The organism is Arcticibacterium sp., assembly GCF_055134445.1.
Genome location: NZ_JBSRVI010000135.1, coordinates 1 through 57,671 on the forward strand (window position 1 = coordinate 1; position 57,671 = coordinate 57,671).

Here is a 57,671-nt window from a genome sequence, read left to right on the forward strand (position 1 = left end):
CCTTTATCTGTCTTCCATCCCTCTTTATATGTCGTAAATAAATCATTGGCCTTCTCTACGCGTCTGTAGTATGACTTAATAATCTGCTTTGCCAAAGATTCGTTACCCGCAGTCATGCTTAAAAAATAAAGGTCTAAAGTTTCTTTAAACTTCTCTGTTTCCTTCAGATTTTTGATTTCGTCGTTCGTACTCATATAAATCAACGGCTCCATCAACTCTTCCACATTGGTTAACCTTGGATACCTATCATCTACTACCAAAAAACCAAAACCATCCTTTACACCCTCACTGCTATCTAAAAGTACATAAGTGCCTTCTTTAGAAAAGCTTATGGCTTCTCCAGAAGCAAAAGTAATGAGTTCCTCCTCTTTAAAACTTTGAAAGTCATTCCTTTTAGAGGTACTCATAGGAGAAAGAGCTGCAGGAGTTTCAGAAGCATACCTCTTTAAGTATAGTGTTCTTGGCTCTCCATTCAAACTTTTGAAAGTTACTGGAGTATTGGTTAACACAAAGGACTCAAAAGTAGGACGATTATTGCCATTCACAAATAATCCAAAACGATGATTGGGTCTGGTACCGTTAAAGTCAATTGGTGTTTGGTTTGTAAATTTTCTAGAGGCTGATAAATCCACAAACTCTAAAGCTAAGATTGCCTCTGAATATTCTCTAAGCCTAGGTATTTCTAGTTTCAGAAAAAGTCGATTGCCCTTTATCTCCGGATTATTAGCATCCATCTCTACTCTTCCAGACGCCAACTTTTCTTTAATACCCGTGGTAGGGTTATAAGCCCAGTTGGTTTTAAACTTTTTGTTAATAGCCGCGACAGAATTTAGGTCACTTGCTTTTAGATTTTCAAAATCCACCTTCAAGTAAAATACTATCATGGATGAATCTTTCAGAATGTAGTCTGTCTTGATAGACGAAATCGACGGTTCTGTCTCTTTTTGGTTATTTCTCTGAGTACTTAGTGCATCCTGATTGACGGCAGTCTTCTTTTGAACTTTACATCCAGAAGCAATGCCCACCAGTAAAAACACCAATAATGTATGAATGTGGTTCTTTTGTATCATAACTTTATCCTCAAATATAAACATATAGAAAGAACGAATAGTTGGGCTTGGAATTATTTTATGAAAGAAATTGAAAACAGAAAGGATATAGAAGAACTCGTCAATAAATTTTACGAATACGTTCACGCCGACGAAAAAATGGCTCCAATTTTTGTAATGCCGGAAGAACAATGGCTCCGACATTTGCAACGTACGTACAACTTTTGGGATAATTGGCTCTTTGAAACCGGGAGCTACAAAGGTGGGCTGATGTGGGCTCACATAGAGAAAAACCAAAGCCATCCTATTACTACAGACTTATTTGAAAGGTGGCTTTCTCACTGGTTTAGATCGGTAGATGAACTATTCGTCGGAGAGAAAGCAGACTTTGTCAAAAACAAAGCCTTAGAGCTAGGTCAAATGATGAACGCAAGATTGAATAGGAAATGATATATCAAAAAATAAAAGTAGAGCGTACAGCTAGATTTATATTACTCGGAGAGATAACAAAGAAAACTAAAAACATCTGGGTTTGTTTTCATGGATATGGGCAACTAGCCTCACATTTTGGTAAGAAATTTCAGTTTATGACAAATGAAGAAACAGCCATTATAATTCCAGAAGGTTTATCAAGATTTTACTTGAACGACAGTTATCAGCGGATTGGTGCCAGCTGGATTACCCGTGAAATGAAAGACGAAGAAGCGGAAGACTACATTAAGTACTTGAACACCCTTTTTCACCAATTAACAAAAGAAATTGACATAGACTCTGTCAAGATTAACATTTTGGGCTTTTCACAAGGTTGCACTACAGCCTGCAGGTGGTTAAATCAAACCAACTTTTCACCTCAACATTTTGTGATTTGGGCAGGATACTTTGGTAATGGCATTGAAGATGTTATTTCAATTGAAAAATTATCTAACACAGCCACTTATTTCGTTTATGGAAATAGGGATATTTTTTTCTTAAATGAACCAGAACTCAAAGAAAAAATGCTTTTAGACTTTCAAGAAAAACTTCCAGTTAAAATTATAGAATTTGACGGTGAACACCGCGTTTCTCCCAAAATCTTAAAAGAACTTATAGCACAGATTAGCTAGATTGCCATTGCTTTATAACCTTGGTCATTTCTTCAAACTCAATCAAAAAACCGTCATGACCATAGCCAGAATCAATTTTAGCGAAAGTGGCCTTTGGTATTAATTTACCCAAGAGCTCTTGCTCTTCAATAGGAAACAACATGTCTGATGTTATCCCTATAACCAGCGTTTTGGCCTTTATTAACTCCAAAGCATCTTTAAGAGATCCTCTGCCTCTACTCACATCATGTGAGTCGAACATTCTACTAAGCACCCAGTAAGAATACGCATTGAAACGTTTCTTTATTTTATCTCCTTGGTAACTCTGATAAGTACTGGCTCTAAAGAAGTTAATCTGCCCCTCATCTCTAGATTGCGTTCTGTTATAAGTCTCGTAATTTCTGTAAGATAAAAGTGCTATTCCTCTAGCTACTTTCATCCCTTCTTTACCTGCTTCTGCATGTGGTTCTTGCCACGTAGGGTCACCTGCAATAGCCATTCTTTGGCTTTCATTAAATGCTATTCCCCATGGAGAATGAACAGCATTGGTAGAGAAAAGTATAAGTTCGTTAAATAAATCTGGCTGAGAAACTGCCCATTCTACGGCTTGCTGCCCGCCTAAGGAGCCTCCCATTAAAATATCAATTTTACTTATTTCTAGATGTTTTCTTAGCAATTCAAAACATTGAATAACATCCCTAATGGTTAACATCGGAAATGAAAAGTAGAAAGGCTCACCAGTCTCTGGATTAACACTTAACGGATTAGAACTTCCATAATGTGACCCAGGAACATTCACGCAAATAACGTAATGCTCTTTAGGGTTAAAAAGTCTATTTTCCCCTATTAAACCACCCCACCAGTCAGAAGGATTTGCGTTTCCTGTGAATGCATGGCAAACCCAAACCACATTACTTTTATCCTCATTCAGCTCACCATAGGTGGTATAGCCTAACTCTAGTTCTGGCAGAAACTCGCCATCTTCTAAATGAATGGGTGCATGATGCTTAAAAGTATGATATTTTAACATAAGCTACTGCTTAATCGCTAGATCTTAAAAGATTGAAAAGATGCACGGCCTTAAAATTAGAAGACCGTGCATTTATAAAACTAGGCCTCCATAGCTTGAATGATATCAGCCTTGATGTCTTCTAGGTGCTCTATACCCAATGACACTCTTAACTGATTTGGTAAAACACCCGCATTTATTTGCTCCGCATCATTTAATTGAGAATGCGTAGTGCTCGCTGGGTGAATAATAAGTGTTTTAGAGTCTCCCACATTAGCAAGATGAGATATCAGTTTCAAAGAATTTACAAACTTTTCTGCTCTTGCTCTACCACCTTTAAGATTAAAAGACAATACGCCACCAAAACCTCTTGTTAGGTACTTCTTCGCCAAATCGTGTGTAGGATGACTTTCTAAACCAGGATAGCTTACATCTTCAATTTCTGGATGAGTTAACAACCATTGAGCTAATCCCATGGCATTTTCACACGTTCTTTCAACTCTCAAAGAAAGTGTTTCAAGACCTTGAAGCAATAGGAATGAGTTGAAAGGAGACTGAGCCGGACCAAAGTCTCTTAAGCCTTCTACTCTACATCTGATTATGAATTGGATATTACCAAAAGGGCCTCCAATACCAAAAACATCATTCATCACCAATCCATTATAACTTGGAGATGGCTGTGTAAATTGAGGGTATTTACCATTGCCCCAGTTGAAATTACCACCGTCTATAATCACACCACCCATGCTGGTTCCGTGTCCACCAATCCACTTCGTAGCTGACTCTACCACCACATTGGCACCCAATTTTAATGGCTGCACCAAAGAACCACCTGCACCAAATGTATTATCAACAAATAATGGCAAATCATGCTTCTTAGCTAAAGCTACTAAAGCTTCAAAATCAGGTACATTAAGGCCTGGATTTCCTATAGACTCTACATAAAGTAGTTTTGTTTTTTCGTCAATTAAAGACTCAAAACTGTCAATGTCGTTTCCATTCGCAAATCTGGCTTCTACACCAAGGTTTTTGAAGGTGTTTTTGAATTGGTTAAAAGAACCACCGTATAAGAATGAGCTGCTTACAAAGTTATCACCTACGGTAGTAATATTATTAATAGCTAGAAACTGTGCTGAGTGACCAGAGGCTGTGGCCAATGCTGCGACACCGCCTTCTAATGCCGCCATTCTTTTTTCAAAGACGTCATTGGTAGGATTCATAATACGGGTATAAATATTCCCGAATTCTTTCAAAGCAAAGAGGTTAGCTCCATGCTCAGAATCCTTAAATTGATAGGCAGTAGTTTGGTAAATAGGTACTGCTCTAGAAAGAGTAGTTGGGTCAACTTCTTGACCGGCGTGCAATTGTAGCGTTTCGAATTTCAAATCTGACATGACCGATAATAATTTTTAAAATGTTTTAAATCATATGCTGAAACACAGCCATATGCTCCCGAAAATCGGAATAAAACCAATAGGATTTGATAAAATCACAGACTGGTTTATAAGTCCCAAGGGCATTTATTGCTCCATTAGGTAGGTATTGGCACCTTATCGCATTAAGCGGGACAGGTTGCCCGAGGTTCAAAGAGCCCATTCTCTCCGCTCGTCTTTATAAATCAATCCTTAAAACGGGAAATCCGTTTTGGAGAATGATGCGGCAAATATAGTTTCTAAAAAAATCAAATACCAAAATTTAAAAATAAATCTATCAATCCGACATCCTGGAAAGAATTATTCATATTCGTCAGAATAGATGTGAAGTTATGACAAAAGAATTTGAAGATATACCAGAAACTACCATTGCTTTAAACGAACTGGCAGTTGCTGATATTTCCACTTTGAGCTTCTAAAGAAGGCCATCCTATATGAACTTTTAGAAGACTTTAACACGAATTTCATCCACTCAGAAACCCAAGAAATAAAAGACCGTTTTTTGCTTGAAAAGGAATATTTAACGCTATAGGTGTCATCCGTCATTCTTCCAGATGAAAAATAAAATTTGTTTTTAACCCAGCTCTCGTTTTTTTGAGGAATTAGTCTTGTTATCCATTTAGGATATAGAAATAAGGCTTTATAATGCGTTACTGCTTTCTCACAAACTTCAATTTGCCACCAATTTCTAAAAAATGCCATGAGGGACTCGCTAAAAAGTCTGGATAAAAGTAAAAACTTTTAGCTTCCGCCAAAGCCTTTGTAAAGGAATTGAAATCCTTATCCGCCACAACATCTCTTTGCAGATAACCCAAAGCCAGTCTATAATTAAAACCCTTCACAAAACCACTGGAAGTGCTCATCACATCATAGAAAGCTTGAAAGCTTTGTTTATTAAACCTACCCGTTAATTCTCCTTTCTGAATATCTACATCTATATAATTATTCGTATTCAAAGCCTTTTCATAGCCAGATTCTGAATCTTCTATCTCAGTAAAATAGAAATATCTCTCTTGCCCTAAGGCGGTAAATTGAAAAAGTAATAGGCTTACAAAAAGCAGGTATCTCATTGTTCTAAGGTTAGTTGTATTTCATTATTTTTCAATAGAAAATGATAGACCAATTCAAAATCTCTCATGGCATTAATAAAAGCGACTTTTTCAAATTTATGCAAAGATGAAACAAAGATGTCTGCGAGATGCAAATCACCTTGATTTATCAAAGACTGCCTTTTTACACCATTCAATAAATAGGTTCTTGGTGTATACCATTGTCTACCATCAAAAAAAGCCAAGTTAGAATATGTTGCATCTGTTAAGAACCCCTCTTTAAGAAAGATAACATCGTCTGCATTCGTTTCTTCTAGAGATGAAATCAGAAAAGTACGATCAGCATATTTATAACCGTAGTCGTAAGCTCCGCATTCTTTCAATGCTACCCGCTTATGTAAAGCTGCGGTATAGGGTGTAAAAGTCACCTTTGAAATAACCTCTGCGTAATCTACCCTACATCTATACAAAACATCATCTTCTGGAGCATCACCTAGAAAAGCCTTTAAATTTAATTGTGATTCAATGCCCAATTTCTCAAAACGAGTACTATTAAGGCGTTCGGCATGATAATCTAGCAGGAAAAATTCTCCGTTCTGATATTTGATAGTTTCAAAGAATTGGGACATATATTTTGCTTAGTAATTCTTCATATTCCTTTTCTGCTATACTCCTAGAGGTTATTCCGCCTCCGCTTTTAAAGACCAATCCATTGGGTGCTTCCTCTATAAACCTTATCATGACTGCGGAGTCCAATCGCTCTCCGTCAAAAACGCCAAAAACGCCGGTATAAAAACCACGTTTCCCATTTTCAAAAGTCTCCTTTTCCGCCTCTTTTATAATTTCTAAAGTTTTGGGCTTAGGAGCACCAGAAATTGAACCCGCTGGCAGTAATTTGAAAATTATCTCCCCTATTCTAATTTTCCAATCGTCTCCTAATTCACCACAAACTTCCGAGCTCACTTGAAGCAACTCTTTGCCGTCTTCTTTCTTTATTCTTTCTAGAAATCTAAAACGCTCCACCCAAACCTTTTTTGCCACTCGGCTAAGGTCATTTCTTATTAAATCAACGATGGTGGTATGCTCATACTTTTCTTTAAGGTCTGCTAAGATAATACTTTCAGCATTTTCAATTTCCGCATTGATGGTTCCTTTCATTGGAAAAGAAGAAATCTTTCCACTTTTGGCTATTTGAACAAAGGTCTCGGGAGAGAAGCACACAAACTTATCCTTTATGAATAGCTTGTATTTTGACCTGCACCTGTGAAAAAGAGCTTCTAAAGGCCAGTTCACCGTTATTTTAGTTTCTACCGTGAGGTTGACCAAAAAACTATTTCCTTTTTTCAAATTACCGAGAACAAAGTCAAAAGCCTTCTTGAAGTCATTGAAAACCATTGGTTTCTTTTCTAATATGAGTTCAGGCAGGTCTTTAAACGCTTTGGTGTGAAAATTTTGATAGTTAATGAAATTGTCATTCATGGCATAAGCCAACTCTTTATGTTCTAGATCAAATAATGGAATAACCATAGGATTTTCCATTTCAAAATCTATCATAAAAAGAAACGGAGTTTGGCTTTCGCCAAACTCGTTCATTTGTTTTAATACAATTTCATTTTTCAATATTGACATTATGCCTCTACATATGCTTCTATTGGGAGGCAACTGCAGACTAAATTTCTATCTCCATAGGCGGAATCAATTCTACTAACAGATGGCCAGAACTTGTTTCCTTTCACATATTCTGCAGGGAAAGCGGCTTTGGATCTAGAATAAGGTCTTTCCCAGTTATCCGTCATTACCACTTCCATGGTATGTGGTGCGTTTACCAACACATTATTTTCGGAAGGTACTTCACCACTTTCTATCTCCGCTATCTCTTTTCTAATAGAGATTAGGGCATCACAAAACCTATCTAGCTCTTCTTTCGACTCCGACTCAGTAGGCTCTATCATCAATGTTCCTGCTACTGGAAAAGAAACGGTAGGTGCATGAAAGCCATAATCAATCAATCTCTTTGCTATATCTTCTACCTCTACACCTGCAGAATTTTTAAACGAACGACAATCCACAATCATTTCATGGGCACATCTTCCGTTACTTCCTGTATAAAGAATATTATAATGACCTTCCAGTCTTGATTTAATATAATTGGCATTTAAAATGGCATATTGCGTGGCATTTTTCAAGCCTTCTGCACCCATCATTTCTATGTATGCATAAGAAATTGGCAATATACTGGCACTACCCCATGGAGCGGCCGAAACAGCATGTATTGAACCGAAAGAGTAAGATTCAGAATTTGCTCCAGATGATGTACGATTATTGATATCTACATGACCCGGTAAGAACGGCTCTAAATCTTTCACTACGCCAATTGGCCCCATCCCAGGGCCACCTCCACCATGAGGAATACAAAAAGTCTTATGCAAATTTAGATGACAAACATCAGCTCCTATATGACCCGGAGACGTAAGTCCGACCTGGGCATTCATATTGGCACCATCCATATACACACGACCGCCATGCTCATGAATCAAACTACATATTTCCTTTATACCCTCTTCAAAAACCCCATGGGTAGACGGATACGTCACCATTAAACAAGACAAATTAGCTGAATGCTCTTTCGTCTTAGCTTTTAAATCCTCTAAATCTATATTCCCGTTTTCGTCACAGGCTGTCACCACAACTTTCATCCCAGCCATAACGGCAGACGCGGGGTTGGTTCCATGAGCAGAAGATGGAATTAAAGCAATATTTCTAAAGCTCTCTCCTCTACTTTCATGAAATGCACGAATCACCATCAATCCTGCATATTCTCCCTGTGCACCTGAATTTGGCTGTAAAGACATGGCGTCAAAACCCGTTATTTCACACAACCACTCTTGTAAATTCTTAAATAACTCTTGATAGCCTTCCGTTTGATTTGCTGGGGCAAAAGGATGTATACCTCCAATTTCAGGCCACGTAACCGGAATCATTTCTGCTGTGGCGTTTAATTTCATCGTACAGCTACCCAAAGAAATCATGGAATGCACAAGAGACAAATCTTTATTTTCTAAAGATTTCAAATATCTCAGCATTTCATGCTCCGTATGATGCGTGCTAAATACAGGGTTTGTCAGATAAGGTGAAGTTCTTTTTAACCTTGTTGGAATACCAGATTCTATTTCACCTTTCAGGCTCATCAACACTCTATCTCCTCTAATCTCAGCGAAAATCTCTAATAAATCGCCAACGTCATGAAGGGTTTTAGCTTCGTCAAAACTAACACAAACCGTATCCTCATTAACGTACCTAAGATTAATTCCCTTGGCTTCCGCCAGTGCTCTTAACTTTTCTGTCCCATTGACTTCTACTGAAACAGTGTCAAAAAATTCTTCATAATTGACCTTGAAGTCTAATCCTTGAACAGAATTCGCAAAAAATCTTGCTAATCCATGCACTCTTTCAGCTATTCTTTTAATTCCTTCTGGCCCATGGTATAGCGAATACGCCGCCGATAACACCGCTAAAAGAACTTGTGAAGTACAAATATTGGAGGTTGCTTTTTCTCTCCTAATATGCTGCTCCCTGGTCTGAAGAGCCATTCTGTAGGCATCATTTCCTTGGGCGTCTTTAGACATCCCAATAATTCTCCCTGGAATCTGTCTTTTATAATTTTCTGTCACCGCATAAAAAGCCGCATGAGGTCCACCTAAACCCATAGGAATACCAAATCTTTGTGCGGTTCCTAAAACGCAATCAGCTCCCATCTCGCCTGGCGACTTCATTAAAGCTAGAGACAGCAAATCTGCGGCTATTGCTACTTGAATTCCCGCTTCATGAGCATCTTCAATAAACTCAGTATAATCCTTTATCTCTCCCTCTTTACTTGGGTTTTGAATTAAAATTCCAAAAACATCCTCCGAAAACGTAATTTCTTTCTCAGGAACCACTTTAACCGTAATTCCTTGGGGAATACCTCTACCTACTACAATGTCTATGGTTTGAGGAAAACAATTCTCTGAAATCAAAAAGACATCTGCAGACTTCTTCTTTTGAGCTTTTCTACTGGCATAAAACATGGCCATTGCTTCCGCAGCTGCCGTTCCTTCATCTAAAAGCGAAGCATTTGCCAAAGGCATTTGTGTTAAATCACAAATAACAGTCTGGAAATTGAACAGCATTTCTAATCTACCTTGTGCTATTTCAGCCTGATATGGTGTATAGGCGGTATACCATGCAGGGTTCTCTAAAATATTCCGTTGAACCACATTTGGTAATATTGACTCATAGTATCCCAAGCCAATAAAAGACTTGAAAACCTTGTTCTTATTTGCAATAACTCTGAAATCCTTTAGAAACTGTGTCTCTGTTTTCGCCTCAGGCAATGAAAGAGACTTCTTCAATCTAATTCCCGAAGGAACCGTCTGTCTGATTAAATCGTCAATACTTTCAACACCAACACTTTTAAGCATGTCCGAAAGATTTTCATCTCTCTTTCCATGGTGTCTATTTTCAAATTTCTCGTATGCTGTAAGACTTATTGTCATTATGTTAAATGTAGTATTAAATAAAGAATGATTCGCCGCCGCAAAAGTACTAATTATGAATTACTTGATAAAGCAAAACCTTTTGGCTTATTTCAATATCCATTGAAAAACATTTAAACAATATTTCAAGCAATGAAAAACATTTTCTTTCTGGTATTAATGCTAAGCATAATATCAAAAAACATATCCTTTGCCCAAGATTTATCAAAGGTTTATGCAGAGACCATTTCAGAATCAGATTTAAGAAAACACCTAGAAATAATTGCTTCAGATGAAATGGAAGGTAGAGAAACTGCAACAGCAGGGCAGTTTAAAGCGGCAAGATATCTCGCTGAAGAATTTGAAAGAATCGGGCTCGAACGACGAGTTGACCTTGGAGCGTATAAATCTTATTTTCAATGGTTCGATGTTTGGGTAAAAGGTAAATCTCAAAAGCTTGTCTTAAACAAGGAAGAGAACGCAGAGGGTTTTGAGAAACGTGCCACCATGAACATTCTAGGTTTCCTACCTGGAACAGGTAAGAAAGAAGAAGTCATTGTTATTTCTGCACATTATGATCATATAGGCATAAACAGTAATGGAGAGATAAACAATGGTGCCGATGACGACGGGAGTGGAACAGCGGCCATTTTAGAAATTGCAGAAGCATTTGCGTTAGCAAAAAAGGAAGGTCACGGACCGAAACGAAGTATTCTTTTTTTATTAGTGGCAGGTGAAGAAAAAGGCCTCTTAGGTTCTAGATATTTCACAGATATATCTCCGGTAATACCATTGGAAACCATCGCTTGTGATTTAAATATAGATATGATAGGACGTAAAGATGATAAGCATAAATCAGACCAATACGTATACCTAATAGGTGCAGATAAGCTCTCAAAAGACCTCGACAAGGTCACAAAAGATGTAAATAAACGTTACATAAATTTTGAATTAGACTATACCTACAATGACGAAAAGGATCCAAACAGATTCTATTATCGGTCCGATCATTACAATTTCGCAAAAAATAATATACCAGTTGTATTTTTTTTTACAGGCGTTCATGAAGACTATCATAGACCTGGAGACGACATTGACAAAATATTATTTCCTAAATACTCAAAAATCACGAAATTAATTTTCCACACAGCATGGGAACTGACAAATAGAGACGAAAGCCTGAAGCTCAATCGTTAAAACTTTCATAAACGTCGGCTAAAAGTATAACTGATAGACAAAACCCTTTAATTTCAAAGCCTCATTCTTGCCTAAATCACCTATTATTATCCTTTAATTTTATTACTTAAATAAAAAAAATGCCTCTGCATGCATTTATAGGGCATTGAAAGAAAAAACAGGAGAAATCTAATGTTAACAAAAAAAAGGCTTCACAAATGTTTTAGGTTCTAAGGTATTTTCCTTAGAATTGCCAAAGTTTTGTTTAGTATCTGACTACTTAAATCGGTCTAAAGCCTCTTTTCAAAACGAATTAATTATTTTTTTTAAACAAACGGTTTTAATCAAACAAAAACCCCAAAAAATTCTAATCTAATGGAAAAAAAGACTACAGCCCCTGCGGCACCGAAAAAAGCGGCCGCTCCAAAAAAAGGTGGTGGACTTAACGCAGGAATTATCATTCCTATTTTACTTGTAATTGGTATCTGCATCTGGAAATTCATCCTTGGTGATGGTGCTAACTTTGATGATCCTGAGGTAAAACATCATCCATCTAACATGCTAGGTATCGTTTACTCTGGTGGTGTTATTGTACCTATTCTTATTACTTGTTTTCTTATTGTAGTCGTTTTCTCAATTGAGCGTTTTATCACTATTGGCAAGTCTTCTGGAAAAGGCAACTTAGACGCGTTTGTTGCAAAAATCCGTTCTCAAGTTAGCTCTGGTAATCTTGCAGATGCTATCAAAGAGTGTGACAAACAAAGTGGTACTGTAGGAAATGTTGCAAAAACAGCTCTTATGAAGTACAACCAATTAGTTGGTGAAACTCAATTAACAAAAGACCAAAAGTTAGCTGCTCTTCAGAAAGAGATTGAAGAAGCTACTTCATTAGAATTACCAATGTTAGAAAAGAATCTTACTATTCTTTCTACTTTAGGTTCTGTTGCTACACTTATTGCACTTTTAGGAACTGTACTTGGTATGATTCGTTCTTTCTTCGCTATTGGTGAAGGTGGTGGAGCTCCAGATGCAGCTGAACTTGCTCGTGGTATTGCAGAAGCACTTATTAACACTGGTCTTGGTATTGGAACTTCAGCGGTTGCCATCATCATGTACAACCTTTTCACAAGTAAGATTGATGGTTTAACATACAAGATTGATGAAATCGGTATGAGCTTACAACAAACTTTCTCTGCGAATAATTAATCAACTAATTTTTTAGTTATTAAAAATTATTGTTTAACTTTAAGCATTAAAAGAAAAATATATGGCAGCTGTAAAACCAAAAAGACACGGTCCAGCAATGGACATGACAGCGATGTGTGATGTAGCTTTCTTGTTATTGACCTTCTTTATAATGGCCAGTTCATTTAAAAGCGAGGAGACAGTAACAATCAATACTCCATCATCCATTTCACTAGATCTAATCCCTGAAACAGATGCGTCTATGGTCTCTATTGACCAATTCGGCAAATACTATTTCGGAATTGTAGATCCATCTCAAAGAGATGATTTCGCTAAAGCGATGAGCGATAAGTATAACTTAGGACTTTCTCAACAAGAAATGATCCAGTTTACAAGTCTTTCAGAAGTAGGCGTACCAATGAAGCAACTAAAAGCTTACATCAATTTAACTGAAGTTGAAAGAGCGGCATACCCATTAACAGGTATACCTTTAGACTCTACAGACAACGAATTGGTAGACTGGGTAAAGACTTTTGGAGAAACATTCTCAGGCTCTAGTATTACGGTAAGAGGAGATGGTGCCACACCTTATCCTTCTTTAAGAAACCTTTTTAAAGAGTTTGGTGCGGCCGATTTGAACAAGTTTAAATTGATAACCAAAACCGAGAAATAAAATGGCTGAAGTACAAGTAAAAGAATCCGGTGGAGGTAAAGGTGGTAAACCAAGAGTAAAGAAAGGTGCAGGGAAACCAGATATGACACCCATGGTGGATTTAGGTTTCTTATTGATAACATTCTTTATTTACACAACCACCTTCAGTAAACCAAATACCATGGTTTACAACACACCAAAGGAGTTGCCACCCGAGGATAGAATAGAACAAGAATTGGATATTAAAGTATCTAATACTATCACTATAATCTTAGGTGGAGATGATAGAGTATTCTGGTATCAAAAACCTCTAAAAGAGGTAACAGTAGACGATTTAGTTGAAACCGACTATTCTGACACAGGTATTAGAAATGCAATTCTCTTGAAAAAGAAGGGAGCGTTGAGCCCAGAGAACTGGACTGTAATTATTAAACCAAGTGATGAATCTACTTGGAAGAATTCAGTCGATATCCTGGATGAAATGGCCATTACGGATAGTAATAAAAAGGCCGTTGTGGAATTACAAGACGTAGAGAAAGAAGCTTACTATGCCAAAATTGGTAAGCCTGTCCCTACTAATTAATTTTTAAATTCCTAAGAAAATGGATAATAATAAAAATAGCAATCCGCCGAGTTTGGATGATATAATTTTCGAACACAGAAATAAGACCTACGGAGCTTATTTCTTGAGAAAGAATTATTCCAAATTTCTGACGAAGGCAGCAATATATGGCATTAGCTCATGTTTGCTACTGATAGGCGGAGCATGGGGCTATCAAAAATTTGTGGTACCCAACTTGGCCCCTGATGAGATCACTTCTGTAGAGATAGATTTATCTGCCTTGGAAGAAGAACTTGACGAAGAAGAGGAAATTGACATTCCGCCTCCAGAAGAGGAGGAGCCACCACCGCCACCTCCCGAGTTAAAGCAAGTTCAATTCTTACCTCCTGAGCCTAAAGCTGATGATAAGGTAATTATTGAAACGCCTCCTCCCGAAGATAAAGATTTGGAAGATGCCATTGTTTCTACTAAAAATGTAGAAGGAGATAAGGTGACGGATGTATTTACGCCCCCACCCCCACCTCCTCCAGCTGTAACAAAACCAGCAGGGCTTGGTAAACCTAAAGAAGAGGAGATTTTCACAGCAGTAGAGCAGAACCCAGAGTTTCCTGGAGGAACTTCGGAGATGTACAAATACATCAACTCTAAAATCAAATACCCACCTGCAGCTCAAAGAGCCAATATTTCAGGTCGTGTATTCGTTAAGTTCGTTGTTGAAAAAGATGGTTCAATTGGTAAAATTGACGTTCTAAAGGGGATTGGTTTTGGTTGTGACGAAGAAGCAATTCGCGTTATCAAATCGATGCCAAAATGGAATCCAGGACGTCAGAATGGTAAAAATGTTCGTGTATTCTTTACCATGCCAGTATTCTATCAATTAGAGTAATGTCGGGCCGTATGGACCCTAATAGACTATGGACAATTACAAAACTTGTCTTAAATGTCACCATGGGATTACTTTACATATTCATTGGATTCTTTATCATTAAGAAGCAATGGTTTATGTCGAGCCTCCCACAGAGTGTAAGCTACTCATTAGGTGGTCTTTTAATAGTCTACGGCATATTCCGAATCTATCGCATATTGAAAAACAGGTCACTTTAAGTGGCCTGTTTTTTAGTTAATTGGCCAGCAACTTTTTAAAATCAGCAAACTTTTTTCTTAAAAAGACGTATTTATCATTATGAATAAGTTTCTTAAATATTTGCCCTTCCTTCTTTTCTCTGGGGTACTTCTTGCCCTAAATGCTTGCCAGCATCCTAGAGATAGTGATAGGCTGTCTGTGAGTAAAGGAGAAATAACCGTCACTGTAGATGAATCTTTCAAACCCGTGGCACGGGCTCAAATTACAGCCTATCAAGCCCACTATCCAGACACCAAGTTTAATATTATATATACGCCAGAACAAAAAGCCATCAACGCTCTCCTAAGCGACTCGTCTGATTTAGCTATTGTTTCAAGAGAATTGACAACAGAAGAACAAAAGTATTACGTTCAAAGAGATAGAGAATACCATCCAGCCAGAATGGCATTGGACGCTGTAGTACTCATCACTAATAAGGAAAGTAATCTAGAGAGCCTTACCATGGATAAAATTTCATCCATACTTAAAGGAGAAAAAAGCGACATCAAATTTATTTTTGATAATAGCAGTTCCAGTAATCTAAATCTCATGTTGGAAAAATTCGACATCAAAAACATTAATAAAGCAAACATCTTTGCAGCCGACGGCACTGAGGACGTTTTTGACCGTGTGGAAAAAAGTCAAAATGTCATAGGGCTAGTTGGTCTAAACTGGATAAGTGATGTGGATGATAAAACCTCCATGGCATTAAAAGAAAGAATTAAGATATTGGGTATTAAAACAACAGAAAATTCTGCAAGCACTTTTCCTTCTGTAAATAATCTCAAAGAAAATCAATATCCCTTTATTAAAATTATTTATTTACATACCACTCAAAATGGTTGGGGGGTTGCAATGGGTTTCATTCGATTTGCCTGTACGCAAGTGGGGCAATTAGTGGTGGAAAAAATGGGTTTACAGCCCTATTATCTGATTCCTAAAAATTATCAACTTACTTCCGGAAATCCGATAGTGGTTGTAGAATAAGAATATTTTGTATTAACATATCATTTACAAACCTTTTATTCTCTAAAAAGTCTAAGTAAAACATAAAAAAAACATTATTTTACGGTCTAAAAGGCTTTTAATAAGCACCATTTTTTTAATTTTGCGAACTTTAATTTAACAGACAAAACAAACCTTAACTGGAAGTGAAGATGAAGACGATTATGAAAACACTGTTATTAAGTTTTTCAGTTTTAGTTCTTACTGCTCTTAATGGCAATGCTCAATCGATAGATGAAGGGCTAAGACATTTGAATGCAGAAAGATACATTAAAGCCGAAGAGGTATTTAACAAATTAGTGAGTACAAACCCTGTACCAGAAAATTATTTTGAACTTGGAAGATTTTATCTTCTAACCCCAAATGCCAAAGAAAATTTGGGCAAAGCTCAAGAGGCTTTTACTAAGGGAAATTCACTAGAAAAAAAAGGTGATGATCTAAATACACTTGGTTTGGCTATGGTACAAATTGGTAAAGGCGATTTAGCCGGAGCTAAAGTTACTATTGATGATGTTATAGGAAAAGGAAGAGGTTCTAAAGATTCTGAATTAATCTATAGAGCAGCTGAAGCATATACGCTTTTTGATTGGTCTAACGACCCAGCTGAAGCCATTATGCTTATTGACAAAGCATTAGAAGTTAAGAAAATTGATAACCCTCAGTACTATGTTGTAAAGGCTAAAGCCTACGACATTAAAAACGAAGGTGGTGATTTAATGAATGCCCTTAGGAATGCAGAAAGACTTGATCCTAAAGACAAGGCCTATATCTATTCCTTCATGGCTAAAATATGGTTACAAGGTAAAAACTATCCTGACGCTCAGACGGCCATTGCTAACTCCATTGCTGCTGATATCGAACATGCTCCTGCGTACTACTACCTATCTTCTTTAGAGCAAACATACCAGAGATGGGAAAAAGCTGCTGATGCCGCACAGAAATACTTAGAATACGGAGATGCCGATTGCTCTGCTAAACTTAGATACACGAAGTTAGCTTTTACAGCAAAAGACTTTGACAACGTTCTTAAGAAGATTAAAGAAATTGAATCTTGTAATCAAGATCCAATTGTTCATAGACTTTCTGGTATTTCTAAATTTGAATTGGGTAACTATGACGCTGCCATAGCAGATTTGAAAAAATACCTTAGTGTAGCAGAAAAAGCAGAAATTTTTGGTCTAGACTATGGTTTTATTGGTCGAGCTTATTTAGCTAAAACTGATGAGGCAAACATGGAAGCGAATGATAAGTTAGCGATTGAAAACATAGAGAAAGCTATATCTTTAAAAGATACCACTTTTGACTACTACAGTGAATTAGGTAGATATTTCCAAGAGAAGCAGGACTATCCATCAGCACTTACTTATGTTTCAAAAGCCATAAAAAACAAGAAAGCACCAAATGGTCAAGATTTTTGGAGCTTAGGCTACCTACAGTACATCGTAAGAGATTACGCCGCTGCAGATTCTACATTTGATAAAGTTGTTCTTTTATATAAAGACACTTGGGCTCCGCCATATTTAATGAGTGCAAGGTCTAAAGCATATAAAAACTCAGAAGATACGACCTTCATTGCTGCTGATAGATATCAGAAATATGTCTCTTTAATTCCAGATGACCAAAAACCTGCTAATGCCGCCAGTCTTTCTGAAGCATATAGCTATTTGGCTGCAAAAGAATGGCTTATAAATAAAGACGCTGATAAGGCTATGGTTTTCATTGATGAGTTATTGAAATATGACCCGACATATCAAAGAGCTATAGACCTAAAAAATTCTATATTGGGCATTACCCCGGAAGTAGAAGTAATGCCTACTGATAGTACCAAAAAGGCAACTTCTGGTAAGCAAAAAACACAATCTGGTAAATAAATTTTCCAGATAAATTAAAGCCTGGCTAATGCCAGGCTTTTTTTGTTTCACAAGTTTGTATTCCTCGTTTAACAAATAGTCCTAAATTTGTTGTTCGTTAATCTAAAATTCTATTCATGTTTAATCTTGTAATCTTTGGACCTCCCGGAGCAGGGAAGGGCACTCAATCAGCCAAAATCATTGAAAAATATAATTTGGCTCATATTTCAACTGGTGATATGTTTCGAATGCATATCACGAATAATACTCCTCTAGGACAAAAGGTAAAAGAATTGCTTTCAGAAGGAATTCTAGTTCCAGATTCCATCACAATTAATATGTTGGAAGAGGAAGTAGAAGCCAATCCAAATGTTTCTGGCTTCATTTTTGATGGTTTCCCACGTACAGTAGCACAAGCCGAGTCTTTAGACAATTTCTTAAAGACCAAAGACGAGACAATTACGCTTGTAATACAATTAGACGTAAATCAAGACGAAATAAAAAAACGAATTGCTGAAAGAAAAAAGGTAAGCGGTAGAGCAGATGATGACGAAATAAAACTGATTAAAAGGATAGATGAGTATTTTCAAAAAACTATTCATGTACTTCCATATTATGAAAGCCAAGGAAAACTTATAAAAGTTGAAGGTATTGGAGCCATAGATAGCATCTTCGCTAACATTTCCAATGCAATTGATAAAAATAGGTGACCGTATAATCAATTTCAGGAATCAATCTTTAATTTTTAATTAATCCTTTATAGCTTTAAAATTCAATCTAAAATGACGTCAAATTTCATTGATTACGTAAAAATACACTGTACCTCCGGAAGCGGTGGTGCGGGTTCAGTTCATTTTAGAAGGGAAAAGATGGTCGACAAAGGTGGACCAGATGGCGGCGATGGCGGCAGAGGTGGTCATGTGATTCTAAGAGGTAATCGGAATCTATGGACCCTGATACATCTGAGATACCAGAAACACATCAAAGCCGGAAACGGTGTTAGAGGAAGTGGAAGCAAGAGTTCTGGTGCACAAGGACAAGATGTGTTTATTGAAGTACCCATTGGAACGGTAGTTAAAAATTCTGAAACTGGAGAAATTCTAGCAGAAATCACCGAAGACCAACAGGAGACTATACTTTATTCAGGTGGCTTAGGCGGTTTAGGGAACACTCATTTCAAATCAGCTACCAAACAAACTCCTCAATACGCTCAAACCGGTAAAGACGGGCAAGAAGGTTGGGTCATTTGTGAGTTAAAAGTTTTGGCGGATGTAGGTTTAGTAGGTTTCCCCAATGCCGGAAAGTCAACTTTATTATCTGTTGTTTCTGCTGCAAAGCCTGAGATAGCAAATTATGCCTTTACCACGTTGACTCCCAATCTTGGGGTAGTTCAATATCATGATTATCAGTCCTTTATTATGGCTGATATACCTGGAATTATAGAGGGTGCTGCCGAAGGTAAGGGACTTGGTATAAGATTTTTAAGACATATTGAACGCAATTCAATATTACTTTTTTTGGTTTCAGCTGAAAGTGAAGATATTGAAGCCGAATACCAGACATTGTTAAACGAATTAAAAAAATATAATCCTGAACTATTAGACAAACACAGGATTTTGGGAATCTCTAAAACGGATACTCAAACTAAAAAAGACCTTGAAAAAATAAGTAAAAAATTACCAAAGGATATTCCTACAGTAATGTTTTCTTCCCTAAACCTAAACGGAATTCAAGAGTTAAAAGATGTCCTCTGGGCTCATTTATCTTAAAAATTCCCCATGAAAAAATGTGCTTTTTAAAAACTGATTTTAGTATAAGAAAAAAACCATTTTGGTTACATGGGAACTTTAAGAAAAGTAGTACTTTATCTTTTTATATGCTTTAGTGGTAACTCTTTTGCACAGGACATTGATATAACATTTCCGTCTGAAAGAGCTGTTTTTCAAAGAAATAATGGTAACGCAACCATTGTCTACATAGCTGGAAATTTTAGGGCGAGAATGGACAAAATTGAAGCCAAACTCACACCAATTCAAGGTGGAACGCCTATAGACTGGACCACCATAGTGGCTCCACCCTTCTTCGGAACCTATCGTGGATCTTTAGTAGTACAGGGAGGTTGGTATGAGTTACGAGTTCGTGGAATACAGGATGGACGCGTAGTTGCAGAAAGTGTGGTTAGTAAATTTGGCGTAGGAGAAGTATTTTTAATCTCTGGCCAATCAAATGCACAAGGCTATTATGGTCGAGGCCAGAAACCTGCTTATGACGATAGAGTAAACGTAGTATCCAATTTTTTCAGCGAAGGTTATAACCAACCGATTTACCCCTCTTTTGGTCATTTAGATGCTGGATCTTCAATAGCTCCAACGGGTAAAGGCTCATGGTATTGGGGAGAACTCGGTGATTTACTAGCTAACAAACTTAATGTCCCTATACTTTTCATGAATGCCGCATGGGAAGGTTTTCCCGTTACGGAATTTGTAAAATCTTCAAATGGTGAAAAAGGCACCAACCCTTACTCCTATAATCAAGCCCCTGCTGGATATCCATTTTCCAGCATTACAGATGCCTTGCATTATTATACCAATTTAACCGGACTTAGAGCTGTATTATGGCATCAAGGAGAAAGCGATAACTTTCTCCACACACCGTTCGACACTTACTATGCAGACTTGACAAGAATGATCCAAGAGGCCAATAACAGAACTGGCAAAAACATTTCTTGGATGGTCGCTAGAGTCTCAAAAACTTCCGAAAGATTTCACCAACCTATCATTGATGCTCAAAATGCTGTTATTGGTAATAATGGGAATGTTTTTGCGGGACCAAATACAGATGAAATATTAGATAGAGTTGACGGAGTTCATTTCTCTACCACAGGATTCACCAAAGTGGCCAATCAATGGAATAATTACATGTCATCAGATTTCTTTGCATACTCAAATCCGCAATTTGGCAACCCGCCTATGCAAATTGAATATAACTGCAAAAATGAGAACCCAGCGAAGCCTATGCACCTAGCTGCCCCTGTAGGTTATTCCTCTTATAAATGGAATAACGGTGAAAATGATATTCGTACCACGGTAGGCACGGGATATCATCAAGGTCAAGCAAAAGATCTATACGGCAATATCTATTATTCCGCTCCTATTCTATTTGACAATTCCTTATTTCCTGTTAAACCCAATATTGAAGCCCTCGGCTCAACAGAATTTTGCCAGGGGCAATCTGTAGAAATAAAGACCAATAGCAACTTTTGGAATTATTGGAACACTGGCGAGCAAGCAAATACCATAAGAGCCAGTCAGCCTGGAGCCTATTTTTTAACGCACGTCAACATTTACCTTTGCGGAGCTGAAAGTGACAAAGTACAAGTTAAAAATTTACCTACTCCTGTTCCACAAATAATAGCTTCTGGCCCTCTCGATATTTGCTCGGATGAAGAACTAATTCTAAGCTCAAATTTAAACACCGGTATCCAATGGAGTACGGGCGAAAATACGCAAGACGTCAGAATAAATTCTTCAGGCTCATTCACCGTAAAAGCAAAAAATGAATTTGGATGTGAAGGACAGTCAAATCCTGTCACCGTTACCATTAAACCCGCCGCATTAAAGCCGAGTATCCAAAACCTTGGGCCTAATGAATTTTGCGACTCCGATTCAACCATATTACGTGTTGAGAATCAACAAAACATGCTTTGGAACTCTGGTAGCTCTTTAAGAGAGCTCACTGTAAGAACAACAGGGGCATATTATGCCATAAACAAGAATGAGTTTGGCTGTACTTCTTCTTCTAATAGTATTAACATTATAGTTAACCCAAGCCCAGAGAAGCCAAACATTGTGCCAGAAGGTAGTTTAGAGGTATGTGATGACGAAACGGTCATTTTAAAATCAACTCCTGCTTACGGTTATAACTGGAGTACTGGTCATACTACCGAACAAATAGAGCTAAAAAACACCAGGGAAGTATATTTAAGAACAAGTAATAAGTTCGGCTGTATGTCCCCCGCGTCTGATTCTAAAGAAATCGTGGTCCTTGAAAAACCAAAGAATCCCACAATACTCCAAACCGGAACTTTTACACTTAATTCCTTATTCACTTCCGACACCTCTAACATGCAATATCTATGGGTCGTGAATGACACAAAAATTAATCAAAACACAGCTTTTATAAAAGCAACAAAAACTGGCGACTATCTATTAAAAGGCATTAAGACTTATATCTTAAAAAATGGCTCTATCAAAACTTGTGAGTCTGACACCTCTCAGCCTTTCCAATATTATTTGGATGAGCGTAGAAACGGTTTCAGTTTCTATCCAAACCCAACACCTGACAAGAAAATAACCATTGAAACCCTGGAAGATGTGGATAGGGCGACAGTAACAATTTTTGATTTAAGTGGCAAACCTCGTTACTCAGAATATGTTGAAATTTTTAATCGTCCAATTACAATCGACTTGGATAAATTACCACAAGGTAAATATATTTTGAAAGTCAAAAACAACCGAGACAAGTTTACTGGAAAGTTAATGATTGAATAAAAACTTCAATCTACGCTGAAAGACTCCTTTATTATCAAAGACTTTCTTCTAAATGTTCTATTTATAAAAAAGTACACTTCTGAGTATTATTTTTAAGCAGAATTACACTCCAATCAATTTGTAAAACACTGCAATGAATGGTAATTTTGCAGCTTGATTTCAAGACCAAATGAATAGCAATTTACCGCAAGATTATTTACCAATATTATTTCAATTCGCTTTAGCAATTGGATTTGTTGGATTTACAATAGTTATTACCCATTTAATTGGGCCAAGATTAAAGAGCAAGAAAAAGGAGGCTCCTTTTGAATGTGGCATTGAATCTGAAGGTGACGCAAGAGCTCCATTATCAGTAAGGTATTTTCTTATCGCTATCCTATTCGTTTTATTTGATGTTGAAATTATATTCATGTACCCTTGGGCAGTGAACTTCAAAAGTCTCGGTTGGTTTGGTTTTATGGAGATGTTACTTTTTGTAACTTTCCTTATGGCTGGATTTTACTATATCATTCGCAAGGGCGTTTTAAATTGGGAAAAGGACTAAAAACATCTAAAGAAATCTCATGAGTACAGTAAAAACAGTAGATGCACCAGATGGTTATGAAGGTTCTGGATTTTTCGCCACTTCTTTAGACCAAGTTATTGGTCTAGCAAGAAGCCACTCTTTGTGGCCTTTACCATTCGCTACGTCTTGTTGCGGCATCGAATTCATGGCTTCCATGGGTTCTCACTACGATATATCAAGATTTGGTTCTGAAAGACCAAGTTTCTCTCCAAGGCAGGCAGACCTCTTAATGGTGATGGGAACCATAGCCAAAAAAATGGCTCCAGTAGTTAAACAGGTTTATCTTCAAATGGCAGAACCTAGATGGGTTATTGCCGTAGGTGCCTGTGCGTCGTCAGGAGGTATTTTTGACACCTATTCCGTATTACAAGGAATTGATAGGATAATTCCTGTAGACGTCTACGTACCTGGTTGTCCTCCAAGGCCAGAACAAATTTTAGATGGTTTAATGCAAATTCAAGAATTGGCAAAAAATGAACCATTAAGAAGACGCGAGTCTGAAGAATACAAAGCTCTTTTAGAATCATATAACATCTAAAAAGAATGATCAGTAATCAAGAAATAGTAGAAGATTTGGTCAGTCACTTTGGTGGAGCTGTAACCGAATTTGAAGAGCCTTATGGCCTCTTAACATTTTCTACTACGCCAGATAATATTATAAATATTCTAAAGTATCTTAACCAAAGTGAAACGTTAAAATTTAAATTTTTAACCGACATCACTGGAATCCATTTCCCTGATGCCAAAGGAAAAGAGTTTGGAGTTATTTATCATCTTCATAGTTTTGAAAATGCCGTTAGGGTAAGAATCAAAGTATACTTACCTAAAGATGACATTAATATTCCTACTGCCATAAGTCTTTATGCCGGAGCAAACTGGATGGAGCGTGAAACTTTTGATTTCTACGGAATCAACTTCACTGGACATCCAAATATGACTAGAATACTGAATATGGACGAAATGGATTATCATCCTATGAGAAAGGAATATCCATTAGAAGATGCAACCCGCGAAGATAAAATAGACGCCCTTTTTGGAAGATAATATATGGCAGAAGAAATAAACATACCGAAACTGACTTCTGAAGCTTTAGCTCTCAATCTTCCTATTCAAGAAGAAAGAGAACTAACTACTTTAAATCTTGGTCCTACACACCCTGCCACGCATGGTATTTTTCAGAATGTACTCAAAATGGACGGAGATAAAATTATCTCTGGCGTTCAGACCGTCGGCTATATTCATAGGGCTTTTGAAAAGATTGCGGAACGAAGACCATTTTATCAAATAACTACATTAACCGATAGACTCAACTATTGTTCCTCTCCAATTAACAATTTTGGATGGCACATGACGGTTGAGAAGCTTCTTAGTGTGGAAGTGCCAAAAAGAGCTCAATATATTCGTGTGATATTGATGGAATTGGCTCGTATATCCGATCATCTTATTTGTAATTCTATCTTAGGTGTAGACACTGGAGCTTACTCTGGCTTCTTATATCTATTCCAAGAGAGAGAAAAGATTTACGAAATATACGAGGAGATATGCGGAGCAAGGCTTACTACAAATATGGGTCGTGTGGGTGGCATGGAAAGAGACCTCTCTCCTACCGCTTTAGCCAAAATTAAAGACCTTGTTTATAACTCTTTCCCTAAAGTACTGGCTGAGTTTGAAAATCTTATGAATAGAAATAGGATTTTCATGGATCGTACTGTTAATGTGGGCGGTATTACGGCGGAGAGAGCCATGGAATATGGCTTTACAGGGCCAAACCTAAGAGCGGCTGGTGTAGATTATGATGTAAGAGCAATGGAGCCATATTCCTCTTATGAGGATTTTGATTTTGAGATTCCTGTGGGTCACAATGGTGATACCTACGATAGATATATGGTCAGAAATGCGGAGATGTGGGAAAGCTTGAAAATTATCAGACAAGCCTTAGAAAACCTTCCAGTCGGACCATATTTTGCTAATGAAGACCACTATTACCTTCCTCCTAAGAAGGAAGTTTATAGAAGTATGGAAGCACTTATTTACCATTTCAAAATAATTATGGGAGAGATAGAAGCACCCATAGGTGAGGTTTACCACGCTGTAGAAGGAGGAAATGGAGAATTAGGATACTACTTGGTAAGTGATGGAGGAAGAACACCTTACAGACTTCACTTTAGAAGACCAAGTTTTATATATTATCAGGCTTATTCTGAAATGGTACAAGGTCTAACCATTTCTGATGCCGTAGCCATAATGAGTAGTTTAAATGTAATCGCTGGGGAATTAGATGCCTGACATAAAAGAAAATATCACTTTCACTCCTGAAAGACTTCAGAAAGTTGAAGAAATAATAGCCCGCTATCCCGAAGGAAAGCAGAAGTCCGCCTTATTGCCAATCTTACATTTGGCTCAAGAGCAATTTGGCTGGGTAAGTTCAGAAACCATGGACTACGTAGCCGGAATACTATCTATTCAGCCGGTGGAAGTCTATGAAGTAGCTACTTTTTACACCATGTTTCATTTGGAACCGGTGGGAAAACATGTCATTGAATACTGTAGAACGGGCCCTTGCTGTGTCATGGGAGGCGAAGAGGTCTATGGTCATTTAAAAGACAAACTAAATATTGAAACTGGTCAAACTACAGAAGATGGTTTAATAACCCTTAAAGAAGTAGAATGCTTGGCCGCATGTGGCTGGGGGCCTTGTTTTCAAATTAGAGAAAAGTTCTATTTACACCTTGACAACAATAAAGTTGACGAGATTATCGATGACCTAAGGAGTAAAAACTAATGGCAGACAATATCAAAATATTAACCAAAGATATAGGTACAGAAGGTCTTGAACAGATTGCTGTCTATAAAAAACTAGGCGGTTATTTGGGAGTGGAAAAATCGTTAAAAACGATGTCTCCTGATGAGGTGGTAGAAGAGGTTAAAAAAGCAGGTGTAAGAGGCCGAGGTGGTGCAGGTTTCCCGATGGGAATGAAATGGGGTTTCCTAGCCAAACCTGAGGGTGTACCGAGATATCTTGTATGCAACGCCGATGAATCTGAACCTGGTACATTTAAAGATCATTACTTGATGATGAAAAATCCTCATTTACTCATTGAGGGAATGATCATTTCAAGTTTTGCCTTAGGTGCAAACAAATCCTTTATTTACGTAAGGGGCGAGTTAATGTACGTTATACATATTCTAGAAAAGGCTATTGCAGAGGCTAAAGCTGCTGGCTATCTAGGCAAAAATATATTAGGAAGCGGTTTTGATTTAGAGTTAATTGTTCAGCCAGGAGGTGGAGCATATATCTGTGGTGAAGAAACGGCCTTATTAGAATCTCTTGAAGGTAAAAGAGGGAATCCTAGAAACAAACCCCCTTTCCCTGCAGTAAAAGGTCTTTATCAATGCCCTACCGTCGTAAACAATGTAGAATCCATTGCAAATACACCTTGGATTATTCAAAACGGGGGTGAAGCTTATGCCGAAATGGGTATAGGCAGAAGTACAGGAACAAAATTAATTTCGGCTTCTGGTCATATTAAAAACCCTGGGGTTTATGAAATTCAATTAGGGCTACCTGTTGAAGAATTTATTTACTCAGATGAGTATTTAGGTGGAATTAGAGATGGTCATGAATTAAAAGCTGTAGTAGCTGGTGGTTCTTCCGTACCAATTTTACCTGCTCACCTTATTTTAAAAACAGCTGCAGGAGAGTCAAGACTTATGACATACGAATCTCTTTCAGACGGTGGCTTTCAATCTGGTACAATGCTGGGTTCTGGTGGATTTATAGCCATGGATGAAACCACTTGTATTGTAAGAAACACTTGGAACTTTACAAGATTCTATCGCCATGAATCTTGCGGACAGTGTTCTCCATGCCGTGAGGGTACAGGCTGGATGGAGAAGGTTCTTTACAGACTAGAGCATGGAAAAGGAAACGAGAAAGACATAGACTTGCTTGTAGACGTTGCCAAAAGAATAGAAGGAAATACCATTTGCCCCCTAGGCGATGCGGCAGCTTGGCCGGTAGCAAGTGCTATTCGTCATTTCAGAGATGAGTTTGAGTGGCATATTAGACACCCAGAGCAAGCCACAACAAAAGGCGTATATTTTTCAAAATTAGCAATGACTTTGGCTTAAAATGAAAGGTCTATTCTATAGTATAATTGTATTTCTTTTTACCCTCCTGATAGCGGAGGTAGTTTTATCTTTTTTCATAAAACTACCAGATCCCTATGCCCACTTAAGAGTGAAATCGTACACTACAGGCGAGGTTATTAGATTACAAAACCGTAGAAACTCAGATTTTGCATTTCTTTTCAGACCAAACGAGCTTTTTCCGGAAACAGAATCTTTGGTAAACGATATTCATATCAACAACTTCGGATTTAGGCACAATGATGATATAGATACTACTAAAGATGAATTTAGTATTTATGCCATAGGCGGAAGCACCACTCAAGGTTATGACTACCCTTACGAAAAAAGCTGGTGTCAAATACTCGAGAGACATTTAGAGGAATCATTGAAACAGCCTATCAATGTCTATAACGGCGGCACGGCAGGATCGGCCATGTTTGATCATATTTCTTTGCTCCAAAACCGCGTTATACATTTGAAACCGGATATGGTTATTTTGTTCGCGGGGGTTAATGATTTAAATGTGTTGATGGGAGATAATAACCTTTTAAGGTTTAATGACATTCCTGTTTCAAGCGAACTTATTCGCTGGCCAAAATTGCTACTAGGTAAATCTACCATTTTTAGATTGGGCATAAATGCTAAAAATAGATTTAACGCCAAGTCTACAAAAATTGATCACCTAAAAGAGAGAAAACATAGACCTATACCCCCAGGAACAGATATTCATTTCTCTGACCATTTAATACCTCCGATACAAACGCAAGAATTGCCCTTAGGAAGTAATCCAAATGTCAATTTTGACTATTATGAGAAAATGGTGACCTCGTTCATAGGTATATGCAAAGCCAACGATATTCCAGTTATCCTTATGACTCAGCCTACTACTTGGCTTTCTGAAGACAAAACGCTTCAAAAATATCACTGGATGAACAAGAACAAAGATTTCAAATTCTCTAAAGATTTTATGCAAAAATCTATGGACAAAATGAATAGCGACATGGAAAAGACCGCTATAAAGCTTGACGCCCCTGTTTTAAGACTTGATAAAATAATACCGAATAACGGAGAATATTTCTATGACGACTGCCATTTCACCCCTAAAGGATCTGTTTTTACGGGAGATGCAGTGGCTAGTTTCATTTCTGATAATAAAATAATGACCATTAAATAATGGAAAACACTATAAAAGTAACAATAGACGGTGTGGAAACAGTGGTTCCGCAAGGAACAACCATTCTGCAAGCCGCAAGGCAAATTGGACCAGAAGTGGCTCCTCCGGCTATGTGTTATTACAAACCTCTGGAAAAATCAGGAGGAAAATGCAGAGCCTGTCTTGTTAAAGTAGTTCAGGGTTCAGAAAAAGATCCAAGGCCTATGCCAAAACTTGTGGCATCGTGCATTACGCCAGCCCAAGATGGAATGGTTGTAGAAAACTATACCAACGAAGAGGTCGTAGACACCAGAAAAGGTATAGTGGAATTTCTTTTAATCAATCATCCTTTGGATTGCCCAGTTTGTGATCAGGCCGGTGAATGTCATTTACAAGATTTCTCTTTTAAACATGGAACGGAAACGCAGCGTTTTGAAGAAGAAAGAAGAACTTTTGAAAGAGAAGACGTAGGTGATAAAATTCAGCTTCATATGAATCGCTGTATATTATGCTACCGATGTGTGCATACGGCAGACCAAATTACTGACGGTAGATGCCATGGCGTTATGAACAGAGGAGATCATGCAGAAATTAGCACTTATATCGGTCAAGCGATTGATAATGATTTCTCTGGAAATATGATTGACGTTTGTCCAGTAGGAGCTTTAACGGATAAAACATACCGCTTTAAAAACAGAGTTTGGTTTACGAAACCAATGGATGCTCATAGAGATTGTGACAAATGCTGTGGTAAAGTACATTTATGGTATAAAGGTGACGAAATTATAAGAGTTACGGGCAAAAAAAATCAATGGGGAGAAGTGGAGGAATTCATCTGCAACACCTGTAGATTTGAGAAAAAAGAAACAAAAGATTGGACCATTGAAGGTCCAGCCCAAATGGATCGCCATTCTGTTATGTCTGCCAATAAATATAGAGCTGACTTGGTTAAGAAGCCTGCTTTTGCATTAGAATATGCTCAGCATAACTTTAAGAATATAGATGACAGCAGGCCTTATGACAAAAATCTAGAAGAGATTAAACAATCTGATGACTATAAGGCATTAATGGAAAAAAACGAAGACTTTAAATTGTTAGAAGATTAATTTTATGGAAGGAGTTATAATCATAAAAGGTTTAATTGTTTTCGGCATTTTTGCCCTATCTCTTACAATAGCTGCATACGAAACCTATTTCGAAAGAGTTATAGCAGCATATATACAAGATAGAGTTGGACCAGATAGAGCGGGACCTTTTGGACTTTTACAACCACTAGCGGATGCTGGAAAACTTTTTTTTAAAGAAGACTTTGTCCCTACCCTAGCAGACAAATGGTTATTTATCTTTGGGCCCGCTCTAGCGATGTTAACCGCCTTAATGACCAGTTCTGTAATACCTTTTGGAAATAGTATCATCTATGAAGGTCAAAAGATCTTAGTTCAGGTTATTGAGGTAAATATTGGTATCTTATGGGTTTTTGGTGTGGTATCATTGGGTGTTTATGGCATTCTTATTGGCGGCTGGGCTTCCAATAACAAATACTCACTTTATGGGGCTATTAGAGCTGCATCGCAAAACATCTCTTACGAATTAGCCATGGGTTTATCCATTATCGCCATTGTTATGATGTCTAGCTCTTTGTCTCTAAGAACCATTGTAGAAGGTCAGCATGGTGGTAGTTGGAATGTATTCTACCAACCTTTAGGTTTTCTTATCTTCTTGGTTTGTGCCTTTGCAGAATGTAACAGAACACCATTTGACCTTCCAGAATCTGAGAATGAACTGGTTGCAGGTTACCATACAGAATATGGTTCTATGAAATTAGGCCTTTACCTATTCTCTGAATACGTCAATATGTTTATTACTTCTGCGGTTATTGCCACACTTTATTTTGGTGGTTTTAATTTTCCAGGCATGGATTGGGTATCTGTTCAATTAATAAGTCAATTTGGAGAAACGATAGGTCATAATCTTACAACTTTAATAGGTACAATGGCCTTCTTCGGGAAAATCTTCTTCTTTATATTCTTATTTATGTGGGTAAGATGGACATTGCCGCGATTTAGATATGACCAACTCATGGATTTAGGATGGAAAGGACTTTTACCTTTGGCCGTTGTCAATCTTATTATTACGGCGGCAGCAGAGCTTTCAGGTCAACCATTTTTGGTAAACTGGATAGGCTTAGCTGTATTTATTGCTCTTGTTTACGCTTATTCATTTCTGTTTTCAACAAAAAAAGCAACACTCTGATATGCAATTAACCAATAGAGCTAAAAAGACAGATAAAACACCTTTAACGCTGGCGGAGAAAACATATCTTCCAGGTATTGCGAAAGGAATGGGAATAACCTTAAAACACTTTTTTTCCAAAAAAGTAACCATAAGATATCCCGAACAAAAAAGATATTTAGGGCCTATATTTAGAGGGCATCATATCTTAAAAAGAGATGAAGAGGGCAGAGAAAGATGTACGGCATGCGGTCTTTGTGCCGTTGCTTGCCCAGCAGAAGCCATTTCCATGGTTGCTGCTGAAAGAGTGAAAGGAGAAGAATCTCTTTACAGAGAAGAAAAATATGCCGCTTCGTATGAAGTAAACATGCTTCGCTGTATTTTTTGCGGTTTATGTGAAGAAGCGTGCCCTAAAGAAGCTGTCTATCTAAGACATGATAAATTTGTACCTGTTTTCACCAGTCGTGACCAAGTTATTTATGGCAAAGACCAACTTGTGGAAGACATGAATGAAAGATACGAAAGAGACGCATGGACCAAAGAGGAAATGCAAAAACTTTGGGAACAACAAAAACCAGTTAATTACTAATATCGACGTCAAATGGACTTTATCAATAATTTACAAAACATGACTTCGACCCAATGGCTTTTTTATGTCATTTCGGTAGTTACCTTATTTGGTGCTTTGGGTACCATCATGTCTAAAAACCCAATTCATAGTATTATTTATTTAATACTTACTTTCTTTTCCCTGTCTGCTCATTATATCCTTCTTAATGCTCAGTTCATTGCCGTTGTAAACATCATTGTTTACGCTGGAGCCATTATGGTGCTTTTCCTCTTTGTGGTTATGTTTCTAAATATTAAGGAAGATACCGCCCCAGCACTTCATAATAATAAAGTGATGATAGCTGCCACTATAGTTGGAGGTACCATTGCTCTTATTCTTATTGCGGCCATAAGAATGACCGACATTCCTAGAACTAATCCTGCTACTTATCAGGTAAAAACAGGCTTCATAGAGACTTTAGGGACACTTTTATACAGTAAGTATCTATTACCTTTCGAATTAGTATCTATACTATTTCTTGTGGCTATGACAGGTGCTGTCATGTTAGGAAAAAGAGAAAAGGGCGAAAGACATTTCTAGTGTTTTCTTCAGATAGGTTAATATTCTCTCAAATTACCTCTTCAGATGAAAAGGAATCTTTAGAGATGTCGCAAAGCGATGAGGTAATGACATACATTACTTCAACAAGACTATCCCTATCTGATGCTAAAGAGAGATTTGAATATCAACTTCTCGTTAATAAGGAGAACCCAAAAATTGGGTTTATAAAGGCTGAACTTAGAGAAGATAATACCTTTATTGGGTATGTAAAAATCACTGCAGTTCAAGAAGGTATCTTGGAAGTAGGATACGCCATTTTTCCTATCTATTGGCAAAAAGGTTTCGGAACAGAAATGTTAAAAGCCATAATAAACTATGCTTCCTCTCTAAGCAGTTTTAAAACGCTTTTAGCCATTGTTGATTTGGAAAATACGCCATCTATTCATGTTTTAACAAAACAAGGCTTTATCTTTCACAAAGAAATAATAAAAGATGGCAAAAAAATAGCTCATTACATTAAAGCAATAAATTAAAATGGCTCTACTACTTCCCGTAAAAGGCATATCTCCTACAGTTCCAGCTTCTTCATGGTTAGCCCCTAATGCCACTGTGGTAGGCGATACCCAAATGGGTGAAGATTGTACCGTTTGGTTTAATGCTGTGCTTAGAGGCGATGTAAATAGCATTAGAATAGGAAACAGAGTTAATATACAAGATGGTGTAGTGATTCACTGCACCTATGAGAAAACCAAAACCATCGTTGGTGACAATGTAAGCATTGGACATAACGCCATACTGCATGGATGCGTAGTAGAAGAAGAGGTTTTAATAGGCATGGGTGCTATCGTCATGGACGGAGCTGTAATAGGCAAAAACTCCATCATTGGTGCTGGAGCAGTGGTTACCTCAAATACAAAAGTTCCTTCGGGTCAAATTTGGGTTGGAAACCCTGCCAAATACCTTAAAGATGTTTCGGACAAAGCAGGAGAAGTATTTATGCGAACAGCAGACAACTACCTCACTTATGCTGGCTGGTTCGGAAAGAAATAAAAACTCGCTAGTGACCTCTCAAAATCATTTCTAATACGCCACTAATTGCTGCTACGCATAATGGCATCTCGTGATCCTTCCGATTTCGGAATATAATCACCCTTTTTCCAAGCTTTATTGGTAAACGTTCCGTCTTTAATAGACTTAATAAAACTAGCCCAAGCAAACGGACTGGTCAAAGGATTTGTAGTGATAGTACCTCTACTTTGAATATGCATAAGCTGTTGATTCATCGCATATCTATAATTGGCATCAGCACTCATTCCTTGCATCGCAAAAGCCCTATCTAAGTTTTCTCTACTTAAGTTCTCTTCCATATTAGCTCGCTCACGAGAATTTGGTAATTCCATTTCTATCAGGGCTAATTTAAACTCCTCTTCTGTGCTAAATGGATAAACTTTAACTTCTTTTAACATAGTGGCATCCTGTCTTAGCTCCACAACTGCCGAATAAGACAAACTCACATCGGAAGGAATTATATGATATTGTTTCTTAAAACCTAGGTAACTAAAAATGATACTATCCCCAGGAAATACGTTCAACAGGAAGTAACCCTTATCATTTGTCAAAGTACCCCTACCAGCCCGCTCATTGATGATATAAGCCCCTGGAAGCGGCTCGTCGTTATCTCCATCAATCACAAAACCACTAAAGGTGACAAACTTCTTTTCACCTTGGGCATAAGTTTTACCAACGGCCAGAAAAGCCATTAAACACATTACAAAAAGTATCTTCTTTTGACGCATTAAGCGAATATTTTGAGAAAAGTAAGAATAAAAGGCATGGAAAGCAAAAGACCATCAAACCGGTCTAAAAACCCTCCATGACCTGGAATAAGGCTTCCAGAATCTTTGATAGCTATACTTCTTTTAAAGAGCGACTCTACCAAATCTCCTAAGGTGCCAGTTATCACAATAATTGCTGCCACTACCATCCATTGCCAAGGCTCAAGGGAAGTGTAATACCTTGAAAAAATTAACGCCACAATCAAAGAGCTTATTGCTCCACCAAAAAGCCCTTCCCAGGTCTTTTTCGGAGAAATTCTTTCAAACAATTTACGCTTACCCATCATAGTACCTACGAAATAAGCACCACTATCGTTGACCCAAAGGATAACTAAAACTCCTAAAACTAAAAGAGGCTTATAATGGTGTGCTTCCATGGCCAGCTCATTAACCAGAGCAAAAGGTACCGCCACATAAATTATCCCTAAAAAAGTATAACCTAAATTCTCAAATGGCTTAGGATCCTTACGTTTATATAATTTTATAAAAAACGTAATAGCCAATAATGGTATAATGGTATAATAAAATTTAAACGGCCAGTCTCCCTTCTCCACAAAAAAGGTTAAACTATTTAGTACGGTACCACAAATAGTTCCATAAATAGACAGCGGTATGTTTCCATTTAAACCCACCAGTTTATAAAACTCATACTGTGTCATGATTGATAAAAACAGAAACACCAACCAAAAACTGTATTCAGAATAAAATATTCCGCTGATAATAAGGGTAACCCCAACTAGTGCTGCAATGATGCGTTGGGTAAGGTTAGAATATTTACTCAGATTCATTCTTATTTAAAAAAACGTCAATTATTACTTTAGCCACTTCGGCTACTTTAGATTGGGTATACAAAATATTAGCACCAAAAACAGGATACATCGTATCCTTCTTATTTACAATAAAACACTTGATTTCATTATTTTCAAGTTCATTCTTAAGCAATTCCGCCTGCATGGCATTCTTTGTCTTATGAACTATTTGCCAATTAGCCGATTCTGTAGAAAGTATCATTTAGTCCATTTTAATGTTTGTAAAAGATGAATACAATCTTCTTTTAAATAATCTACCAAAGGTCTTAAAGAATCGTTTAAAGTAGGCTCCATCAAATATAAAGCTCCTCTTAGATAATGCTGAGAAGTGTCGGAAACATAAAACTGAAAATGACTCGGTACTTCACCTTCCAATTCGATGATTACGGCCTTTTTCCCAGAATCTAAAGTTAATATCTTTTCTACTTGAGAATCAGCCTTCACATGATGTTTGCCAGCCAACTTATAAGCATCATCAATTAATTTGGACAACTTATTCAAGTTTCCTCCTAAAGGTTTATACGTCAATTGTATTCTCGTCTCTAATTCTGGATAATATAAAATTATCCAATGTGGTTCAGCCTGCCCAAAAGTATCTGGTTGTACAATGGCACTTTTAGAATACTCAAAAGAATATGGATGCTCTTCGGCTAGTTCTTGATACTCATGTTTTGGTAAATCAAGCCTATTAAACCCCCTCGGTTTCGGAAAATAGTCAGAAGTACCACCACAGCCCATAACCGCTATAATCATCACAAAAAAAGGTATAATCTTAATATTTCTTGGCATTGAGCTCATTATTAGAATTTACAAAGATAGCGAAACTCAAGTAGCATAATAGACATTTCAACTTAAAAACGCTTTCCAAATTCATAGGACGAGGAAACATAAAGCTTCTTAATAATTAAAAAAGGTAATCGACTTCTATAAACAACCATTCATGGAAAATAAAACAAAGCCCCGCCTTTGGTGTCAAAAAATCGCCCTTTCTCCGCTAATGTCACACACCTTGAAACCGGAATTAATCATCCCAAAGTTATAATGCCCTGGGTCAAAAACAAATACTCTAAGTCTTCATTAAAGATCTAAATACCTTACTCCAAAAGCCATGGAAACTTTGCTATAATAAGCAAAACAACCCATAATAATTCGAGACCATATAAGTCAAAAAAGCATCCAAATTTCACGACCTTACCCATTTCTATCTCGGAACAATTTCTTATTGATACAGAGTTATGTGAGATCTACAAAGGAAAACAATTCGAAAATAAAGAATTAAAGGATTTCATCAGCGTCATAATTGTTTTCTAAATAGCCCCGTTATCTTTAGGAAACAATTCTCAATCCTATGAATTACTCTCCAGGAATTAACAGCCTTCTACCACTATTTTATGTAGGTTGGTCAGACTCCATTTTAAGTCCTTCAGAAATGAAAATCATTAAGAAGACTGTTAATGGTATGGACTTCCTAAGCTCTGAAGATAAAGAACAACTAATTCTGTGGACAGACCAAAAAAATCCACCATCAGAAGACACTTTCAAAAAATGGCTTTCAGATATACATGAGAATGCTGCCAACTCCGATCTCGATCATAAAATATCATTGGTTCAATTAGGAATTAATTTAGCAAAAAACGCATCCAACGCTAAGGACGAACTAATTTGGGATTCCCCCAAGGTTAAAGAATCTATTGTCAGGCTTGAAAAAGAACTTGGCATCGACAATCAGCTATCACAAATAGCCTTTTATAATACCATTCAGCCTGAAAGCAATTATCCTGTTGATGATTTTGGCGACTTTGAAGTGAACAAGCTCCAAGAGATATTAGATGGAAAGTACGCTGAACATAAAAACAAAACAAAGAAGCTACTCATGGATCCTTTCTTTGAGGTTCCTTATGCTTTAAGAGAAAAGGATGAACTCAGGAATCTCATTCTCGAGCAATGCAAAGAATTAGCCCGTCAGGGTTTTGGTGCTTCTGCTTATCCGACGGAATACGGTGGAGAGAACTCGCCTGGAGCAAACACTGCCGTTTTTGAAACCATGGCTTTAGGAAATATCAGCTTATTGATAAAATTTGGAGTGCAGTTCGGGCTCTTTGGTGGGGCTGTTCTTCAGTTAGGCACAAAAAAACATCATGATAAGTACCTTCAAAAAACAGGTTCTTTAGAACTAACAGGCTGTTTTGCCATGACAGAAACTGGACACGGAAGCAATGTGAGAGATCTAGAAACCACAGCTACATATAACCATGACAGTAAAACCATTACCATACACTCTCCTACGCATTCGGCAGGTAAAGAATATATTGGTAACGCCATGCATTCTAAAGTAGCCACGGTTTTTGCCCAATTAATAGTCAACGGGGTAAATCAAGGTATTCATTCCATTATAGTTCCACTGAGAGACCAGAATCATCATGAATTACCAGGAATAACGGTAAAAGACAATGGTTATAAAATGGGGCTCAATGGTGTGGACAATGGAAGGATTTGGTTTGATAACGTTAAAGTTCCTGTTGAAAACCTTTTAGACAAATACGGAGGAATTGACTCAGAAGGTCATTATAAAAGCAGCATCAAAAAAGAGTCAAAGAGATTCTTCACCATGCTTGGAGCTCTGGTAGGCGGAAGAGTTTCTGTTGCATTAGCATCTAATACAGCAGCAAAAAAATCATTGGACATTGCTATAAAATATGCACTAAAACGGCGACAATTTGATTCTTCCAATGAATCAAATGAAACGCTAATTCTTGATTACCCAACCCATCAGAAACGCTTATTTCCTTTAATAGCCAAGTCCTATGCACTTAGTTTTGCTTTAGACACACTTAGAGACAAATTTGTGGAAGAATATGAGAACACCGACAAAAGAGAAGTAGAATCCCTAGCAGCGGGCTTAAAAAGTTACGCATCCTGGCATGCCACAGATACCATTCAAGAGTGCCGAGAAGCATGTGGAGGAAAAGGCTATTTAACCGAAAATGAATTTGCCGACTTAAAGGCAGATACAGACATATTCACAACTTTTGAAGGAGATAACCATGTACTTCTTCAACTTGTAGCCAAAGGCATGTTAACCGAACTAAAGCAGGAATTTAACGATGGAGGTTTTATGGCCGTGGCCAGACATGTCTTAAAAAGAGTAAGTACCACCGTAAGCGATTTAAATCCTTTGACGGTAAGGAATACCAACTCTGAGCATATCCTAAGTTATGAATTCTTAGATTCGGCTTTCGAATTTAGAGCACAAAAATTGCTTTTTAGTCTCTCAGATCGAATGAGAAAATTCCTAAAAAAGAAACTCCACCCATCAGAAGTCTTCTTAAGGGTACAAACGCACATGGTTTCGCTGGCTACCGCTCAGGTGGAGCACTTCATGTATAAAGAATTTAAAAACAAGCTGGATAGATTGGAAGATTCCCGCGAAAAGGAAGCTTTAGAACTTATGCTAAAAACCTATAGCCTAGATGCCATTTCGAGAGATAAAGGCTGGTTTCTGGAAAATGATTTCTTAAGCGGCGATAAATCAAAGGCTATAAGAAAAGTCCTTAACAGCCTATATAGAAAGATAAGACCCATGGCTGGGCAATACGTAGCCGCTTTTGGCATCCCTAAAGCACTTAGGAGAGCAGAGATTGTGAGCGATTGAGGGGCCTAAACTCAAAAAACATTACTCAAAAGTTACCTTATATGCTAACAGGTAGTTTTTGACTACCCTATTTATTTTTTAGTGAATGTTGCTTCTTGCTTATAAAACGCATATACGGAAATAAAATCACTTTGTTTTTTATAGCTTTCAGCCGTAATCTTATCCTTAGTTTCTTCTAAAGCTTGTAAAAGCAGCTCTTTGCTTAGTCCAAGCTCCAGTACGGTTACATTAGTTATCTTGGCCGTAAAGTAATTTATCACGGATGCACTACTGGTTAACTTTACTTTGTCTCCTTCAATCTCATAAACTCCTTTAATGGTTCCAGCCTTAAAGGAATCAAAACCATATTCTCTTATTGAAAACTTGGTCATCGTGAAATTCCCATCAGCATCAAAAACTACCAAACTTCCATCTGGAGAATTGAGTGTAGAATTCAATACCGCATTCCCTGGTTTCTGCGTAACAGAAAAAACAATATCCGACTCCCATGTCCCAACAATATTTAGACCTGCTTCTTTCTCAGGTTCTATTTCTGAAGCCGTATCTTTTGAACATGAGAAAGTGAAAATTATTAGAAAGGAGAAAAGCAGATTTTTCATTGAAGATATGGTTAAAGGGTTTTGATGAAACCTTCTTCAATCCGTTCAATAATCGTACCCGAATCAAAACTTTAAGCTTAATCCTCGGAAGACTCCAATTCTACAAACCTTAAATCCAAAACAGCCTCTTTTACATCTTCTAATAAACCTAATCTGACTTCCAAGGTTAAAATGTATTTATCGGTATAGTCTTGAGAAATTATAGTCAGATCATATTTCTTGATAATTCTCATCACATCATTCATATTTTGAATTTGGAAAGAGATGATCAAGTTTTCGTTAATGGTTCTTTCTTCCAGTTCCGTTTCTTGAAGAGATTCCAAGCTGGACATTTTATAGGCATTGATAAGTCCGGGAACACCCAAAAGTGTTCCACCAAAATACCTAACCACAACTATCAAAACGTTTCTTAAATTCTGAGAAAGTAAAACATTTAATATGGGTTTTCCAGCAGAGCCAGAAGGTTCGCCATCGTCAAATGATCTAAAATTGTCGTCGTCCGTACCTATTCTATAAGCAAAACAATGGTGGCGAGCCTTTGGATGAGCCTTTTTGGTTTCCTCCAGACACCTTTTAACATCGTCTTCGTCGTTTATAGGAAAGGCAAAAGCAAAGAACTTGCTACCCTTATCTTTAAATAAACTTGCCGATGGTTTAGAAATCGTAAAATAGGTATCCGAAATAGACATTGTTTAAGGAAATCTTAAGTAATTTTGCCGCCTTACAAAGCCAAATTTAGGTTTTAAAATTAAGGAGATACATAAGCTCGTTTAACTTTTCCATTGTCTGACATAGAAAAAAAGGTAGAAAAGCACGAGAAGAGAGAACATCACAATGGCAAACGAAGAAAAAGAAAAAAGCTTAAACTTTATTGAGGAAATTGTTGGAAACGATTTGTCCTCTGGCAAACATGAGGCTATCTTAACCAGATTTCCTCCAGAGCCTAACGGTTACTTACACATAGGTCACGCCAAATCCATTTGTTTAAATTTTGGTTTAGCAGAGAGTTATGGAGGGCAAACCAATCTAAGATTTGACGATACAAATCCCGTTACAGAAGATACGGAATACGTAGATTCTATAAAAGAAGACGTAAAATGGTTGGGCTTTAATTGGGCCAATGAATTTTATGCTTCAGATTACTTTGACAAGCTCTATGAATTCGCGGAAAGCCTCATTGAAAATGGTCTTGCCTATGTTGACGACAGCACTTCTGAAGAAATGGCTACTCAGAAAGGTACACCAACAGTTCCTGGAACAAATAGCCCTTACAGAGAAAGAAGTGTAGAAGAAAACTTGATGCTTTTCCGTGAAATGCGTCAGGGAAAACATAAAGAAGGTTCAAAAGCTCTTAGGGCTAAAGTTGACATGGCAAGCACCAACATGCTCATGCGTGACCCTGTTATTTATCGCATCAAATTTGCCAACCATCATAGAACTGGTGATAAATGGTGTATTTATCCTATGTACGATTTTGCTCATGGGCAATCAGATTCTATTGAGAACATCACACATTCTGTGTGTACTTTAGAGTTTGTCCCACACAGAGAGTTATATAATTGGTTCATTGATAAACTTGAAATATTTCCTTCAAAACAATATGAGTTTGCCCGTTTGAATCTTGGATATGCCATTATGAGTAAGCGTAAGCTTAAGCAACTGGTAGAAGAAAAGCATGTAAACGGCTGGGATGACCCAAGAATGCCAACAATTTCTGGATTAAGAAGAAGAGGTTACACGCCAAAATCGATTAGAGATTTTTGCGACAGAATCGGAATTGCGAAACGCGACAATCTTATTGATGCCAGCCTTTTAGAGTTCTTTGTCAAAGACCATTTAAATAAGATTTCTTCTAGAGTAATGGTGGTAACAGAGGCACTTAAGGTAACCATCACTAATTTCCCTGAAGGTAAAATAGAAGATTGCGTTGTTGAAAATAACCCAGAAGACGAAAACGGAGGCACTCGTATTGTACCGTTTGAAAGAGAGATTTTTATTGAAAAAGATGATTTTATGGAAGATGCACCTAAAAAATATTTCAGACTTAAGCCAGGTGGCGTAGTCAGACTTAAAGGTGCTTACATTATTCAGTGTGATGATTTTGTGAAAGACCATCATGGAGAAGTTATTGAATTAAAGTGCAGTCTGATAGAAAATAGTAAAAGTGGCGAAGACACTTCCGGCGTAAAAACCAAAGGTGTGATTCAGTGGGTTGGTCAAAACCAAAACGTTCCATTAGAACTTCGAGTTTATGATAGGCTTTTTAAAGAAGAGGATGTAAATGCCTATGATGGCGACTTTATGGATTTATTGAATGAAAATTCTTTAGAAGTCCTTTCTGCCTATGGTGAACCTAGCCTTTCAGAAGCTACTCTCGAAGATAAATTTCAGTTTATTAGAAAAGGCTATTATGTTCTAGATAAAGATAGCAGCTCCAACAAACTTGTTTTTAATCAGACGGTAGGCTTGAGAGATAGCTGGAAGAAATAGAAAATAAATATATTTCTCTCTTTAAAAGGCGTGCCAGCGGCACGCCTTTTCTTTTGCTATCTTCTCAAACCAAATGAACATCTCTTAATATGGCCATTTGTTAAGTCCTTTAGAACATCACCTTATCAATTTCATTAGTTTTACAACATTCAATCATCCCTTATTTAGTCTTTCATTAATGAGAATTATCATATCAAGTTTTTTACTTCTAATTTTTAATGCTTCAATAGCCCAAGACAAGGCAGACAGTACCCAAAGCCTTTCTCCCGTTACTGTCAATGCTTTTGAGTCTCATAGAAATATTTCGGAAGTAGCTGCTCCAGTTCATGTTATAGCTGCTAAAGACATTGAAAGGTTTGACAATAATGGCATTTTGCCAATCATGAACCTTTATCCGGGTATCAAGATGGAAGAACGTTCGCCTGGCAGTTATAGAATTTCTATTCGTGGCAGCTCTGTTCGCTCTCCTTTTGGTGTCAGAAACGTGAAAGTTTATTGGAATGAAATTCCATTCACCGACGCTAATGGCGTTTCCTATTTTAACCTTTTAGATATAAATGCTCTTGGCAGTATGGAAATCCTTAAAGGACCCTCAGCCAGTATTTATGGAGCAGGTATGGGTGGCGTTATTTTATTAGATGGTAAATCGGCAAAAGCCACAGAAAAGAAAAGAAATACTCTAGAGTTAAACACTCATTTTGGTTCTTATAATACACAAAACCGTTCTCTGGCTTTTACATCGGCTTCTGAAAAAACCAACACCTATTTAGGATACTCTCACGCAGGTACAGATGGTTACAGAGACCATTCCAAAATGAGGAGAGATGTATTTAATTATCGTACCAGCCTTTTCCTTACCGATAAATACACCGTCCATCTAAATAGCTTTTACGCAGACCTATATTATCAGACACCTGGTGGCCTTACTTTAAACCAACAAAATGATAATCCAAAATCAGCTAGACTTGCCACCAAGTTTACACCAAGCTCTCAAGAACAAAAAGCAGCTATTTATCAGAAGCTATTCTCCATTGGACTATCTCAGGAAATGAAATTTACCGAGCGATTTACCTCCACTATTTCCTTATATGGTAATGGCACCAACCTACAGAATCCTTTCATCACCAACTTTGAAAAAAGAAAACAAAAATCTATAGGGGCTAGAAATAAGAATGTCATTATCCTTTCAGAAAACTCGGTAAAGGCCAAAGCTGTTGTTGGTTTTGAATATCAAAAAACAGATTCAGATTTTGATGTTTACGATAACGAAGGCGGCGTAACAGGAAATGTTCAGTTCAAAGAAAAGGTAGGTGCATTCCAAAGTTCCATATTTGCTCAAATTGAAACAATACTACCTTCTAATATTTTCATTACTACAGGTTTAAGCCTGAACAAACAAACTTATAATTATGAAAGAGAAGGTGGTCTAACAGTTAAAAGTGAATCTTCTGGCGTACCGATAATGCCAAGACTTTCTCTTCTGAAATCATTTAACCCAGCATTATCAGTTTTCGGGAGCATCAGTAGAGGTTTCTCTCCTCCTACCGTTCAAGAATTCGTTACAATATTTCACCCATTGGCTAATATCGCAAGACTAAACGCAGAGTCTGGCACCAATTACGAAATAGGGTTTAAGGGACAAAGAGCTGGTTTTTCCTATGAAGCCAATGCCTATACTTTATTAATGAATGACGCCATAGTAAGAGGAAGTATTGACGACGAAGATATTTTCAGTAATGCTGGCAAGGCCAGCCAAAGAGGTTTAGAATTTTTGGTTCAATATCATAAGACCTTTACAAATGCTTCTAAGCTCAACTTTTTAGTATCTGCCGATCTTAAAAATTATGAGTATCTAGAATTTACAGACCAAGAAGATGTTTTTGATGGAAATCTTATCCCATCAGTTCCTAAGAAGACCTTTAACATTTCCATTGACTATGTTCTTTCAAATGGTATTTTCTGGAATAACAATCTAAACTTCACAGATGAAATACCACTCAATAATGCAAACACCGTTTTCTCTGAGTCCTATTACTTATTGAATAGTAGAATCGGTTGGAAGAAAAACTTGAATGCCTTTCTAGTTAAAGTGTATGCAGGAGGAGAAAACCTACTCAACCAAGATTACAGTCTAGGAAACGACATTAATGCTTTTGGAAGCAGATATTTCAATCCATCACCAAAAAGAAATTGGAATGGAGGAGTCTCCATAGGTTTTAGTTTCTAAAGTGAACTAAATTTAGATATATATGTTATAACATTAAATACATTTAAATATAAATAATGAAAAGCATATATCATTCTTCAGAAAGTAGAGGTCAAGCCAATCATGGTTGGTTAAACTCTCATCACAGTTTTAGTTTTGGTGGCTACCATAACCCAGAAAGGATGCATTTTGGGGCATTAAGAGTCCTAAATGATGATAATGTTTCTGGTGGTATGGGATTCTCAAAACACCCACATAATAATATGGAGATAGTATCTATTCCTTTAGAGGGAGAACTTGAGCATCAGGATAGTATTGGCAATAAAGCGGTTATAAAAACAGGAGAAGTGCAAATAATGTCTGCTGGTACAGGTGTGGAGCATTCTGAAAAAAACAAGAACAGTCATGAGCCTGTCAAGTTTCTTCAGATATGGGTATTTCCCAAAGAGCAAGGTATAAAGCCCAATTATGATCAACAATTCTTCAATTTAGAAGACAGACAAAATAAATTCCAGAAAGTTGTATCTCCATCAAATACGGATGACTCTGGCGTTAAAATAAATCAAGATGCTTGGTTTTCTTTAGCCGAAATAAAGGCGGGAGAAACAATTCCCTATTCCATTAATCATAAAGGAAACGGTACCTACTTCTTTCTCTTGGAAGGCTCTGTCAATATAGTGAATCAAAATCTTGAAAAAAGAGACGCTTTAGGTGTCTGGGAGTTTGAAACATCTCAGATAAAAGCCCATACAGACAGTAAAATTTTGGCTATAGAAGTTCCAATGAAGTTTTAAAATTTAACACACTGTTTCCTCATTTTTTAAATTAAGGTAACGGTGTTTTGCAATGAAAGAAATAAAAAGAATCGTAAGCACAGGGCGTCAAAAAATCGGCGAACATTATATGTATCAGCCACTGCCAAATAATGAGTTTGCAGATATTGACCCATTTTTATTGGTACATCATCATGGTCCGCATAATTTCGAAGCATTTAACCAAGGCTTGCCGTTTGGACCCCATCCGCATAGAGGTTTTGAGACTTTGACTATTATTTACGAAGGCTCTATAGAACATGCCGATAGCCAAGGTTTCAATTCTGAAATTAATCCTGGTGGAGTACAATGGATGACCGCTGGAAGAGGAATTGTTCATTCAGAAAACATTCCCGCTAAAATGCGAGAGGAGGGTGGGAAAATGGAAATCATACAGCTTTGGATGAACCTTCCGAGTAAACTGAAGATGATTGCTCCAAACTATCAAGGGTTTCAAAAAGAGAACATTCCTGTGTTAAACTCCAAAGATGGAAAAGTAAGTACTCAAATCATTTCTGGAGAAATCTCTGGAGTATCTGGAATAGCCAAAAGCATAACCGATTTAACCATTATGAATATCACTGCGGAGAAAGGGGGTAAAACCACTTATGATATTCCAGAAGGAAGTAATATCCTTTTCTACGTATTAGATGGAGAGCTTATTGTCAATGGGAAGTTGGCCATTGGCCATCAATTGATAGAATTTGGAAATGAAGCCGGTTCCATTGAAGTGGAAACTCAAGAAAGCAGCCGTTTTATTATAGGCTTAGGACAACCCCTTAAAGAACCCGTGGTGAGCCAAGGACCTTTTGTAATGAACAGCACTACCGAAATACTTCAAGCTATGCGGGATTATCAAATGGGCAAGATGGGAATCATGTAATACCTATTTTATTTAAGTTGAAACTGGTTATTTTTTTAATAAATCAATGACCAACTTCTATAAATGGTAATTTTTACAGAAAACCTGCTTCCTAGTTTTAAGAGTGCCACTCCATCAACTACAGACGTAAAATATTTATCGAAAAATTTAAAATCTAAATTTCAAGTTGGCGTTTAACATTATAGTCACATTTTTATTTAATTGAAAATATTACCTTTGGAACGTATCCATAAATTATACGTTATTTATTCTCATCGATCTTTGCAAACAATGACCATAAAAAAGCATCATCTTAAGTTCTTTTCGGGCACCTTTTTCTTTCTAGCCTTCGTTAGCCTTTCTTGTAATTCTCAAAATAATGCGAATGAGACAAAAAAGAGTGAATCCCTCCCTTTGATAATCAACGGTACTATAAAAAGTAATTTGGTAGACAAGGTATATCTGGAAAGAATGAATGAAAGAAATATTCCTACTAAAGTAGATTCATCTAGCATTAGCCCAGATTTAAAATTTAGTTTTAACACCACTATTCCTGAACCCGGCATCTACCAGATAAATATGGAAGGGCAGCAAGTAATAGGTTTAATTCTTGACGGTGGAGAAACCTTAGAAATAACGGCAGATGGCATGGCATCACCAGACAAAATGCCTGAATACACTGTAACAGGGTCTCCAAATATTGAAACTTTCAATAAAATAATGACCGAGGTTCAGAATTTCGGAAAACTACGTCAATCCTTAGAAACCGATTTTCAAAATGCTAAGAACGCCAAAGAGCAAGAAGCTTTAAGAGGCCAATTCCAAATGGCTCTTAATAATAACAGGGAGACTATTAAACCTATGATAGCAGCACTCGGAACATCGCTTAGCGGAATTATAGCTGCCAATAACTTTTTAACTCCAGAGCTTGATGGGCAATTTCTAAACGAGCTAAAAGAAAAGATAAAGACGGAAGGCAAAACACATTATTTCGCAGACCTTTTTGTTCAAACCATGGATAGGCAGTCTGCTGGAATTGAAGGTTCTCCTGCTCCAGATTTTGATTTAGTAAATCTAAAAGGTGAGAAAGTGAAATTATCAGAAATGAGAGGTAAAACTGTCATAATTGACTTTTGGGCTACATGGTGTGGGCCTTGCATTAGCTCTTTCCCTGGAATGAAACGAGCTAAAGAGAAGTTCGCCACTAATCCCAATGTAGAATTCTTGTTTATCAATACTTTCGAAAGAGTGGCAGAAGAACAATGGAAAGGACACGTCCAAAACTTTGTGGACAAAAGAGGGTATCAATACCTGAATCCAACTTTAGACATTGGCAATAACACCGCATTAGCTTATGGTGTAGAAGGTATTCCTGCTAAATTCTGTATAGATGGAGAAGGCAAAATAAAACATAAAAGCACAGGTTACTTAGGTTCTTCAGACGCCGTTTACAATGAAATGGTGGAATGGGTAGAAGGCAAATAAAACCAAAATAAAAATTTTAAGAGGGAGCCTAGCTCCCTTTTTTTATGTCCAATATTTTATGCAATAAAAAATATAATAGTGCTCCAATTACAACGCCAAAAGCATCTGCTCTGGCGTCTAAAAGATCGTATGACCTGTGGAAGGTTTCTGGTAAAGCACCCTGAATAAACTCAATGACCAATCCAAAAAAAGCAGAGAGTAGTATAACCAAAACATAACGTTCATACACCCATAGCCACAAAAAAGAGATGCCAGCAAATGCCAAAAAGTGGGCCAGCTTGTCGTCCACATCTCCCCCTGGTAGATCCTCACTAGGTAAAACACAAAGAAAAAGAATTAACAAAGTGTAAAGGAGTGCCAAATAGGGCTTATTCAAAAATCCGAAAAATCTATTCATTACTTTATCGCTATATAATTTTCACCGTCAGAGAATAATTCAATACTATAAAATCCAGCCTTATTTGTAAGGGTATTTCGCATTTCACTCCCTTCAAAAAATGACGATGTAAAAGTAATAATACCGCTACCTATATTCACAATTTTCCAAGTTTTACCTACCCTACTGCTCGCCAATGGAAGCGTGTAAGTCGCGTTTCCGCCTTTATGAATGTATAAGAAAGTTCCAGCAGAAAGCGTGGTATCAGACGTCACTTGAACAAAACTTTCATTTAAAGACTGTAAGGACTTAGAATGTACCACACCAGCACCGTTAATACTGAGTAAAGCAATATCACTCCTAGCAGTATCTGCCTTAAGTCCTGAGAGACTAATAGGATCCAAAGTGTCTGCCACCACACTTAATGCAGTCGTTGGCATATCCGTACCAATCCCCACTTTACCACCAAAATAATTATTCAGCACTTTCGGTTTCATATAAATACCCCACCCTTTCTCTATCATACCTACATTAACCCCTCTAAAGTCTTCCATTCTGACCGCATAGAAATTAGAGATACTTGCCAAATTTCCTGGTGTATTAGCGGTAAAGAAACGAAGATTTAAAAGGTCATACTGATCATTAGAATAAGCTCTACCATTGTTTCCAAACGATCCAGAAAGTCTTAGCGTGGCCGCCCTCGCCATAGCTCCACCGTCTCTGAAACCATAAGCTTCACGAAAGCCTCTGAAGTAATTAAACTCAGAAGTACTGTTATGCACATCGGTATTTGCCACAGACTCATGGAAGTTTGCATAATTATTTGCTACTAAAGCAGCATGATTTCCACCTGTAGCAAGAACTAAACCTACGCGTGTACTATCGCCATCTTCATTAAAGTAATCATCAGGCTCATTTAAAGATATAAAAGCACCTCTGTTATTTGTGCTGTCATATTTCACCACCACACCAAACTTATTATTGGCTGGGTTTTTATAATAATCCGAAACAAGGACAGAGCCACTTCTCCAAACCGTATCGGTCACATTAGCATTTGGTGTAGGACTATCCACCTTATTCCAATTTTGACTAAAAGACTTTAAACCTGTTAGTACTAATAGAGCTACAAAGAATAATTTGTTCATAGTGGTAATTTAGTATGTAAATATAAGGCATAAAAAAAGTAGCGTCGTTAAACGCTACTTTCAAAATAATCTCTAAACAATGCTTATCTGCTTATCCAGCTAAACTCGTACTCTAGTTCAGGTACTTTACTTCTTTCCGCCAAACGTCTTAACCTAACTGGCAGCTTAACTATATAGTCTCTAGCTCTCTCAGCTTGCTCAGAGATATTGGTAATATTCTCAATTTTCCAGTCCTCTATCAAACCTTCCATAATCTCAATATAGTCCATTGTAGTATAAACGCCTAAACGCTGAGCCGCATCAGAAAAGTGAGCAAAAGTGTCTCCCATTTTCACACCAGATTCTCTAAGAAAATGAGCAGGCATAACTATTTTCTTACGCATCATATCTTCAAAAGCAATCATCATTTCTGATGGGTCAATTTCAAATATTTTTCCAACAAAAGATTTATAAGCTCTATAATGACGCAACTCATCCGCGGCTATTACACCACACATTTTAGAAAGTGTCTTGTTGCCATATTGCTTAGAAAGAGAGGCTGTTCTTCTATGAGAAATATTGGTTGCTAATTCCTGAAAAGATGTATAAATAAAGTTCTTATAAGGGTCTGCACCCGTGCCAATATCATAACCATCGGCTATCAAATACTGCGTTGAGGTTTCCATTTGTTTCATGTTCACCCTTCCAGAGAGATACAAATACTTATTTAGCAAATCTCCGTGTCTATTCTCTTCGGCAGTCCACCATCTCACCCATTTGGCCCAGCCCTGAGGGTCGTTTACAGAATCTACTCCGTCTAAACCCATAAGCCACGCTTCATATGTAGGTAAGGCTTCTTCTGTGATGGTATCTCCTATTAGAACAGCCATGTAATCATACGGGAGCTCTTTGCATTCTTCTTGTAAAAGTTTGATATCTGTCAAAAAGTCCTCCGAGTCAGATTCTGGTAAAAAATCTGAAGGTTGCCAGTTTGAATCAATAGGCTTCAGAAATTGACCAATAATATCGTCCATTTTCTGACCTATAAAATTCATTACTTCAATACGTGAAGCAGGTAATTTCATAAATTTTGTCTTTTGTTATATAATTAACATTAATAAGTTAATGAAAATTCTTCAAATGATTGTTATAGCCCTAAAAAAAGCTTTAAACAGCTATATCCAATTATCATACAAAGATACGTAATAATAGATGAGTCGTATCATGATATAAATCAGGTCAAAGAATTATCTTTGCTTTCAATTCTAAATGTCTATGAAAAAAGTACTGGATTACATTTTGAGCGTTGTTTACATGGCCTATTTCGCCATAATACTCATTATTTTCCATGGCATACAATGGTTCTGTTTCAACGTTTTTGGAGCTAAAGCTCATCAAAAATCGGTTAACTGGCTTAACTTCTTTATTGTAAAGGGTTGGTTTTTAACGGGCTCCATAGCTAAAGCACACAAAAGCCATCCGCTACCTACAGATAGACCTATCATTTTCATTGCTAATCATCAAAGCATGTTTGACATTCCTGGAATTATTTGGTTTTGGCGTCAGCATACTCCACTTTTTGTTTCCAAAAAAGAATTGGCCAAAGGTATTCCAAGCATTTCCTATAATTTAAGGGTGGGTAAAGCCGCTTTAATCGACCGTAAAGATGGCAAAAGAGCAGTTATTGAAATTGCGAAGCTGGGTAAATATATACATGAAAATAATTTATCTGCGGCTATTTTCCCAGAAGGTACTCGCTCCAAAACTGGCAAGCCCAAAGATTTTCAAGTTGGCGGTGTGGCCGTTTTATTGAAAAGATGCCCAAACGCCTTAGTTGTTCCGATAGCGGTAAAAGGTACAGGAGTTTTCAACCCCACAGGTGTATTTCCTCTAACTTCCTTTACCCCTATTTCATATACGTCTTTAAGGCCTATTGAACCTGATGGACTTACGGCCGAAGAAATATTGGCAGATGCCAAAAGCCAAATAGAAATGAGTCTTCTATCCTCTTAAATAAGATTACAATTTTACAATTTGTATAAAATTGATAGTCCCTCTATGCTCAATTCCTTAATTTTGCAACCCTAAATTTTATATCAGACTAATGTTAAGAACGCATACTTGTGGTGAGTTAAGAATCTCAAATGTCAACGAAAAAGTTACGCTTTGTGGCTGGGTACAAAAAACCAGAGATAAAGGTGGCATGATGTGGGTAGATTTAAGAGACAGATACGGCATTACACAACTTATAGTGGAGGAAGGTGTAACCCCTCAAACCATTTTAGATAGTATCCGCGGTGTAGGAAGAGAGTATGTTTTACAAATAACAGGATCGGTAAAGGAGAGAGAGTCTAAAAACGACAATATCCCTACAGGCGATATTGAACTGTTGGTAGAAGACTTCAAGGTTTTAAACCCTGCTAAACTTCCTCCATTTTTAATTGAAGACAAGACTGACGGCGGTGACGAGCTAAGAATGAAATACCGTTACCTAGATTTAAGAAGAAATCCGGTAAGAGAAAAACTTAGACTGCGTCATAAAATAGGAAGTGCTACACGTAGTTTCCTCGACAATAAAGACTTTATAGAGGTGGAAACGCCTGTTTTAATAAAATCAACGCCTGAGGGTGCTCGCGATTTTGTGGTACCAAGTAGAATGAACCAAGGCGAGTTTTACGCTTTGCCACAGTCTCCTCAAACCTTCAAACAGCTTCTGATGGTTTCGGGCTTTGACCGTTACTATCAAATAGTTAAATGTTTTAGAGACGAAGACTTAAGAGCCGACAGGCAGCCTGAGTTTACACAAATAGACTGCGAAATGTCTTTTGTGGAGCAAGAAGATATCTTGAATATGTTCGAAGGTTTGATTCGTCACCTTTTCAAAATAGTTAAGGATATAGATTTGGCAGAAGTGCCACGCATGGATTATGCAGACGCCATGAAATACTATGGTTCGGATAAACCAGATACGCGTTTTGAAATGAAGTTTGTAGAACTAAACGACCTCGTTCAAAACAAAGGTTTCGGAATTTTCGATGCCGCTGAATTAGTAGTTGGAATTAATGCAGCAGGATGTGCAGAATATACCAGAAAGGAGATTGACCAATTAACGGAGTGGGTAAAAAGACCTCAAGTAGGTGCTAAAGGTTTAGTTTACTTAAAATATAATGCAGACGGTACTATGAAATCTTCTGCAGATAAATTCTATTCTGAGGACGACAAGAAAGCCATTTTAGAGAAATTTGACGCCAAACCTGGTGATATGATTTTAATGCTTTCTGGAGACACTAATACCGTAAGAAAGCAATTGAACGATCTTCGTTTAGAAATGGGTGAAAGACTGGGACTACGCGACCCTAGTAAATTCTCTGTACTATGGGTTTTAGATTTCCCATTATTGGAATTTGATGAGGAGTCTAACAGATGGCATGCCATGCACCATCCGTTTACCAGTCCAAAACCTGAGGACATGGATTTAATAAACTCTGACCCTGGTGCTGTACGTGCTAATGCATATGACATGGTTATAAACGGCACAGAAGTAGGTGGTGGTTCAGTTAGAATATTTGAGAAACCACTTCAGCAAAGGATGTTTGACCTGCTAGGTTTCACTCCAGAGGAAGCAGAAAACCAATTTGGTTTCTTAATGAGTGCCTTTGAATACGGAGCACCTCCACATGCTGGAATAGCCTTTGGTTTTGACAGACTTTGTTCGCTTTTCGGCGGTGTAGATTCTATCAGAGATTTCATAGCGTTCCCTAAAAATAATAGCGGTAGAGACGTCATGATTGATTCTCCGTCGGCAATTTCAGAAATTCAGCTAAAAGAACTAGCTATTTCAGTAAAGTAAAAAAGGACTAAGACATAAGCCTAACACAAGCTTTGAAATTTCATATCTTTTGCAGGCAGGAGTCCAAGCAAAAAGAGGCTATCCCATAACTTTGGAGATAGCCTCTTTCTCTGTCGAATAACGCACTCAACAGTTCTTTACAGTATAATGTCGCTCTGAATATCCTGCGGAAGAATATGGCCATTGTCACCAACAATTCCAATGATGGACACGGTACCTTCCGGTAGTTTTACATTATTAAAGGAAGCCCCCGCATGTGTGGTAACTATGCCATTAACAGAACCTGATGTAATGGCCTGATTTCCAGCAAAAGTTCTGACCCCATTGCCTAACGGAAATTTAACATTATTTATCCGTACACGTCTTCCTTCAAATGCTCCAGTTTTTAATTGTTCTAGGGTAATTACTTCAGGAGCTACAAATTGATTTTCAGCCTGCTTTTTACCCAGTATACCAAGAACATCTTTAAAAGCTTTCTGTCCGTTTATTATTAATCCAGTACTACCTTTTAAATTGACTCTTACTTTATCACCTAAAACTAACTTTTGTGGAGTAGAAAACTGAAAGAGTACGCCACCAGTACCGTCTTGAATATAATATGATTTATTATTAAAGGTATTTCCTGCTGAAGATACTACACCCTGAATATAATAGTCATCTGAAACCCACCACTCCTCTTCATGGGTGGAAAAGCTTGACCTTAAATCTGAAACTAATCCAAATGTAGCGGGCTGAAAATCTCCATCAAAAATTTTCACAACAGTCTCAGAAAGAATACCTTTTTCCAAGTCGCTTACTGCATTTATATTAAATCTAATTTCCTTGGTGCCTACCGCAACTTTGCCTACCATTGGAATTATTTTGAACGAAATTTTATTAACACCTGGGTCAATAACAAGACTTAGTTCGTTTAAAACAGCAGCCGGTGATGTTAAAAAATGCTTCCCGTACTTAAAATCCTCTGAGTTAACAATCGCTATAGACATTTGCTCCGTTTTACTGGTTTTATGAACCAGATCCAATTCGAGATCAACACCCTCAGACTGGTTATCGAATAGCTGAGTCTCGGCTCTTTCGAAATTGACCTGATTTTTGGTCGTAACAGCATGATGTATCTTCAGATTGGAAACTGCGATTTCACCAAGTTTAAATCCAGTACTCGGGTTTGAAAGTTCTAAGTGTATACTCTTAGTAGATTCATGGTTTTTAAGTCGAACAATCTTCATTTCTGCGGTTTTGGTACCAGAAAGTAATTCAATCTTCATAAATCCATCAATCATAGCAGGAATGGTAATAAAATCTTCCTCATAAACAACATCGCCCCTTAAGGAAACATAAATGCTCCCATGATTAGCAGCCACCTGACTAATATGAACCGAAACAGAAATAGAATCATTGCTAGACTGGAGGCTTTCACCCAGGAAGCTGACTTCTAAAGGTTCCTGATGTTCATTCCCTGGACTTAATTCACTTTTTGAACATTGGGTTAATAAACCGACTAATAACAATGCATAGCTTAAATAAGTAATTTTCATAATTCAATTTTAAAATATAAAATGAGATAATTTTGACAGATTTAACGTCAGTTTTTTTCTCAAATTATTTATCCAAAAATTGTTTTATTTTATGGCAAAATTTAAGCTGTATACACTTATAGTTAGAATTTTACATTGATTGCTAAAGAGAAATATTAAAGAATTACGAAACCTTATTGAAATAAGAAACCCGCATGGCGGAATATATTTACTGCAAGTAGCTTTAAACCACATTCTTTGACTTCAAAATATGGATAATCCAGTGCATTAATACATCCTACCACTTCTAAGGACCTAAACAATCTGAGAATGATTTCCTTACACCCTCCTCTTCCCAAATAGCCTCATTTCGCTCATAGCCCAAGTACCTTTTTCATCGCTACCTATTTGTCTCATTCTTAAAAACTTCCCTTCAGATTCTTTTAAGCGAATCATGTTTGGGCTGTCAGAGCCTGCTCCTTTGAATACTTCTGTCCATTTTTTACCGTCTTTAGAAGTCTCTATCACTAATTGCCGGGGATGTGTTTTTATGGAAGGAAGGCGTTCTTCCCTAGTCCCTTGACGAATACTTTGGGAACTAAATTGTACTTCAGACAGAAAAACAACTTCTGGAAATTCAATTTGAAACCACATATCTGGCTTTTGCGAAACGCCCGTAGACCAACCTTCAAAAGTCAAAGCACCCACTGGTTTGCCGGTTCCTCCTTTACGCACTTCCACGGCATGGCTCGCAGTTACTTTCCAATCGGAATCCAACTTAAGTTCCGCTGGAACAGATGCTTTTAGGGCCGCATATTGATAAGCACTCTTCTGACTCGCTGTAGTTTTTCTAACCTTAGCTACATCTTCCGTAGTAACTAGCGAAGCATTATTGTCAAAAGAGAAACGAATAAAAGAAGCTACTGAAGCCACCCATTCATCTGAATTTTCTGCCATTGGCACCATAATGACACCTTCGTAAGATTTGTTTTCTATCTCTCCTGTTAATCCTCTAAGTATAGTTTTGACCACATAGTCTGAGTGACCTTTTAAATTAGGGTTACTTACAAAAGAGGGTGCCATAAGGCCATCACCCACCGGTGTTCCACGTCCTTCCGACCCATGACATTGTGAACATAACTCTTTATATATTTTTTGACCTTGGCCTATCCTTACTTTCTCTTCGTCCGAATGATTGGGATCCTTTTTACCAAAATAAGAGTACTGTGTTTGTGGAGGATTGATAATACTTTCTACCACCAATTCTATTCCTAGAGAGGAATCTGACGATAAAGTTTTTTTAGCCGCTTCCAAAATTCCAGGGATTTCAAAAAGCTTTGCAACCATTAAAGCCCTCATTTTCACCTCCACACTTTCATCATTTGTCATTCTGATATAATCAGCCGCAAAGCTTTTATCACCTTTTTTTATAGAGAGACTCCGACACATAAAGAGCCATATTTCTCATTCTATAATGTGGATCAGCCATCATTTCTCTTACTAGCTCAGGTTTCAAAGCTCCTATACCTTCCAAAACCCACAAAGCATGAAAACGAGGCTCCAACTTAAAACTACTTCTTGCTATATTTTCCAAAGCCGGCACCACAGACTGGTCTTGTCTTAAAACCAAAAGCTGCTGAGCTTTGTCTCTCCACCATCCATTTGGGTGCGACAAGTGTTTCACCAATTCCGCAGAACTTTCATTAAACATTCTAGGTTGCGTTTTGTCACGCTCTATCTCCTCATGTGACAATCTCCAGATTCGTCCTAAACCTATCACTTTGTCCAACTGATACTGTTCTATTTTAGCCCTTAAATAAGAGCCTTTTGGAGTCCATTGTCCTTCTTGAATAATGCCATGATACATATCTGTAATATACATGCTGCCATCTGGTGCGGTCGTCATATCCACTGGTCTAAAGAGCGGGTCTGTAGATCGAATGAATTCAGATTCCTGATTTTGATAAGCATTTTGAAGCTCGCCTAATCCACCTTTTCTAACCTCATTTACTTGCCTTACTATTCTGGCTACTGGCTCGCCATAGAAATACTGACCATATAGGTTTCGGGGTAACCTATCTCCTCTGTAAACATCATTCCCTGCCGCTCCCGTAACTCTATTTAGTGAGCCATCTGGCTGGCGGACAGCTGCCATACCTCCCTGCATATCAGCAATATACACAGGTGACCCATAAGGTATATCAAAGCCGTCCTGCAGACTTATACTTCGCTTCACGTCGTAATCGCCTAAATGAATCGGATACTGAAAATGTGACGGAATGCCACTTGCACCACCCTGAAACCACATCTTGCCGTCGTCGTCATGGGTAACCCCCCATTGTCCATTATTATTTCCTGTGGTTTCTCTAATTACACCATCGGGTGTCCATCTAATTCTAAAAGCATTGACGGTGCTGTAAAGCCAATTATCCATTCCCCAGTACAAAAAAGCCTGCTGATGTTCCACATTTCCAGACCTTCCAAAATTGTCTGTAAAAGCTTCCTTCTTGTCGGCCTTCCCGTCACCGTCTGTGTCCGTGAATTTATAAATCACATCTTGATTGGATTCCATGGTTAGCACAGCATCAGGCCCAAAAGGCAACACAAAACGTGGAAAAACAAGTTTATCAACAAACATACCGCCTGTTTCATAAACGCCATCGTTGTCTTTGTCTTCCCATCTAGATATACCGCTAGTTGGTTCCAGCGTACCTTCTGAATCTGCTGTCAGCATGTAGCTTCGCAATTCTAAAACATACATTCTCCCGTTACCGTCAAAAGAGATAGCTCCAGGTTGTTCTATTTGAGGTTCTGTTAAAACCGGGGTCATTTTATAACCATCCATTAAAATAAATCGCGACTGCTCTTCGGCTACACTTAATGGTAAGACCGGTGGCTGCGGAGTCAAATTGACACCTTTCCAATATAGACTTGTGGTATCTACCTCATTAGGCAGCTCAACAATGAGGTAACCCTCTGCAGTAAACTTGGGTTGGTCTGAAAGCTCTAATTGGTCTGTGACTTTGTCTAAACCTCCAAAAGTGGAGGAAGAAGGCTTCTTACAATCTGTTAATAATCCAGCGGCAAGCAATGCCATCCATATGCCCAGTTTGGGCAATTTTTCATTTTTAAACTTCATTTGTTAAGGCTCAATAGGTTTGAATGACAACAATTTAGGAGTAAAACTCTGAAAACATCAAACGCTAAATGATATGAGTAGTCCAATTCGCCATTTTAAGGGTTAAAGATTGTGTTTAATTCAAATCCCACGAGCTTTATCTGGCACAATATTCAATGAAGAACTAAATTGCACCCTTTAGCTAGTCAACAATATTTTATGAAACTATTTTTTAGAAAATTAGGCGAGGGCAAACCTCTTATAATTCTTCATGGCTTTTTAGGATCTTCTGATAATCTTTTCACAGTTAGCAAGGTATTGGCAGAAAACAACCTTTCTGTGTATATCTTAGATGCCAGAAATCATGGCCAGTCTCCCTCTTCTGATATACATACTTACGACGCCATGGCGGATGACCTAGCGGAGTTTATAACTTCCGAGAGCATAGAAAATCCTATCATTTTGGGCCATTCTATGGGCGGAAAAACAGCATTAAGTTATGCTCAAAAATATGATAATTATGAGAAGTTAATTATTGTTGACATTGGCCCTAAGTCTTACCCCACCCATCACGATCTTATCATGGAAGGTTTAAATGCCATTCCAATTGAAAGCTTAAATAGCAGAAAAGAAGCGGAGGAGATTTTTTCGAAATACGTAACCGACCCAGGTGAAAGACAATTTATTCTAAAAAACATTTATAGAACAGATGACGGTTTTGCGTGGAGAATAAACGTTTCTATTTTAAGCAAAGAGGTTGACAACGTAGGAGAAGAAATAATGCCAGATAGAAAAATCTTAAAGCCGGTTCTTTTCATCAAAGGGTCAGAATCTAACTATATCAAAGATGGAGACATTGAAAAAATTAGAGAGACATACGTCAATGCCGAAATGATAGAGATAGCGGGTGCCAACCATTGGGTGCATGCCACTAAGCCAAAAGAGTTTATTGAAACTGTTCTTAATTTCTCTAAATGAAAACATTTCAAAAAGAAATAACATTGAAACCCCATAGCAGGGGTTTTCATTTAATTACAGATTCCATCGTAAGAGGCATCCCAGAAATAAAGGAAATTGACGCAGGTATTCTTCAAGTTTTCATAAAGCATACATCTGCATCTTTGACATTAAACGAAAATTGGGATCCTTCTGTGAGAAGGGATTTTGAAAGACATATAAATGTCATGGTTCCAGAGAATGCCCCCTATTACGAGCATAATTACGAAGGAGCCGACGACATGCCTGCACACATAAAAGCTTCTTTATTGGGCAACTCTGTACAAATCCCCATTACCAAAGGCCGTTTAAATACAGGTACTTGGCAGGGTATTTATCTCTGCGAACACCGAAACGCCGATTCTGGAAGAAGTTTGGTATTGACGGCTTGGGGTATATAAAAAGCACGAACCCTTTCGGATTCGTGCTTTAACGTAAATTCAAGAAGGAAACTTAAAGACCTTTAAGGGCTTCGTTCATATTTCTTACGGCATCCGCAGAAGCTTCAAAAG

General features: G+C 37.5%; 56 protein-coding genes and 1 riboswitch (1 of these 57 running past the window's edge). Of the genes, 35 read left to right on the top strand and 21 right to left on the bottom strand.

Annotated features, from left to right (window positions below; genetic code table 11):
• A partial coding sequence (locus tag ACTBZY_RS17315; RefSeq protein WP_463047610.1) for a GWxTD domain-containing protein occupies positions 1-1,070 on the bottom strand: 1,070 nt, incomplete at its 3' end.
• A gap of 60 nt (positions 1,071-1,130) precedes the next feature.
• Between ACTBZY_RS17315 and ACTBZY_RS17320 the strand changes: the two genes are divergently transcribed.
• Both ACTBZY_RS17320 and ACTBZY_RS17325 read left to right on the top strand, forming a co-directional pair.
• The gene (locus tag ACTBZY_RS17320; protein WP_463047611.1) at positions 1,131-1,499 is read left to right on the top strand and encodes a group III truncated hemoglobin; all 369 of its coding nucleotides are present in this window, start codon (positions 1,131-1,133) and stop codon (positions 1,497-1,499) included.
• On the top strand, positions 1,496-2,152 hold the full coding sequence (locus ACTBZY_RS17325) for an alpha/beta hydrolase (RefSeq protein WP_463047612.1): 657 nt from the start codon (positions 1,496-1,498) through the stop codon (positions 2,150-2,152). Before ACTBZY_RS17320 ends, ACTBZY_RS17325 begins: the two co-directional genes overlap by 4 nt.
• Here the strand turns inward: ACTBZY_RS17325 and ACTBZY_RS17330 are convergent.
• The 7 genes from ACTBZY_RS17330 to gcvP all read right to left on the bottom strand — a co-directional run bounded on the left by ACTBZY_RS17330 (position 2,145) and on the right by gcvP (position 10,157).
• Positions 2,145-3,161: a homoserine O-acetyltransferase family protein gene (locus ACTBZY_RS17330; protein WP_463047613.1), complete on the bottom strand. Its 1,017-nt coding sequence runs from the start codon at positions 3,159-3,161 to the stop codon at positions 2,145-2,147. The genes ACTBZY_RS17325 and ACTBZY_RS17330 overlap by 8 nt on opposite strands.
• 80 nt (positions 3,162-3,241) lie before the next feature.
• Positions 3,242-4,534 carry an O-acetylhomoserine aminocarboxypropyltransferase/cysteine synthase family protein gene (locus ACTBZY_RS17335; RefSeq protein ID WP_463047614.1) on the bottom strand — a complete coding sequence of 431 codons (1,293 nt, stop codon included), beginning with the start codon at positions 4,532-4,534 and terminating at the stop codon, positions 3,242-3,244.
• A 104-nt stretch (positions 4,535-4,638) separates the two neighbouring features.
• Positions 4,639-4,760: riboswitch (SAM riboswitch) on the bottom strand.
• Between the two features lie 176 nt (positions 4,761-4,936).
• On the bottom strand, positions 4,937-5,275 hold the full coding sequence (locus tag ACTBZY_RS17340; RefSeq protein WP_463047615.1) for a hypothetical protein: 339 nt from the start codon (positions 5,273-5,275) through the stop codon (positions 4,937-4,939).
• Positions 5,224-5,643 carry a hypothetical protein gene (locus ACTBZY_RS17345; protein WP_463047616.1) on the bottom strand — a complete coding sequence of 140 codons (420 nt, stop codon included), beginning with the start codon at positions 5,641-5,643 and terminating at the stop codon, positions 5,224-5,226. The genes ACTBZY_RS17340 and ACTBZY_RS17345 overlap by 52 nt, the downstream gene beginning before the upstream one ends.
• Positions 5,640-6,251 (bottom strand): aminotransferase class IV, encoded by a 612-nt coding sequence (locus tag ACTBZY_RS17350; protein WP_463047617.1) that lies wholly within the window; start codon positions 6,249-6,251, stop codon positions 5,640-5,642. The genes ACTBZY_RS17345 and ACTBZY_RS17350 overlap by 4 nt, the downstream gene beginning before the upstream one ends.
• Positions 6,235-7,251, bottom strand: coding sequence for an aminodeoxychorismate synthase component I (locus tag ACTBZY_RS17355; RefSeq protein WP_463047618.1), 1,017 nt, complete (start codon positions 7,249-7,251; stop codon positions 6,235-6,237). The genes ACTBZY_RS17350 and ACTBZY_RS17355 overlap by 17 nt, the downstream gene beginning before the upstream one ends.
• Positions 7,251-10,157: an aminomethyl-transferring glycine dehydrogenase gene (gene gcvP, locus ACTBZY_RS17360; protein ID WP_463047619.1), complete on the bottom strand. Its 2,907-nt coding sequence runs from the start codon at positions 10,155-10,157 to the stop codon at positions 7,251-7,253. The genes ACTBZY_RS17355 and gcvP overlap by 1 nt, the downstream gene beginning before the upstream one ends.
• A 132-nt stretch (positions 10,158-10,289) precedes the next feature.
• On the opposite strand from gcvP, the gene ACTBZY_RS17365 reads away from it, so the two are divergent.
• From ACTBZY_RS17365 to ACTBZY_RS17475, 23 genes are all read left to right on the top strand, one after another.
• The gene (locus ACTBZY_RS17365; RefSeq protein WP_463047620.1) at positions 10,290-11,333 is read left to right on the top strand and encodes a M28 family peptidase; all 1,044 of its coding nucleotides are present in this window, start codon (positions 10,290-10,292) and stop codon (positions 11,331-11,333) included.
• 354 nt (positions 11,334-11,687) lie between these two features.
• Complete coding sequence (locus ACTBZY_RS17370; protein ID WP_463047621.1) at positions 11,688-12,518, top strand: MotA/TolQ/ExbB proton channel family protein; 831 nt, start codon at positions 11,688-11,690, stop codon at positions 12,516-12,518.
• A 61-nt stretch (positions 12,519-12,579) separates the two neighbouring features.
• A complete protein-coding gene (locus tag ACTBZY_RS17375; protein WP_463047622.1) occupies positions 12,580-13,170 on the top strand; it encodes an ExbD/TolR family protein in 591 nt (196 codons plus the stop codon).
• Position 13,171: 1 nt separating this feature from the next.
• Positions 13,172-13,732: an ExbD/TolR family protein gene (locus ACTBZY_RS17380; RefSeq protein ID WP_463047623.1), complete on the top strand. Its 561-nt coding sequence runs from the start codon at positions 13,172-13,174 to the stop codon at positions 13,730-13,732.
• A 19-nt stretch (positions 13,733-13,751) separates the two neighbouring features.
• On the top strand, positions 13,752-14,597 hold the full coding sequence (locus ACTBZY_RS17385; protein WP_463047624.1) for an energy transducer TonB: 846 nt from the start codon (positions 13,752-13,754) through the stop codon (positions 14,595-14,597).
• Positions 14,598-14,894: 297 nt separating this feature from the next.
• Complete coding sequence (locus ACTBZY_RS17390) at positions 14,895-15,821, top strand: PstS family phosphate ABC transporter substrate-binding protein (protein ID WP_463047625.1); 927 nt, start codon at positions 14,895-14,897, stop codon at positions 15,819-15,821.
• A 182-nt stretch (positions 15,822-16,003) separates the two neighbouring features.
• Positions 16,004-17,710: a tetratricopeptide repeat protein gene (locus ACTBZY_RS17395; RefSeq protein ID WP_463047626.1), complete on the top strand. Its 1,707-nt coding sequence runs from the start codon at positions 16,004-16,006 to the stop codon at positions 17,708-17,710.
• Between the two features lie 116 nt (positions 17,711-17,826).
• Positions 17,827-18,399 (top strand): adenylate kinase, encoded by a 573-nt coding sequence (locus ACTBZY_RS17400; RefSeq protein WP_463047627.1) that lies wholly within the window; start codon positions 17,827-17,829, stop codon positions 18,397-18,399.
• 72 nt (positions 18,400-18,471) lie between these two features.
• Entirely contained in the window at positions 18,472-19,458 is a 987-nt protein-coding gene (obgE, locus tag ACTBZY_RS17405; protein WP_463047628.1) for a GTPase ObgE, read from the top strand.
• 69 nt (positions 19,459-19,527) lie between these two features.
• On the top strand, positions 19,528-22,239 hold the full coding sequence (locus ACTBZY_RS17410; protein ID WP_463047629.1) for a T9SS type A sorting domain-containing protein: 2,712 nt from the start codon (positions 19,528-19,530) through the stop codon (positions 22,237-22,239).
• 169 nt (positions 22,240-22,408) lie between these two features.
• Positions 22,409-22,783, top strand: a complete 375-nt coding sequence (locus ACTBZY_RS17415) for an NADH-quinone oxidoreductase subunit A (protein ID WP_463047630.1) — start codon at positions 22,409-22,411, stop codon at positions 22,781-22,783.
• 19 nt (positions 22,784-22,802) lie between these two features.
• A complete protein-coding gene (locus tag ACTBZY_RS17420) occupies positions 22,803-23,342 on the top strand; it encodes an NADH-quinone oxidoreductase subunit B (RefSeq protein ID WP_463047631.1) in 540 nt (179 codons plus the stop codon).
• 5 nt (positions 23,343-23,347) lie between these two features.
• Positions 23,348-23,848 (top strand): NADH-quinone oxidoreductase subunit C, encoded by a 501-nt coding sequence (locus ACTBZY_RS17425; protein WP_463047632.1) that lies wholly within the window; start codon positions 23,348-23,350, stop codon positions 23,846-23,848.
• 3 nt (positions 23,849-23,851) lie between these two features.
• Positions 23,852-25,090: an NADH-quinone oxidoreductase subunit D gene (locus ACTBZY_RS17430; protein WP_463047633.1), complete on the top strand. Its 1,239-nt coding sequence runs from the start codon at positions 23,852-23,854 to the stop codon at positions 25,088-25,090.
• On the top strand, positions 25,083-25,586 hold the full coding sequence (gene nuoE, locus ACTBZY_RS17435; RefSeq protein ID WP_463047634.1) for an NADH-quinone oxidoreductase subunit NuoE: 504 nt from the start codon (positions 25,083-25,085) through the stop codon (positions 25,584-25,586). The genes ACTBZY_RS17430 and nuoE overlap by 8 nt, the downstream gene beginning before the upstream one ends.
• Entirely contained in the window at positions 25,586-26,935 is a 1,350-nt protein-coding gene (gene nuoF / locus ACTBZY_RS17440) for an NADH-quinone oxidoreductase subunit NuoF (RefSeq protein WP_463047635.1), read from the top strand. Before nuoE ends, nuoF begins: the two co-directional genes overlap by 1 nt.
• Before the next feature lies 1 nt (position 26,936).
• Positions 26,937-28,109 (top strand): SGNH/GDSL hydrolase family protein, encoded by a 1,173-nt coding sequence (locus tag ACTBZY_RS17445; RefSeq protein ID WP_463047636.1) that lies wholly within the window; start codon positions 26,937-26,939, stop codon positions 28,107-28,109.
• Positions 28,109-29,194 (top strand): NADH-quinone oxidoreductase subunit G, encoded by a 1,086-nt coding sequence (locus tag ACTBZY_RS17450; protein ID WP_463047637.1) that lies wholly within the window; start codon positions 28,109-28,111, stop codon positions 29,192-29,194. The genes ACTBZY_RS17445 and ACTBZY_RS17450 overlap by 1 nt, the downstream gene beginning before the upstream one ends.
• Before the next feature lie 4 nt (positions 29,195-29,198).
• Complete coding sequence (gene nuoH, locus ACTBZY_RS17455; RefSeq protein ID WP_463047638.1) at positions 29,199-30,341, top strand: NADH-quinone oxidoreductase subunit NuoH; 1,143 nt, start codon at positions 29,199-29,201, stop codon at positions 30,339-30,341.
• Between the two features lies 1 nt (position 30,342).
• Entirely contained in the window at positions 30,343-30,909 is a 567-nt protein-coding gene (locus ACTBZY_RS17460) for a NuoI/complex I 23 kDa subunit family protein (RefSeq protein ID WP_463047639.1), read from the top strand.
• 12 nt (positions 30,910-30,921) lie between these two features.
• Positions 30,922-31,470 (top strand): NADH-quinone oxidoreductase subunit J family protein, encoded by a 549-nt coding sequence (locus ACTBZY_RS17465; RefSeq protein ID WP_463047640.1) that lies wholly within the window; start codon positions 30,922-30,924, stop codon positions 31,468-31,470.
• Complete coding sequence (locus ACTBZY_RS17470; protein ID WP_463047641.1) at positions 31,470-31,964, top strand: GNAT family N-acetyltransferase; 495 nt, start codon at positions 31,470-31,472, stop codon at positions 31,962-31,964. Before ACTBZY_RS17465 ends, ACTBZY_RS17470 begins: the two co-directional genes overlap by 1 nt.
• 1 nt (position 31,965) lies before the next feature.
• Complete coding sequence (locus tag ACTBZY_RS17475; protein ID WP_463047642.1) at positions 31,966-32,481, top strand: gamma carbonic anhydrase family protein; 516 nt, start codon at positions 31,966-31,968, stop codon at positions 32,479-32,481.
• 41 nt (positions 32,482-32,522) lie between these two features.
• Here ACTBZY_RS17475 and ACTBZY_RS17480 read toward each other — a convergent pair whose 3' ends face one another.
• The 4 genes from ACTBZY_RS17480 to gldD are packed head-to-tail and all read right to left on the bottom strand — an operon-like array spanning position 32,523 to position 34,864.
• The gene (locus ACTBZY_RS17480) at positions 32,523-33,227 is read right to left on the bottom strand and encodes a carboxypeptidase-like regulatory domain-containing protein (RefSeq protein WP_463047643.1); all 705 of its coding nucleotides are present in this window, start codon (positions 33,225-33,227) and stop codon (positions 32,523-32,525) included.
• Positions 33,227-34,060 carry a phosphatidate cytidylyltransferase gene (locus ACTBZY_RS17485; protein ID WP_463047702.1) on the bottom strand — a complete coding sequence of 278 codons (834 nt, stop codon included), beginning with the start codon at positions 34,058-34,060 and terminating at the stop codon, positions 33,227-33,229. Before ACTBZY_RS17485 ends, ACTBZY_RS17480 begins: the two co-directional genes overlap by 1 nt.
• Positions 34,041-34,277: a putative signal transducing protein gene (locus ACTBZY_RS17490; protein ID WP_463047644.1), complete on the bottom strand. Its 237-nt coding sequence runs from the start codon at positions 34,275-34,277 to the stop codon at positions 34,041-34,043. The genes ACTBZY_RS17485 and ACTBZY_RS17490 overlap by 20 nt, the downstream gene beginning before the upstream one ends.
• Entirely contained in the window at positions 34,274-34,864 is a 591-nt protein-coding gene (gene gldD / locus ACTBZY_RS17495; RefSeq protein ID WP_463047645.1) for a gliding motility lipoprotein GldD, read from the bottom strand. Before gldD ends, ACTBZY_RS17490 begins: the two co-directional genes overlap by 4 nt.
• Before the next feature lie 559 nt (positions 34,865-35,423).
• Here gldD and ACTBZY_RS17500 point away from each other — a divergent pair.
• Positions 35,424-37,727: an acyl-CoA dehydrogenase family protein gene (locus tag ACTBZY_RS17500; RefSeq protein WP_463047646.1), complete on the top strand. Its 2,304-nt coding sequence runs from the start codon at positions 35,424-35,426 to the stop codon at positions 37,725-37,727.
• Positions 37,728-37,798: 71 nt separating this feature from the next.
• Here ACTBZY_RS17500 and ACTBZY_RS17505 read toward each other — a convergent pair whose 3' ends face one another.
• Complete coding sequence (locus ACTBZY_RS17505) at positions 37,799-38,326, bottom strand: hypothetical protein (RefSeq protein ID WP_463047647.1); 528 nt, start codon at positions 38,324-38,326, stop codon at positions 37,799-37,801.
• Between the two features lie 77 nt (positions 38,327-38,403).
• Positions 38,404-39,015 (bottom strand): IMPACT family protein, encoded by a 612-nt coding sequence (locus ACTBZY_RS17510; RefSeq protein WP_463047648.1) that lies wholly within the window; start codon positions 39,013-39,015, stop codon positions 38,404-38,406.
• Positions 39,016-39,160: 145 nt separating this feature from the next.
• On the opposite strand from ACTBZY_RS17510, the gene ACTBZY_RS17515 reads away from it, so the two are divergent.
• The 5 genes from ACTBZY_RS17515 to ACTBZY_RS17535 all read left to right on the top strand — a co-directional run bounded on the left by ACTBZY_RS17515 (position 39,161) and on the right by ACTBZY_RS17535 (position 46,181).
• Complete coding sequence (locus ACTBZY_RS17515; protein WP_463047649.1) at positions 39,161-40,816, top strand: glutamine--tRNA ligase/YqeY domain fusion protein; 1,656 nt, start codon at positions 39,161-39,163, stop codon at positions 40,814-40,816.
• Between the two features lie 178 nt (positions 40,817-40,994).
• Entirely contained in the window at positions 40,995-43,043 is a 2,049-nt protein-coding gene (locus ACTBZY_RS17520; protein WP_463047650.1) for a TonB-dependent receptor, read from the top strand.
• A 56-nt stretch (positions 43,044-43,099) separates the two neighbouring features.
• The gene (locus tag ACTBZY_RS17525) at positions 43,100-43,816 is read left to right on the top strand and encodes a pirin family protein (protein ID WP_463047651.1); all 717 of its coding nucleotides are present in this window, start codon (positions 43,100-43,102) and stop codon (positions 43,814-43,816) included.
• Positions 43,817-43,868: 52 nt separating this feature from the next.
• Complete coding sequence (locus ACTBZY_RS17530; protein ID WP_463047652.1) at positions 43,869-44,717, top strand: pirin family protein; 849 nt, start codon at positions 43,869-43,871, stop codon at positions 44,715-44,717.
• 270 nt (positions 44,718-44,987) lie between these two features.
• A complete protein-coding gene (locus tag ACTBZY_RS17535; protein WP_463047653.1) occupies positions 44,988-46,181 on the top strand; it encodes a redoxin family protein in 1,194 nt (397 codons plus the stop codon).
• A 28-nt stretch (positions 46,182-46,209) separates the two neighbouring features.
• Here ACTBZY_RS17535 and ACTBZY_RS17540 read toward each other — a convergent pair whose 3' ends face one another.
• The 3 genes from ACTBZY_RS17540 to ACTBZY_RS17550 all read right to left on the bottom strand — a co-directional run bounded on the left by ACTBZY_RS17540 (position 46,210) and on the right by ACTBZY_RS17550 (position 48,766).
• Positions 46,210-46,578, bottom strand: a complete 369-nt coding sequence (locus ACTBZY_RS17540; protein WP_463047654.1) for a VanZ family protein — start codon at positions 46,576-46,578, stop codon at positions 46,210-46,212.
• Positions 46,578-47,702, bottom strand: a complete 1,125-nt coding sequence (locus ACTBZY_RS17545; protein ID WP_463047655.1) for a hypothetical protein — start codon at positions 47,700-47,702, stop codon at positions 46,578-46,580. Before ACTBZY_RS17545 ends, ACTBZY_RS17540 begins: the two co-directional genes overlap by 1 nt.
• 83 nt (positions 47,703-47,785) lie before the next feature.
• Entirely contained in the window at positions 47,786-48,766 is a 981-nt protein-coding gene (locus tag ACTBZY_RS17550) for an acyl-ACP desaturase (protein ID WP_463047656.1), read from the bottom strand.
• A gap of 190 nt (positions 48,767-48,956) precedes the next feature.
• On the opposite strand from ACTBZY_RS17550, the gene ACTBZY_RS17555 reads away from it, so the two are divergent.
• Positions 48,957-49,694, top strand: coding sequence for a lysophospholipid acyltransferase family protein (locus ACTBZY_RS17555; protein WP_463047657.1), 738 nt, complete (start codon positions 48,957-48,959; stop codon positions 49,692-49,694).
• A gap of 91 nt (positions 49,695-49,785) precedes the next feature.
• Positions 49,786-51,531 (top strand): aspartate--tRNA ligase, encoded by a 1,746-nt coding sequence (gene aspS, locus ACTBZY_RS17560; protein ID WP_463047658.1) that lies wholly within the window; start codon positions 49,786-49,788, stop codon positions 51,529-51,531.
• Positions 51,532-51,668: 137 nt separating this feature from the next.
• Here the strand turns inward: aspS and ACTBZY_RS17565 are convergent, their stop codons facing one another.
• The 3 genes from ACTBZY_RS17565 to ACTBZY_RS17575 all read right to left on the bottom strand — a co-directional run bounded on the left by ACTBZY_RS17565 (position 51,669) and on the right by ACTBZY_RS17575 (position 56,184).
• The gene (locus ACTBZY_RS17565; RefSeq protein ID WP_463047659.1) at positions 51,669-53,066 is read right to left on the bottom strand and encodes a DUF5689 domain-containing protein; all 1,398 of its coding nucleotides are present in this window, start codon (positions 53,064-53,066) and stop codon (positions 51,669-51,671) included.
• A gap of 318 nt (positions 53,067-53,384) precedes the next feature.
• The gene (locus ACTBZY_RS17570; RefSeq protein ID WP_463047660.1) at positions 53,385-54,434 is read right to left on the bottom strand and encodes a c-type cytochrome; all 1,050 of its coding nucleotides are present in this window, start codon (positions 54,432-54,434) and stop codon (positions 53,385-53,387) included.
• 28 nt (positions 54,435-54,462) lie between these two features.
• A complete protein-coding gene (locus ACTBZY_RS17575) occupies positions 54,463-56,184 on the bottom strand; it encodes a DUF7133 domain-containing protein (RefSeq protein WP_463047661.1) in 1,722 nt (573 codons plus the stop codon).
• A 198-nt stretch (positions 56,185-56,382) separates the two neighbouring features.
• Here ACTBZY_RS17575 and ACTBZY_RS17580 point away from each other — a divergent pair, with 198 nt between their 5' ends.
• Both ACTBZY_RS17580 and ACTBZY_RS17585 read left to right on the top strand, forming a co-directional pair.
• Positions 56,383-57,141: an alpha/beta fold hydrolase gene (locus tag ACTBZY_RS17580; RefSeq protein ID WP_463047662.1), complete on the top strand. Its 759-nt coding sequence runs from the start codon at positions 56,383-56,385 to the stop codon at positions 57,139-57,141.
• Positions 57,138-57,560, top strand: a complete 423-nt coding sequence (locus tag ACTBZY_RS17585; RefSeq protein WP_463047663.1) for a secondary thiamine-phosphate synthase enzyme YjbQ — start codon at positions 57,138-57,140, stop codon at positions 57,558-57,560. Before ACTBZY_RS17580 ends, ACTBZY_RS17585 begins: the two co-directional genes overlap by 4 nt.
• Before the next feature lie 52 nt (positions 57,561-57,612).
• Here the strand turns inward: ACTBZY_RS17585 and mdh are convergent, their stop codons facing one another.
• Positions 57,613-57,671 carry the 3' end of a malate dehydrogenase gene (gene mdh, locus ACTBZY_RS17590; protein ID WP_463047664.1) on the bottom strand. The gene runs 880 nt beyond the window's last position, so only the last 59 of its 939 coding nucleotides appear in the window; its start codon lies beyond the right edge, outside the window; it ends in the stop codon at positions 57,613-57,615.

Coding starts and splice junctions, on each gene's coding strand:
- ACTBZY_RS17330 (WP_463047613.1), bottom strand. CDS start 3,161: ATGTTAAAATATCATACTTTTAAGCATCATGCACCCATTCATTTAGAA.
- ACTBZY_RS17580 (WP_463047662.1), top strand. CDS start 56,383: ATGAAACTATTTTTTAGAAAATTAGGCGAGGGCAAACCTCTTATAATT.
- ACTBZY_RS17555 (WP_463047657.1), top strand. CDS start 48,957: ATGAAAAAAGTACTGGATTACATTTTGAGCGTTGTTTACATGGCCTAT.
- ACTBZY_RS17500 (WP_463047646.1), top strand. CDS start 35,424: ATGAATTACTCTCCAGGAATTAACAGCCTTCTACCACTATTTTATGTA.
- ACTBZY_RS17505 (WP_463047647.1), bottom strand. CDS start 38,326: ATGAAAAATCTGCTTTTCTCCTTTCTAATAATTTTCACTTTCTCATGT.
- ACTBZY_RS17465 (WP_463047640.1), top strand. CDS start 30,922: ATGGACTTTATCAATAATTTACAAAACATGACTTCGACCCAATGGCTT.
- ACTBZY_RS17540 (WP_463047654.1), bottom strand. CDS start 46,578: ATGAATAGATTTTTCGGATTTTTGAATAAGCCCTATTTGGCACTCCTT.
- ACTBZY_RS17565 (WP_463047659.1), bottom strand. CDS start 53,066: ATGAAAATTACTTATTTAAGCTATGCATTGTTATTAGTCGGTTTATTA.
- ACTBZY_RS17520 (WP_463047650.1), top strand. CDS start 40,995: ATGAGAATTATCATATCAAGTTTTTTACTTCTAATTTTTAATGCTTCA.
- ACTBZY_RS17475 (WP_463047642.1), top strand. CDS start 31,966: ATGGCTCTACTACTTCCCGTAAAAGGCATATCTCCTACAGTTCCAGCT.
- ACTBZY_RS17335 (WP_463047614.1), bottom strand. CDS start 4,534: ATGTCAGATTTGAAATTCGAAACGCTACAATTGCACGCCGGTCAAGAA.
- nuoH (WP_463047638.1), top strand. CDS start 29,199: ATGGAAGGAGTTATAATCATAAAAGGTTTAATTGTTTTCGGCATTTTT.
- ACTBZY_RS17415 (WP_463047630.1), top strand. CDS start 22,409: ATGAATAGCAATTTACCGCAAGATTATTTACCAATATTATTTCAATTC.
- ACTBZY_RS17425 (WP_463047632.1), top strand. CDS start 23,348: ATGATCAGTAATCAAGAAATAGTAGAAGATTTGGTCAGTCACTTTGGT.
- ACTBZY_RS17510 (WP_463047648.1), bottom strand. CDS start 39,015: ATGTCTATTTCGGATACCTATTTTACGATTTCTAAACCATCGGCAAGT.
- ACTBZY_RS17365 (WP_463047620.1), top strand. CDS start 10,290: ATGAAAAACATTTTCTTTCTGGTATTAATGCTAAGCATAATATCAAAA.
- ACTBZY_RS17345 (WP_463047616.1), bottom strand. CDS start 5,643: ATGAGATACCTGCTTTTTGTAAGCCTATTACTTTTTCAATTTACCGCC.
- gcvP (WP_463047619.1), bottom strand. CDS start 10,157: ATGACAATAAGTCTTACAGCATACGAGAAATTTGAAAATAGACACCAT.
- ACTBZY_RS17570 (WP_463047660.1), bottom strand. CDS start 54,434: ATGACAAATGATGAAAGTGTGGAGGTGAAAATGAGGGCTTTAATGGTT.
- gldD (WP_463047645.1), bottom strand. CDS start 34,864: ATGCCAAGAAATATTAAGATTATACCTTTTTTTGTGATGATTATAGCG.
- ACTBZY_RS17350 (WP_463047617.1), bottom strand. CDS start 6,251: ATGTCCCAATTCTTTGAAACTATCAAATATCAGAACGGAGAATTTTTC.
- ACTBZY_RS17480 (WP_463047643.1), bottom strand. CDS start 33,227: ATGCGTCAAAAGAAGATACTTTTTGTAATGTGTTTAATGGCTTTTCTG.
- ACTBZY_RS17340 (WP_463047615.1), bottom strand. CDS start 5,275: ATGGCATTTTTTAGAAATTGGTGGCAAATTGAAGTTTGTGAGAAAGCA.
- aspS (WP_463047658.1), top strand. CDS start 49,786: ATGTTAAGAACGCATACTTGTGGTGAGTTAAGAATCTCAAATGTCAAC.
- ACTBZY_RS17535 (WP_463047653.1), top strand. CDS start 44,988: ATGACCATAAAAAAGCATCATCTTAAGTTCTTTTCGGGCACCTTTTTC.
- ACTBZY_RS17410 (WP_463047629.1), top strand. CDS start 19,528: ATGGGAACTTTAAGAAAAGTAGTACTTTATCTTTTTATATGCTTTAGT.
- nuoE (WP_463047634.1), top strand. CDS start 25,083: ATGCCTGACATAAAAGAAAATATCACTTTCACTCCTGAAAGACTTCAG.
- ACTBZY_RS17355 (WP_463047618.1), bottom strand. CDS start 7,251: ATGTCAATATTGAAAAATGAAATTGTATTAAAACAAATGAACGAGTTT.
- ACTBZY_RS17515 (WP_463047649.1), top strand. CDS start 39,161: ATGGCAAACGAAGAAAAAGAAAAAAGCTTAAACTTTATTGAGGAAATT.
- ACTBZY_RS17320 (WP_463047611.1), top strand. CDS start 1,131: ATGAAAGAAATTGAAAACAGAAAGGATATAGAAGAACTCGTCAATAAA.
- ACTBZY_RS17490 (WP_463047644.1), bottom strand. CDS start 34,277: ATGATACTTTCTACAGAATCGGCTAATTGGCAAATAGTTCATAAGACA.
- ACTBZY_RS17375 (WP_463047622.1), top strand. CDS start 12,580: ATGGCAGCTGTAAAACCAAAAAGACACGGTCCAGCAATGGACATGACA.
- ACTBZY_RS17370 (WP_463047621.1), top strand. CDS start 11,688: ATGGAAAAAAAGACTACAGCCCCTGCGGCACCGAAAAAAGCGGCCGCT.
- ACTBZY_RS17390 (WP_463047625.1), top strand. CDS start 14,895: ATGAATAAGTTTCTTAAATATTTGCCCTTCCTTCTTTTCTCTGGGGTA.
- ACTBZY_RS17450 (WP_463047637.1), top strand. CDS start 28,109: ATGGAAAACACTATAAAAGTAACAATAGACGGTGTGGAAACAGTGGTT.
- ACTBZY_RS17325 (WP_463047612.1), top strand. CDS start 1,496: ATGATATATCAAAAAATAAAAGTAGAGCGTACAGCTAGATTTATATTA.
- obgE (WP_463047628.1), top strand. CDS start 18,472: ATGACGTCAAATTTCATTGATTACGTAAAAATACACTGTACCTCCGGA.
- ACTBZY_RS17525 (WP_463047651.1), top strand. CDS start 43,100: ATGAAAAGCATATATCATTCTTCAGAAAGTAGAGGTCAAGCCAATCAT.
- nuoF (WP_463047635.1), top strand. CDS start 25,586: ATGGCAGACAATATCAAAATATTAACCAAAGATATAGGTACAGAAGGT.
- ACTBZY_RS17400 (WP_463047627.1), top strand. CDS start 17,827: ATGTTTAATCTTGTAATCTTTGGACCTCCCGGAGCAGGGAAGGGCACT.
- ACTBZY_RS17545 (WP_463047655.1), bottom strand. CDS start 47,702: ATGAACAAATTATTCTTTGTAGCTCTATTAGTACTAACAGGTTTAAAG.
- ACTBZY_RS17395 (WP_463047626.1), top strand. CDS start 16,004: ATGAAAACACTGTTATTAAGTTTTTCAGTTTTAGTTCTTACTGCTCTT.
- ACTBZY_RS17575 (WP_463047661.1), bottom strand. CDS start 56,184: ATGAAGTTTAAAAATGAAAAATTGCCCAAACTGGGCATATGGATGGCA.
- ACTBZY_RS17380 (WP_463047623.1), top strand. CDS start 13,172: ATGGCTGAAGTACAAGTAAAAGAATCCGGTGGAGGTAAAGGTGGTAAA.
- ACTBZY_RS17550 (WP_463047656.1), bottom strand. CDS start 48,766: ATGAAATTACCTGCTTCACGTATTGAAGTAATGAATTTTATAGGTCAG.
- ACTBZY_RS17385 (WP_463047624.1), top strand. CDS start 13,752: ATGGATAATAATAAAAATAGCAATCCGCCGAGTTTGGATGATATAATT.
- ACTBZY_RS17530 (WP_463047652.1), top strand. CDS start 43,869: ATGAAAGAAATAAAAAGAATCGTAAGCACAGGGCGTCAAAAAATCGGC.
- ACTBZY_RS17585 (WP_463047663.1), top strand. CDS start 57,138: ATGAAAACATTTCAAAAAGAAATAACATTGAAACCCCATAGCAGGGGT.
- ACTBZY_RS17460 (WP_463047639.1), top strand. CDS start 30,343: ATGCAATTAACCAATAGAGCTAAAAAGACAGATAAAACACCTTTAACG.
- ACTBZY_RS17445 (WP_463047636.1), top strand. CDS start 26,937: ATGAAAGGTCTATTCTATAGTATAATTGTATTTCTTTTTACCCTCCTG.
- ACTBZY_RS17420 (WP_463047631.1), top strand. CDS start 22,803: ATGAGTACAGTAAAAACAGTAGATGCACCAGATGGTTATGAAGGTTCT.
- ACTBZY_RS17430 (WP_463047633.1), top strand. CDS start 23,852: ATGGCAGAAGAAATAAACATACCGAAACTGACTTCTGAAGCTTTAGCT.